Origin of the sequence: Serratia sp. PAMC26656, assembly GCF_016469055.2 — a bacterium.
Lineage (GTDB): Bacteria > Pseudomonadota > Gammaproteobacteria > Enterobacterales > Enterobacteriaceae > Serratia > Serratia plymuthica.
The window spans coordinates 3,414,504-3,472,174 of the sequence record NZ_CP150486.1; the positions used below are offsets into that span (position 1 = coordinate 3,414,504).

A 57,671-nucleotide genomic window follows, 5' to 3' on the forward strand; every position below is an offset into this window, starting at 1 on the left:
AATAGCCATCGGCTTCACAGTCGTTGATATAGTGCTCGTAGCACACGCCCTCCGTCGGTTGATAACCGCTGGCCGGCAGTTCCTTTTGATAGAAATCGCTCCATGCCCGCTCAAAATCGCCGTCGGTAATGCGGACGTGATAAATCCCGTAGAGGCCGGCAGGCAGCGTTTGCAGCGCAAATCCCTCACTGCCCGGTGTCGGCAGCGTAAAATCGCTCGCCACGGTAAACACCACGTCGGCCCGCAGCCGTTCGGGCGCCACTTCTGCCGGATCGTCCCAGTACAGCACCAGCCATTTGCCGGGCTCAACGTCCTGTTGTTACCGCCAGGCCATCAGCCGTTCGAGGCCCAAAGGAATGGTCTGCGGGTAAGGCCCTACCACACGCAAACCCACAACCTGTTCTGCTGCCCTATCCTCAATTCTTATCGCCATCCGATCTCCTCACCAAAAGATTACGCCCTGGTTGCTGCACACCCGCTAGGCGCCAATTTCGGTGCGCACGTCCAGCAGTTCCGGGAAGAAAATCAGATCCAGCGCCTTTTTCAGGAAGCTGACGCCGCTGGAGCCGCCGGTACCCGATTTGAAGCCGATAATGCGCTCCACCGTCTTCATATGACGGAAACGCCACAGGTGGAAGCTTTCTTCTATATCCACCAGCTTCTCGGCCATTTCATAGGCTTCCCAATACTTTTGCGGGTGGTCGTAGATCTCTTTGAATGCCGGCAACAGATTCGGGTTGCGCTGATACGGCTGCGTCCAGTCGCGATCGGTACATTCCTGCGGGATCGGCAGGCCGTGGCGGGACAGGTAAAGCAGGTATTCGTCATACAGGCTTGGCGCCTCGAGGATCGCCTTCAGCGCCGCGTGTTTTTCCGCATCATTACTGAACACCGCCAGCATGGCCGCATTTTTGTTGCCCAGTAAAAACTCGATGGAGCGGTATTGATGGGACTGGAAGCCCGAAGAGTTGCCCAGCACGTCACGGAATTCAACATACTCCGACGGCGTCAGGGTTTCCAGCACCGCCCATTGTTCAAACAGCAGCCGTTGGATCTGTTTGACCCTCGCCAGGATCTTGAAACAGTGACTGAGCTTGTCTTGTTGCACCAATGCCCGCGCCGCCTGCAGTTCATGCAGCATCAGCTTCATCCACAGTTCAGAGGTTTGGTGCTGCACCACGAACAGCATTTCATCATGATGCTGCGGGTTGGACAGCGGATGCTGGCAATCCAGTAACTGGTCCAGGCACAGGTAATCGCCGTAACTCATGCGTTTGGAAAAATCGGTGACAATCGCGCTTTCTATTTCTCGTTTGTTCATCTGTACTCTCCGCGGTACCACGGCCGGAAGCGGCGTGGAACGTGCTGCAAAGAGAAAACAATAGTACAGAACCCGCACGTCCGAAGGACTATAAACGAGAGTTGCCTCGCAGATCTCGGTCATGATGAAGCCAGGGTAATCTCGTATCGGTAAAGGTGCGGGAGGAGTCTCATTCCCGGCACGAAATGCCTGGCGCGAGAACCTGAAAACATCAACAACAAATAACAAACCAACCGGGAATGTTATAGGAAATTAATACCAATTAGCCTTATTCGAATTATTTAATTCACCAACTTACTTCAACCAATAACGCATTTTACTTTCCATTTTATTTTCTAAAAAAACACTTGATATGATAATTGCCATGCGCTAATAATTAATCACCTTACAGAGGTCAGCATTAAAATAAATCATATATTCAAAAGGAGTTGGTTATGGAAATCGTTGATGCAGTTTGGTTCGACTCTATCGCCGGCGGTCGCGGTAATAATGGTGGCGATCGTACCGACAATGGCGGAAGAAATAAGGGTGGAAGCCAATCCGGTAACAACAGTGGTTCAGGTAATTACTACGCCAACAATACCTCGGAAGACTGTATCAATGGGATGGGCGTTGGTGCGGCATTGGGCGCATTTGGTGGATTACCCGGTATAGCCGCTGGCTTGATTGGCGGCGCAATTACTGGGAAATGTTTCCAAGACACCAGTAAAGGCGGCGGTAACGTAGGAATGGGTAAAGGCGGCAACAAGTGCGGGTCAAGCGCGGGTGGCAGTTGTTCCTGGTAAGCGTTCACACTAAAAAATGATTTTTATATTTTGTTGTCAGGTTCACTTTCGGCAAGTCTCCTGGAGAGAATTAACCTGCCAATCTTGAATTATAACAACGCAACCACCTGGGAATTCATTAATTAAAGGCGGCAGTTAACACCTGCCGTCTTATAGATTAACAAAGAGTTATAAATGGATAAAATCATCAGACCAATAATTATATTTTTCGCTATACTTTCCATCTCCCCTTTCCTTAGTGGTGCCGGAGTTATGACTCCTGGTCTGGCGCTCTCCGCACCCGCGGGCATATCCAAATTTATGGTTACCCTCGCCACCGGTTACTTTTTTGTTTCTTTATCCTTAAAGATTTATGATTTCTTACGAAAAAAGTAAATGACTATCACAGCAAACCACTACCATCAGGCAGTCATACTCAATCCCCTTTGCGAGGCTGGATCGGGCTCAGCCAACCCTAACCTTGATAATATCGCTAAATTTAGTGGTATAGCCCGGTGACAGCATTTCGCGTTTCATCTGCCACGGCTTGGCGATGCCCTGTCCGGCAAACCAGATGCGGCCACGCCCTTCCCGGTTGAGCTTGTCCAGCGTCGCCATCAGTTGGCCGCTGTTGCGCCGCGGCGGACAGTCGTCGAACAGGTCAATTTGCGCCATGGTATCGGCACTGAAATCCCCCAGTATCACGCCGCCTTTCAGGTAACGGCAGCCCTCCCGCCAGATGCTTTCCAGCGCACGCACTGCCATGGCAATAATATCGCGGCTGTCGTTGCTCGGCGTTTGCAGCCGGGCGATGCCCAGGTTGCTGTAGTAACCCTCACCTGCGGAATGTGGGCTGGTCTTGATAAAGACCGACACGCTGCGGCAATAGCGTTCGTCCTGCCGCAGTTTTTCCGCCGCGCGCTCCGCATAGCTGCAAATCGCCTCCCGCATATGCGGGTAATGGGTCAACCGCTGGCCGAACGAGCGAGAACAGATAATCTGCTCTCTGGCCGCGGCCTCATCCTCCAGTTGCAGGCAGGATTCCCCGCGCAGCTCACGCACCGTGCGTTCCAGCACCACGCTGAAAGTTCTGCGCACCAGCCGGGTATCGCAATCCGCCAGTTGCAATGCGTTTTCAATCCCCATCGCCCGCAGTTGCCGGGTCAGTCGGCGGCCGACGCCCCACACTTCCTCTACCGGTATTAACGCCAGCAGCTTGCGCTGGCGGACAGGATCCGAAAGATCCACCACACCCCGGGTACCTGGCCAACGCTTGGCGGCGTAATTGGCCAACTTGGCCAGCGTCTTGCTGGGCGCAATACCCACCCCGACGGCCAAATGCGTCTCCTGCAAAATCCTTTGTTGCACCTGGCGGCCAAACTGCGCCAGATCGGCACAGCGGTTAACGCCATCCAGCCACAGAAAGGCTTCGTCCAGCGAATAGATTTCCACCGCCGGCGCCATCTCGTCCAGAATGCTCATCACCCGGTGGGACATATCGGCATACAGCGCGTAGTTGGAAGAGAACACCGCCACATTGCGGCGGCGCATCTCCTCCTTGATCTTGAAATACGGCGCCCCCATCGGCACGCCCAGCGCCTTGGCCTCGGCGCTACGGGCGATCACGCAACCGTCGTTATTGGACAGGACTATCACTGGCTTACCTTTAAGATCTGGCCGAAAAACCTGCTCACAGGCGCAGTACATCGAGTTGACGTCAACCAGCATAAACATGCTCACCTCCCAAACGAGTGCAGGGTGTGGATCACCACACCGAAAATTTCCAAAGTTTCGGGGTAAATGGGACTGTACGCCGGGTTCATAGGCGCAAGGCAGATCCGCGGGGTGAACAGCAACCGCTTTACGGTAAACTCGCCGTCGACTGCAGCGATGACGATGCTGCCATGCACGGATTTTTCTGCCCGATCGACGATCAGCAGGTCACCTGACAAGATCCCGCCATCAGACATCGATTCGCCTGTGGCACAGATAAAGTATGTTGCCGCTGGATGCTTTATAAAATCATTTAAATCAATTAATTGTTCAGTATAGTCATCGGCCGGGCTGGGGAAGCCCGCAGGGCACTGTATGTCAAATAGCGGGAGTTTTACGGACTGGCCTGGTGAAAATAAATACAATTTCGACGTATTCATAATAGGTATAATTTATCTGTATATATATACAGTAAATCATAAACGAAACGCACGCGGACGCAAGCCTGAAACCAAGCAACCATGCAAGATGCGGCGTAATTTAATAATTTTCTGAGTGTTTTTTTATATCTATTGACGATGATTTTTCGGGGGCTTGCGCACATGTTATCCACTAAAACTGTGGATAACACCCAGTCTCCCGTCAGCCTGTAATCAGTTTATGGAAAAGGTTATTTAATAGGTGAGAGAGCCCGCGCAGTTTATTCTGACCTGGTGCTTAGAATGTCAGTGAGCCCCGATTGACGAGAACCTTGTTGTAGATAGCCCAGTTGGTGATTTTGAACTGTTGTTTTGCCACGTAATACCACCAGAGGGTCAGGAATGTGGTGATCTAATCCTGATTGCGGTCAAAAGTTCGATTTATTCAACAAAGCCTGTTGGCGGGTGATCCTTTTGTGTCGATATAGCCAAAGTATAGCTTCAGCGGTGTGGCGAGTTAGAGTCAGCAGTTAATTTTATAACTAATTGAAAATGTTAATAAAGTACAAGAAATCGGATTGTGTTAAATAAATCAATTACTTATGATTGACACTAGGGTTGATTGACCGCAATCCAGTATTTTGTCCTATGCTATCATCCCCCCTTCAGTGAAGCGATATTCTTATCTTGTTGAATGTTGTCCTATCGTACCAGTCATGTTAGGGGGCGTTATCGTGAATAAAATGAAAGTATTGGGTGCCGGCTGTGTCCTGCTGGTTTCTGCGTCTGCTCTGGCTGCCGAGCAGGACATATCCATCCAGGGGAAGCCTCTGCAGGTGGTGACGGCTGATGGCAAAAACCATTCGCTGGCTACGTGTGGTGACTACCTTTCTTTGCAAAAAAATAAGCAGCAGATCGCTTCTATTACCGGATTGTCCAATCGCGATTATGTCGAAGCCCAGGACTCGTTGATCCAGTGCAACATTCAAAATTATGTAACTCAGCATCAGTATGCGCCAATCACTGGCTCTGCAGTGCCGAGTATTCAACAAGTGGTGGCACATTTGCCGGCCAGCACAGCGCTGGCCGTCTCGGATGATGAGGTTACGAAGCTCAAGGCCAAGGGACAGGGTAAAACGCTGCAGGAATGGACACCAAGTCTGAAGTTGAAGGAGGACCGGATGGTGTCGGACAAGGACCAGGTTGCCTATGCCGTAAGCCAATATCAGGTATTCAAAAACCCACAGGGGCAGTCACTGACGTTCATTACCCTAGGCTCAGGGGTGATCGGCGGTACTTTAGGGACATTGTCCACTTACCGTATCGACGACATGAAAGGCAAAGTTTGGACGGTTATACCCGTCACTGAGAACACGCCACTATAATGATGAAGCCTTCGCTTCCGGGGGGCGATAGGTATCACTTAGCGGGCGTTTAGCAGTTGATCCCGCGTGGCATTGATACCCTTTGTGAATAGTCTGTATGCACTCTGAATATATATAGAGTCATTGGTAGTATATTTGAAATTAGATTGCTTTGTAGATTTATAATAATTATATTGCTAATATTTAATATCCTGTATTACCACTTTTTTTTAAAAATTTAGCTATGCCGTTTTATTTTGCCAGGGATTTAAATTCGGCATTTTATTTATTCTATTAAATAATGTTATTCATCGTCCGGCCAGATAATTTCCGGTATTTACTGCCGGGCACTCCTTGATAAGGTGGTTACTTCGGCCAACCGGTGTCATAAATACAGAATAACCAGACTGTTTGCCTGGGTTATCATAACCTTGTCCCTTGGACAGGATCGGGGTTTCCGCTTTGTGTAAAAGTCGGAAGACCGTTGAGCTTGCGGACGCTAGCTTTCAAGTCGTGGGAGATCCACCTAAGGCGACTGTACAGGGTGAATAGACGCTTGAACGGCTTAGTGCTGTTCCTCCTGATCTTTTCACAAGATTTTATTTCGTCAAGAGTGATAAAATAGGAACCACTGTGCAGGACAGGTAGTTCTGGCTCTGGAGACGTGGTGATGACGAAGGCATTTTATCTAAAATACTTAGTGTATGGCTCACTGTGGGGTTGCCTAGCCGCGTATATTTATTATAGCAGGTTCAATCATGGCCATTCGATAGGCATGTATCTCATGTTTGGATTGTCTGCCGTGCTCTTTCCCTTGGCAAAATGCCTAATTGAAGCACTGGCCCTCAAATACACGACGCGCGAATTCTGGGCGCGGGGGCTGTTGGTTGAAACTCCTGCCAAAAATGGCCTTTACGCCTTGTACCATATGGTTTGTTTTATTTTTTCTATCCCTCTCGGCATTGTCTATCTCCTGATAAATAAAAACGCCCTACAGAGTAAAGTGTAGTGCGGTAGGCTTAGTTGAAGATTGTGTTGTTGACTTTTTGGATCAGCTTTTCACCGGTGAGCGCGAGTAACAAACCATACGCCAGAATACCGAACGGTGTAGTCGTTAACACCACAGAGATAAATAGCGATTAATATCGTGACAATGCTAACCGTTAGCAAAGTATCTCTCGGCCAGGCGCCGTTTAAGCGCCGTAACCAGTTCAGCAGGATCTGCCGCGGCCTTTAAATACTGAGGCAGCCCGCTGCGACACGCATATTCGTTAGCTATTTAATCTCAGGCTATTCAGAAAAAATTATACTTAACCTATTAATTACATTACTTAATGTCGCACTAACTTTGTCCATGTGCACTATACCCGTGCGAAATATCTTCGCCATCCCTTCCCAGTCAAATTTAAAATGAAATTATAAAAAATATCCATCACCTTGTTAAATAACATATTTATTATTTATTTTTTATTCTGGCACGCTTAATGCTCATTCATCTTCATCGGCAGATACAACACTTATACCTTGGGAGATTTAAATGACCCTAGTCAGCGAGTCAGTAATAGAAAAAAGTAATCAGCGGTGGACACAACTCCTTTTGGGATTGATCTGTATGGCGGCGATTTCCAGCCCGCAATATGTCTGGACATTATTGACCAAGTCGCTGTCGGCCAAGCTGGGCGTTGATATGCCCGCGTTGCAGGTCACCTTTTCGCTGCTCATCATATTGCAAACGTTCTTCTCGCCCTTCCAGGGCAAACTTATCGATCGCTTTGGGCCACGGATATTAATCTCCATCGGCACGCTGCTTTCGGGATTTAGCTGGATTATTTCATCCCAGATCAGCAACCTGACTGAGTTCTATCTGGTTTATGGCTGTCTCGGTGGGCTGGGTACCGGCATTGTGTACATCGGCGTCGTTGGGTTGATGGTTAAGTGGTTTCCGCAACAGCGCGGCTTTGCGGCCGGAGCCGTGGCTGCCGGATATGGTATGGGGGCGATTTTAACCACCTTCCCCATCAGCATTTCTCTGGGCAGCTACGGCCTGGAGCAGACCATGATGGTCTTCGGCGGTCTCTTTGCCCTGGTGGGCTTTCTGGCCAGCCAAGGGTTGAAAGTACCGGTCAATGTTGACTTACAGCCGACCAGCACCAAGCTGGAGCAGAGCAAACGTCAGTTCACGTCAAAAGAAATGCTGCGTCAGCCTCTGTTCTGGCTGATGTTTGTCATGATGGCGATGATGTCCACCTCTGGGTTGATGGTGACGTCACAGATGGCTATTTTCGCGGAAGATTTTGGCATCAGTCAGGCGGTGGTTTTTGGCTTGGCGGCGCTGCCCCTGGCGTTAACCCTGGACCGCTTCACTAATGGGCTGACTCGCCCGCTGTTCGGTTTTATTTCCGACCGCTATGGCCGGGAAAAAACCATGTTTATCGCCTTTGCGCTCGAAGGTGTCGCAATGACACTGTGGCTGATGTGCCGTGAGGACCCACTGTTATTCGTTTTACTTTCCGGGGTGGTGTTTTTTGGTTGGGGGGAGATATTTTCTTTGTTCCCTTCAACATTAACCGATACCTTCGGCAGCCAAAACGCCACCGCAAACTATGGCTGGCTGTACATGTCGCAAGGGATCGGCTCTATTTTTGGCGGCCCGTTGGCGGCACTGCTTTATCAACACACGCAAGGATGGCACGTTGTTTTTGGTATGGCGATTTCCTTTGATTTTATCACCGCCGCACTGGCCCTTTGGGTGTTGAAACCCTGGCGCTCACGCTTTATGCGCCAACACGGCTGATAATAAGCAGGGTGATCTGAGCCGCGGTCACCCTGCAAACGGCATGCGAACTATTTGCAAGCCACGAGATTGGCCATTTGATCTTTATCCGGCAGACCGGCGATCTGTTGAAGCACGTTGGCATGGTTCAGATAATAAATCGCCGGTGTGCCGTTGACGCCCAGATCGTCCATCAATTTCTGGTTGTACTGGATCTGGGAAAAAATCGGCTGCGGCGTTTTTTCCAGGAGTGTCGGCTTGCTTTTGCCGCCAGACAGTTCGAAATCCTGCCAGACCTTCGCGGGGTTGTCGGAAGCCAATATCGCCGCCGCATAACGGCCGCTGTCGGGCTGCATGACACCGACCAACTGTGTTTTCATGGCGATTTTATTGTCTTTGATATAGGGCTGCACTTCCTGTCTGAACTTTTTACAGTAAGGGCAGAAGGGATCGGCAAACACGACAATCTGGCAATTTGCCTTATCGCTGCCTTCCAGGATGCCTGGCGCTTTTAAGAGCCTTTGCCACATCTCCCGACCGGCAGGGATGTAAATCTCTTCTTGTATGACTTTTTCGCTCAGGTTACTGCCGTTCTCATCGTACATATAACCTGATATGGCATGCTTCTTGTCGGGGGTCAGATAAATTGTCACCCCCGTTCCTTGATATTTGCCCAGCCATCCCTGAACGCCACCTGGCGCAGTGAAGGGTTTGATGATTTCAATACCTTGTTTTTCCAGTTGTTTGACCGGTGCGGGAGGCTCAGCAGGCGTTGTAGCCTGAACCTGCGTGCCGATAAGCACGGCAGATAACGCGAGGATGTATTTCTTCACTCTTATCTCCATATAATAGGGACTCGTTACGGGCCTTTATATCACAAACCACCGCCCCTCCCGTCACTCGCGAAACGGCAACACTCGCCTCTGTCTCACAGTAACAAATTCTCCTGCCCCATTTGGCTGAGGTAGAATGGCAGCATCGAACGCTACGGGGAAGCAGGCACCAAAATGGCACGGTGCTCCCAGCAATAATTGCAAAACAGATCCCATTGGCCTTTATCATTGCCAGAGTGATGTGATGCCGAGTGCCGGTTAATATCTAAGGAGAATACATGCAAGATTTCAAAACACTGCTCGATGCCGCATCGGGTTACAGCGAATTTGTTGCCGGCGGAACAGAAGAAGACAGCAAGGCATTGCGACATTTTGAGGCGCTTGCCAAAGAGGCATTACCTGACGATGTCATCAGTAAGTTGTCACGGCTTCCGGGTTCGTACAGCATTCTGGTTGCCGCTGAAATGTGGTGCCCCGACTGCCATAAAAACTTGCCCGTTATCCATGCCGTTGCCGCGTCAGCACCGGCTATTCGTCTGGGCATCGTTACGCGCGATAAGGCGGAAGCCGTCTTTAAAGCACACTTTGGTGTCGATAAAGTCAAAATTCCGTTTGCGGTCGTACTGGATGAGAACGCAACTCCGCTGGGGCAGTTTATTGAACGACCTAAAACAGCCATCGGCAAGAATGGAGAAGTGTCCGAGAGTTACAAAAACGGCGAGCTTCTGGCCGAAACCGCCCGTGAAGTGATCTCAATTTTTCCAGAAAAATAAGTGAACGATAAAGTTAAGTTAAATTAATTAACGAGTCTCAACTTTCAGGTAAAAATCCTGAAAGTTGAGCAATGCCTTACACGTCCTCTAAATGTAAGCAGAACTCCAGGCAAGGATAATGCCGGCAACATATTCCGCATCCTGAGGATGATCCGCTTCGCCCAATGAGAAATCGACCGCGCACAGCAAATCGGGTGCCAAAGTCATCATTTGTCTGGCAACCTGTCACCCGCGGGTGACAACATCACATTCCCGGCGTGGGCGTGAAAAAGTGCAACGTGCATCTCCTGCTGCTTTAAGAAATAGAACCTCTGCAACAAACTTCTTTGCCATTCAGGAAAATAATCGCCGCCGCTAATAGGCTGCAGACTATTGCGCAATTTCTCCCGCGACCTGCTGCAATAAACCACGCGTATGTTGATATTGTCCATCAAATTGGCGTTATGACTGCATGCCATCATTCATGGAAAATAACACTGTTCCCTCTTTCATCACAAATACCGGCTCAGTATTACGTGCGCTATGGCCAACAGAACTTAAAGAACAAAACAGCACCATAGCTGCAGCAAATACCAACACGATGCCACCGAGCAATTGAATGTTTTTCATAGCTGATAAACCTCAGTAATTGAGTGATGCAAATTGACGATTCGGCGCAATGCCGTAACTTGGAGTGAAGTATAAAGACGCGTTGGAACAACGAATATCTGACTAGTCAGAAAAGCAATTCGTAGCTAAACCTAGAGTGGGGTTTAATACTTTACGCAAAAACGACAAGGGAGATGAACATGGATGCCGGGCGTATCTCACGTCGTTACGGCTTGTTACGTTGGCTGATATTTGTCGCGGTTTACTTCCTGCTCGCCACCATCAGTCTCGAAACACGCGATCCCTGGAGCCTGTCCAGTACCATTTGGTTGCCGGCCGGCCTGTTGTTGGGCGTGTTGTGCACCCGTTCCCCGGCACAGTGGCCGATGTGGGCGATCAGCGCAGGCGTACTGCACTTTTCGGTCAGCCTGCTGCACGATCGCCCCTGGGATATTGCACTGGCGTTCGCCCTGCTCGATTTAGCGATCATTTGCCCGCTGGCGTTAATCTGGAATGGGCTGCATCGCTATTCAAACGGCTTGTCGCACCCGGGAGAAACGTTGATTTTGCTGGCCGGCGTGTACCTTGCCAGCACCGTGGGCGGCCTGTTTAGTGATTTAATTCTTAAAGCTCTCGGCTATCCGACGCGGGTTTCACACTTCATTAGCTGGGGAATTTCCAATGCTACCGGCTGCCTGGCGATCGCGCCGCTATTTATTATCCATCGTTTGAATCCTGGCCAGTGGCAGTGGCCCACCCGTCAGCAAGCCTTTATGGCAGCGTGGACTTTTCCGTTAGCTATAGCCTTTTTTTTCCTGCCTTCCAGTCTGTTAAGCAATGACCTGCTGAATAACGCTTTATTGTATTCCGTACTGGCGCTATCGCTGTTGCTGTCCGCTTTGTTGCCCCTGCTGCCGCTGGCGCTGTACTTTATTCTGCTCACGCTGCTGGTTAGTCTGGCGACTCTCTACGGCTATGGCCCATTTCGCCCAGCGTTGGCCGGCATGCAGGCGGTCGAAGCTTCACAGCTGTACTTGCTGATGATCATCTCACTGGGTTTGTTAGTGGCAACGCGGGAACAACGACATCGCTCCCGGCGCCAACAGACGCAGCAACAGCAGCTATTGCTGAACGCGTTGCTGCAAACCCGCCACCCCGCCTTTTTTCGCCTGTCGGCGGGATCCGAACAATTGGATTGGCAGCCACACGACGCCGTTTTCGGCATGCCGCCACGTCAGTTAGCCAATCTGACGCTGCTGCTGGCCCATGTTCACCCCGACGATCGCGAGGTGCTGAAAACATTACTGCGCACCGCAAGCGAATCATGGAATACACCGCAATATTGCTCATTACGCCTGCTGCTGCCCGATGCACATTATCATCATGTCGAATGCCGTTTGTTGCACCATCCGCAACTAGGGGTGGCCGGCGTATTGGCACTGGCGAAAGCGGATTCACTATACTGATTGCATTGCCTGCTCCGAGGAGTCATTTGTGCAAAAAACCGTGGTAATAGCCGATGATCACCCCGTATTCCTGATTGGTCTGCGAACCGTGGTAACCACGGCCTTTGGCGATAATTTTACGATCGTCGGTGAAGCGCAAACGGTGGATCAACTGCTGGCCTTACTGGCGGAAAAATTGCCGGATGTGCTGCTCACTGATTTCAATATGCCGGGTGAACAGCAGTCCGACGGACTGCGGCTGATTAGTACTCTGCGCCGCAAATACCCGCAATTGCCGATTGTAGTCATTACCGTGATGACCAATCCCGGGCTGGTCAACTCCATTCTGGCTACCGGCGTGTTAGCGGTGATCAATAAGCAGAGCCTGACCACTGAGCTGACCGCATGTTTGAAAGCGTTACAGCAGGGACGCCGACCGCAGGGCAACACCGTATCATCGCCCTCCACAGTGGCGATGAGCCCACGCGAGTTGGAGGTCTTGCGCCTGTTGGCCCAGGGCCACAGCGTTAACCATATCGCCGCCATGCTCAGTCGAACCAAACAAACCATCAGCGCACAAAAGAAAAGCGCCATGTTAAAAATCGGCGTCAGCTCCGATGTCGATTTGTTCGCCTATTTGCGCGAAGCCGGGCTGTGAAGATGAGGCGGCCTTGGCTGGTGCTGCTCACCCTGCTGCCTGCGTGGGCCTGGGCGACCGGGGACATTCGCGTCGGTCTGCTCGACGATCGTCCGCCCTACAGCGATTTTGACGTGAACCATCAACTGCAGGGTGCGGCGACAGATTTGCTGAGCGCCCTTGCGGCTCAAAATGGGTTGCACTTCACCACACAGGCCGCATCCAGCCACAGTCAATTGGCGCAGATGTTGAATGAGCAAAGTATCCAGTTAGCCTTGCCGCCGCCGCAAAGTTCACCGCCACCGCCGGGGATACTGGTTTCGCATCCGCTGTTGCAACAGCGCTGGGCGCTGGTGGTTCGCCAGGATCGGTTGCCGTTGCAGCACGATTCGTCGCTGGATCTGCGACATCAGCGGGTACTGATATTACGTCATAGCCCGGCGCAGGCGGGATTACTGGCGGCTTACTCCGGCGTGGAACTCGTTGAGGCGGCGTCATTGCATGAAGCGATCCGGCTACTGAATGCCGGCGCCGCGCAGGGCATCGTCTGCGATGCCACACAGGCGGCATTGTTAGCCAGCAATCTTTACCCCGGCAGGCTGAGCGTACGCCCACTGCCGGCGATCGTCAGCAACCAGCCACTGTGGCTGGCACCGGGTCAGGACGCGCTGTTGCAGCGTATTAATCACGCCATCGACGCCCTGCCCGCAGGCGTTGCACAATCGATCAATGAACGCTGGCTGTTGAACTCAACGCTCAGTGGAATGCAACCGAGCGGCACCGCCGGCGATCGCTGGTTCAAGCCGCTGACGGCAGTCAGCGCCGCTCTGTCACTGTTCCTGATCGGTTTCCTGTCGACTGAAATTTTCCGCCGCCGCCGTGCCGAACGCGGTTTGCGCGATGCGTTGAAATACTGGCAAACGCTGCTCAACAGTATCCCAACGCCACTGCTGGTGTGTGATCCGCTCGGTAACATCACCCATTGCAATCAAGCATTGCTAGAGTCACTGACGCTAACGCAACAGCAAGTGATTGGACACTCCCTAGAGCAATTTACCGCGCGAAATCCGATTATTCCCGCCATCAGTCAACAAGAGCGCATAGCAGCCATCGGCAATATGCAACCGCAGTTTTCCGACCGTGCAATAGTGATACAGGGAGCGCAACGGGAAATCGCCCAATGGCTGGCGGCTTACAGTGACAGCCGTATGACGCCGCAAGGGCTGCTGCTCGGTTGGTATGACATCAGCGAGCGCAAACGCCTGGAGCGCGATCTCGCCGATGCCTTGCAACAGGCCACCAACGCCAGCCGCGAAAAAAGTCATTTTCTGGCGCGCATGAGTCATGAAATTCGCTCACCGATGAACGCTATCCTCGGTATTCTTGAGTTGGAAACCCAGCGCCCTGAAACCGCCGGGACGTCGCTACCGATAGCCTATGCAGCCTCACGCCAGTTGCTGCAAATTGTCGGGGACGTGTTGGATATTTCCAAGATTGAGGCCGGTGAAATGCACTTGCAGGCTCACCCCACAGAACTGCATCCCTTGCTGACGCAGGCGCTGGATACCTACGCCGCGCTGGCTGCGCAAAAAGCGCTGCGGCTGGACAGCGATATCGAAGCCGTCTGGCAGCGTCAGTATCTGCTGGATGGCGCCAAGCTGACGCAAATTCTCAATAATTTGCTCAGCAACGCCATCAAATATACTGAACAGGGCTTTGTGGCATTGCAGGTCAGTGTACAGGCACAGGATCCTCGTAACGACAATCTTACGTTCAGTATCAGCGACAGCGGCATCGGTATCGCACCGCCCCTGCAACAGAAGATTTTGCAGCCCTATGCGCAGGTTGATGCCAACGCGCCGGCCAGTACAGGGCTCGGGCTGGCGATTTGTACCCAGTTGGTACAACTGATGGGCAGCGAGTTACGGATTGACTCCACGCCGCAGCAGGGTTCACGGTTCTCTTTCACGCTAACGCTACCTCGCACCATCGCAGGTGATAAGGCGCAAGAGACGCTCACCGCCCCCCTCGTTGAACACTCGCTGCAGGTGCTGGTTGTGGATGATTTGCCCGCCAACCTGACGGTGATGAAACTTCAACTGGAAAAGCTCGGACATCAGGTCACCACCTGTGACAATGGTCGCCAGGCCCTGCAATGGCTGGAGCAATGCACCTACGATTTGGTGCTGACCGATTGTCAGATGCCGGTTTTCACCGGTTATCAACTGGCGCAATGGCAAAGAGAGCGAGAACAGGGCCACCGTCGATATCTGCCGATCATCGGCTGTACCGCCAATGCGTTTAACGATGAGCAATACCGCTGTCTGGCGGCGGGTATGGACGCAGTGCTGATCAAACCGCTAACCCAGCAGGATTTGCGCACCTTAGTGTCGGAGCAACAGGCCATTCGTGTGGACATGCGGGAAATCCAATTGATGGCCGCCGGGCAGCCGCAGGTCATAACCACCTTGATTGACGAATTGCAACGCAGTAGCGATGCTGACCGCCAACAACTGCTCGCCGCCACCGCACAGCCGGACGTATTCGCCGCGGTGCTGCATCGGCAGAAAGGCAGCTTTGCGCTGGCGGGTTACCAAAGCGGGGTCAATCTTTGCCAACAGTTGGAACAACATCCCCCTGCATCGGCAGAATCGACGGTGCCTCTGCTGCGTATGAATGCGCTAATTCTGCGTTTTATCGCTTTACTGGAACAACAGCGTGATGAGGTATGAAGATACGAATGAGCAAAAGATGTTGGCAGAGCGGCTAAAAAGCCTCCAGAACTGCCCTTATTCACGATAAAATCAGAGAGGGTGACCCATTCAACTTTCCCTCTCTGCGCCCTCTCGAATCAAACGCGAAAAATCCTCATTGATCACGGCATTGTCCGCCCTTTTGATGAGGCATCGTTTTTTCAATCGTTCAAAAGGCAGGCTATTATCCAATAAGCCAAGCTCATAGATATATTTATCGGCATAGCCGCTGACCAAAACTTTCCAGCTATAGCGAATGTCGGCAGAAACCGCAGTAGCATGATGCAAAATATTGCTCGTGCAGTTATTAAATAACGTGTGATAAAACTCGGGTTGGTGGCTCAGTTGATCGATACGTTGCAGATAGCCCAGAAAAAGAGCCTGGGCCGTGTCTGACGAAATCTGAAGGGGATAAAGATAAACCCGCTCTTTGCGGACATCTGTTCTGACGCCGATTAGGTCCCGTTCATCGGCAAGCACATAGGTCAACATGTAATGTTTAAAAAAGCCGCGCCAGGTCGAATATCGCTGGTCGCGGCTACGCCGCGTTTCTATCGAGACCGCCAAATGGCGGCCATCGTCGAAACCGAAGCTCAAAAACAGATGCGCAATAGCCTTGCCTGACCAATAGGAGGAGACCACATCTACCGTTTTTAACTGGCTAATATCGATATCTGCATCGTACCAATCGGGCACATAGTCGTCGCGGGTAGGTTGATATCTGAAGTTGCGAATATTGCGCAGTACAATTTTACCCTGCTCTCCCCATTCCACCTGCGGTAGCCTGGCGTATTCCAACACCCAGTCTTGTTCGTTGCTTGCCGTTGGTGAGGTCAACCACGAAAACATGGCCATATAGCTAGTTGCCTTTGTCATTTGAGGCTTCACTGCTAGCACCTGACGCTATCGTGCCCTGCGCTTTTTCATCGCGCCATTGTTTGCGCAAAGAAAACATTTTCTTTAGAGCTCGGCGTATGGTGGTTATCCAGCCGGCCGGCCGGGGATCCGCCAACATGCTTAATGCCCGTGCGTAATCGAGCGTCAGCCCTGGTGTCCAGGCCATCGTTTTTGCGCGTTTACGTATTTGTACCGCCACCCATAACTCCGGCGTCATGAGAATTTTACTCAACGCCCACCAGTGACCACGCCGGCCCCATATCTTGCCCACCACACCTTCCAGTGCCGCTTCAAGACCCCGCGCCACACTGCTTGAGCAGTTACGATGAGTGAGGTTATAGGTGTTATCTGCCTGATAGACCTCCCAGAATCGCTTCAACCGTTCAGCATCGTAGTTCCTGATCCGCACCCGTACAGTTGACGGACACCATTTACCGGATTCAGTCACATAATCCGGTTGAAATTGCCCTTCGACATTATTGTCTGCCGTTGCCCGCAGCAAGCGGGTAAATTGATCGGGCGACCGGTCAATATCGACTGCCGGATACAGGCTGATATAAACGCCCTCCGGAGATTCCAGCGCAGCATGGCCGGTGGAAATCACCCCATTTTTATCCACTGCAGCAATATAACGATCAATAACAGGATGAGGCACTACCGCACTCTTCGAGGATCCCACAGGTGTCCAGACATGTATGGTCAGTGCGGGTTCATCATCGGCCGGAGGGCCGTCCCATTCAGTGACCAACGGCGTTGTTTCTGCACTGCTGGCTTCCTCAGCGGCCGTATTGCCCAACACCGCGGGGTTGACCTCCAGCTTTTTGACGCGCATCGCCAGCATAACCATATTCCATCCGCCAAATATCAACCCCAGACCTAAACAATAAGGTACGGTACCGACATAATGGGTTGGATAGGGTTGAAAGAAAAAAATGGCTAACATGATTTCTATTACACCGCCGGCCACCACAAACTTCCAATTTTTATAGCGCACAACGCCGGCCGAGACGATTTGCAATAACCCGTCGGTCAAAAACAGAATGCCAAAAATCATCGATAAAATGAAATGACCATGATGATGTCCGCTCAAAATCAATAACGCTGCCAGTGAAAATGCCCCTCCTTTTACGTAACGCAAGGTACGTTGCCCGCCGATGCCGGTATGCGCGACCATCAACGTTGCCAGGCCTTCGACCAACAACAGGAAAGCAAAGGGATGCAAGGGGAAATAAATCGCGTTATCCAACGCATCGATGAAGACGATTAAGCCAGCCAACACACCTAACCAACCGGCAATCATCAACCCTCGCCAGCGGTTACGCAAATAATCAACCCCCAGTAAAATCATTACCAACTGCACCATGCCCATCACCCCTGCCCATAGTTTTTAATTATAAGGTAACTAGCACCCCACCAGACGAGCCTTAGAGTAAACAATCTAAACAGCCCCCTTGAGTTCCAGAGAACCATGGAGGTTTTTAATTCAATTAAACCTAGCAGATGATTGATGAGTGTGCTGTCGTAGGCGTTCACTTCAGATAAAACCGAGGATGGGATTGCATAACTCATTGAAAATTAATTACACATCTAATTAAAGATTGAGCATCCAAATGCGGAACGCCTTTTTAAATCGTCCGCAAGTAACGCCGGTCCACAGCCCTATAACCCCGTTCAGAATACGCTGCCGCCTTCCATTTCACCCCTTAAGCTCCGATAAATTTATCCAAACACTGCTCGCCGAGCCGCAAGAAAAACTGGGCGCAACCATCAAAAAACAACTTTACTCATCATTATCAATAAATTACAAAGCATAAAGCTCAATTAATCATCATAATCTATAATCATATTCACCCTGCATTAAGCCAGAGACATTCAGATGAATAAAAGTGCATTAACCTTAACCCTGTCATTATTTTTCATGGCGAAAATGGCAATATCCGCTCAAGATTGCGGGTCTTTAAAGAAAGACATCAATACTGAGAACATGGGTTTCTACCAAGAGTTGGTGCAAAAATCGCTTACCAAAAAAATAAAACCAAACACAATAGAAGTCTCTCAGGTTTTGGCCGAAAGCGAATGGCTTGCCATTTCTGCCGCAACAGACATCTCCGATCCAGGCGTACTATTCTTTAAAAACAATAAATTTATCGATGTTTGGGGCGGTGATGTATCGCCAGAAGAAAAAAACAATGTATTAAAATGGACGCGTGGCATTCATGTTCCCGATAAATTAGCGCAATGTTTTTTCGATTCCATCGTTATTCGATGAACACAAGCATACAACACCACCGCCAAAATAATAAAATCAAGCCAATTTTCATCTTCAGAATGACTGGTTGCATTTTTACAAGAAACCTTGAAATAACTTTCCCACTTACCTTTTACTTTCAATCAATTGCAAATATGGGGTATGGATATGATAAAAAAAATCAAACCATTGAGACTCGTGGTCAGTTCACTATTGTTTTTACATCCGGCACCTTATGTTTTGGCGGCACCGGCGCCCATCAACATTCCTCTGGGGCATTTAGATAATCGTCTAACCATTAATGTCGGCGTCAACGGTGGCCCCGCGCAAAAATATATTTTTGATACAGGCTCCGATCAGTTCAACGCCGTTCTCGGGCAACAAGATACCTCACGGTTTCCGAATGTGAATCAGGCATACGAATACCTCTATGGCAACGATGGCTGGGGCGGATATTGGTTACAGCGCAAACAAATAACGGACCTGACCTATTACACCGATGATGCCACCCCGATACCGGTAGCGACCCCCGGCAGCAACAATAAAGGCTACGTCATTGGCCAGGTTGAACATCTGTTGCTCGACCATCCCCAGCAAGCAAATCAAAAACCGTTTAAGGTCATAGGGGATAAAACTTACTATATTGATTTAGCTGCGGAAAAAAACATTACCACAGGAAAACCGACCGAAGAAAAGCACTTCTACGGCACCTTTGGCGTAGGGGATTTTCTTTTTACGGATGCAAAAGGCAATCCCAACGGCGGCAGCCCCTTTAGCACCATCACGAAAACCGGTTTCATCGTCGCCGGTAATGACAATGCCAATGAAAATGGAACAACGCTTTCACCGGGTTGCGCGCCTTGTGCCATCCTCAATTTGACGCCCAGTCTGCGGGCGCAGTTTGATACCCAGGTTCCCTGGGCACCTAAACGTGAAGAGGGAGATATCACCCATTTCCCCAACTCTGGCGCACCGGCGTCATCGCAACATGAAGGCCGCTTCAAATACGCCTTCACGCTCAATATCAATGGCCAGTCGAGCACCGTTGAGCTTCCTGCAGAGGCGCTGAGCGGCGCAATTTTATTCGATACCGGCAATGCTACTCACGCAACGATAGACAGCAAAAAATTCGGCGACATCCTCGAACAACATGGCGTGAAATTTGACAAGGATGGAGAAAACAACACGTCAGTGACCGCCCTGACGCTTCAGCCTGTCGACGCCAATGGACAGAAAGTCGGCAACGGGATCACTCTGCAGGGAGGCAGTGATGATCGCCTGATTATCGATCGCGACAGCAGTGACACAAAAACCTGGAACATCACGATGGGTATAGGTTTTTTCACTCAATATTCAGTGATGTATGATTTGCAAAATCAGCTCACGGCGTTTACCCCTTTCGTCGTCAATGCCGATAATTTTTCTACGGATGCCAACGGCAGCGGATTGCACCTTAACCGCGTGACCAGGCAAATGGGAAATCTGATGAGTGCCCCTGCCGGCGATCCCTCAGGTGATCCTAATGGAGGAAAAGGTTATCTGGGGTTGGCGGGCGCCATCTCCGGTGCCGGCGACTTAACGCTCACGCCGGATGTGGTGGTCAACATGACCGGCATGAACACCTATACCGGCGTGACCCGGGTGAATAAAGGTGCGGTGTTATACCTTGCCGGCCCCGGCAGTCTCGCCCACTCCGCATCGCTGGAAAATAACGGTTGGTTTGACATCACCGAACACGGTAATTTCAATCCGCTGTGGGGCGTCCCAGACAGCATGAACAACGCCACTCTCCGCAGCTTAAGCGGCAATGGCGTAGTCACGCTGGGAGACAGAACGCTGGTGTTGAGCCAGGCGAAGGATAATTTCTCGGGCCGTATCACGGACGTTGACCTCGGCAATCCTGACGGAACGCACTATAAAGGCGGCCTGACAATAGCGGGCGGTAGCCAAACGCTCAGCGGAAATAATGACTACGCCGGCCAGACGCGGATTGCCAAAGGCGCTGCGTTGCAACTGGCCAACACCGGCACATTAGCCAGCGATGTCGCGGCCGATGGGCTCTTTATCGCCAACGGTAAAGCCGCCGGCGCTACTGTGGTGCGCGACGGCGGGCTGGTAGGCGGCAGTGGGCATATCGGCACGCTGGCGGCCAATAAAGGGGGCTCGGTGGCACCCGGCAATTCTATCGGTACCTTGACGATTGATAACGATCTGACGCTGGGGAATGGCTCCCGTTATCTGGCTGAAATTGAGGCTGGCCGCAGCGATTTGCTGCAGGTCAATGGCCAGGCGACACTGAACGGCGGCGAGATTACTGTAGTACCGCAAGCGGGGCAAAACCTGCTGGCTTCGACATCCTCCGCCGGCAATATCCTGGCACAGCGTTATACCCTGCTTACTGCCGCGCAAGGTATTACGGGGCAATTTGGCTCTGCTGACGCAGGGTTGTTTTTAACGCCCGATCTGGCCTATCAGGCCACTAACCTCTCATTGGGTTTACAACGTAACGCCACCCGTTTTGCGGATGTCGCCGTCACGGCCAATCAACGTAACCTCGCGACGGCAATTGAACGCTTACCGGCTGATCACCCCGTGTATCAAAGCTTGTTGATAGCCCCTTCTGCGGAACTGGCGCGACAAGCCTATCGTCAATTATCCGGGCAGATACATGCGGATATCGCCTCCGCGCTGGTGAATAACAGCCGTTATGTTCGGGATACGCTTAACGGCCGTTTGCGCCAGACTCAGGGCGCAGCGGACAGCAGCGACATCAAACAAGACGAGGACGGCGCATGGGTCAGTTTGCTGGGCAACTGGGAGCACGCCAGCGGCAATGATAATGCCACGGGCTTCCACGACTCTACCTTTGGGGTATTGCTCGGTGCGGATAATGAACTGGCCGATCGTTGGCGTCTGGGCTTGACCACCGGTTACACCCGCACCTTATTGCACGGAGACGGCGCATCTGCCGACAGTGATAACTATCATTTGGCTGTCTATGCCGGCAAAACCTATGACAACCTGAATCTGCGCGCGGGTACCGCCTATACCTGGCACCGGATTGAAACCTCCCGGGGTATCGGGTATTACGGCCAGTCCGATAACGCCAAGGCACGCTATAACGCGGGAACAGGCCAGATCTTCGCAGAAGCGGGTTACCGTCTGGACAATACCTGGTTCAATCTGGAGCCGTTCGCCAACCTGGCGTGGGTGAATTACCGTAGCGATGATATGACGGAAAATGGCGGTGCCGCCGCATTGAAAGCGGGCAGCCAGAGCACCAGCGCAACATTATCCACCCTGGGTATGCGTGCGGACAAACGCTGGAGTACCGGTAAAGACAGCGCCGTTACCCTGCGTGGTGAACTGGGTTGGCAGCATCAGTACAACGCGACTGAGCGCGAAGTCGGCTTGCGCTTTGCCGGCACTGACGCCACCTTCAATACCGCCACGGTCGCAGCCTCACGCGACGGCATGGTGATGAAGGCGGGGGCAGAAATCAACGTCACAAAATCGGTTGCCGTTTCCCTCAACTACACCGGTTTGTTATCTCAGAATTATCAGGATAACGGTATGAATGCCGGCGTGGTATGGCATTTCTGACGGTTTTTTCCTGAACAGGCAGGGATGCCGCTAGTCACTTCCGGGAGGCGGTTCAGAAGCCACAAAACGCCTCCCGGGGTTAGGCGTTATACAGTTTTGATGCCTGGGTAGCCAAAGAGGTCTCTTCAACGCCAATTTACCCGCCCAACACCCTTGGCAGGTTTACCCCGCCCTCACACCGCTGCATAGACAATAAAGGTAACCACGCCGAAAATCTCCAGCGCGTCTTCGTCACCGAAGACGATCGGCGAATAGGTCGGGTTCATCGGCAGCAGCCGCAGATCGGGGTGGCGCTGCAACTTCTTCACCGTGAACTCGCCGTCGATGGCGGCAATGACAATGTTACCGTGCTCCGCCCGCAGTGAACTGTCGACGATCAGCAGATCGCCATCCTTGATGTTGCCTTCGACCATCGAATCGCCGCTGGCGCGCACAAAGTAAGTGGCGTTGGGGTGCCGCACCAGCAGTTTGCCGATATCCAGCCGGGCCTCCACGTAATCCTGCGCCGGAGAAGGGAAACCGCAAGCTACGGGATCGGCAAACAGCGGCAATGCCGGCGTGGTTTTATTGTCTTCGGAAGGGGAAATAAACAACATCATGAACAACCCTATTTAACTGTATTTTTATACAGTATCGCAAAGGATTTATAGTGTTCAAGTTGTTTACCTGAGGATCCCGGGAACCGATTGATGCCGTGGGAAATTTAGCTGCCCTGGCTGGCCGGTAACTTATCTGCATTTTCACCCTCGGGCATCAGTAAACACCTTTACTGCAAGAGTATGCCATAGCTATAATGGTATGATTTTTCACGAAAAAGTGATCAATTTATTCTCGATTTGCCTATCATTTCAGCCGGTCTGCTTACCGATGAGCAGACCTTCGCACTGATATGATCGCTCTGTGTTCATCGTCTAAACTACAAGTCTTTATCTTTTTCATTGAGGTGTAACCCCAGCCTGAACGGCCTGTGGGCGCAGAGCAGCCTGATTATCCCCCGCCATATCTTCATTTTGACATCCGGATCGGGTTAATTAGGGGGTAGCATGATCGCATTTGCCGGCCGAAGAACGGGCGGGCTGCGTGGGGTTCCCTTGGGTACATGCCCGGTTTCAGGGCGTAATTGCAGAGGCAAACTATGGAACATGTCGTTTATGTCGTCGATGATGACCATTCGGTCAGGCAATCTATTGTCAGGCTGTTAAACTCTGCCGGCTACAGTGCCGTTGATTTTGACTGCGCAGAGGCCTTTCTTTCACACTCCTTTCCCGCCATACCCGGCTGTATCATTCTGGATATGCGCATGCCGAGCGGGGATGGTTTCGAGGTAACCGATGCGCTGAAAGCGAGCGGCCGGGAAATGCCGGTGATCTTCCTTACCGGCTACGGCACCATCCCGCTGTCGGTGCAGGCGATGAAAGCCGGTGCGCATGAGTTTTTGACCAAGCCCGTCGCTTCCGACGATCTGCTGAAGGCGGTTCAGGAAGCCCTCAATCTGGCAGCGGAGAATTCAGATCAGTTGCGCGAGCATTACGAACTGAAACAGCGGCACCTCACGCTGACGCCGCGCGAACAAGAAGTGCTGGAGCTGACGATTAAAGGCTTGATGAATAAACAGATTGCCGCAGAACTGGGCGTCAGCGAAATTACGGTCAAGGTACATCGTCGCCGGGTGATGGATAAAATGCAGGTGCGTTCTCTCGCGGATCTGGTGCGTGATGCCGAGCGGTTGAATCTCAGTAAGTCCAAAGCATCCTGACAAATCGGCTCATGTGCAGGCATACAGCGCTCCCTGCACATGAACCATTTTGCTTAGCGAGCCTGTAAAAACGCCAGGAGATCGTCGTTTAACCGGTCTTGATGCGTTACGGCAAAGCCGTGAGGCGCATTGTCATACACCTTCAGTTCAGCGCCAGGGATCGTTTCAGCGGCCACTTTACCGGTGACGTCAATCGGAACGATTTGATCGTTGCTGCCGTGGATCACCAGCGTAGGCACATCAATCTTCAGCATATCGTCACGGAAGTCGGTTTCCGAGAACGCGGTCACGCACTCGATGGTCCCCTTCAGTGATGCCAGCAAAGCAATGTTCAGGGTCTGGGTCAATACGCCTTCAGAGATCGTCTGGCCGGCATTGATGCCGTAAAAGGGTACGTTGAAATCGCTGATGAACTGGGCGCGGTCTTTACGTAACCCATTGCGGATCCCTTCGAAAACGGACAAGTCCACGCCTTGCGGATGCGTTTCGCTTTTTCCAAACATCGGCGTAACCGCGCCTAACAGCACCAGACCGGCCACGCGCGCGCTGCCGTAGCGGCCGATGTAGCGGGCCACGTCGCCACCGCCCATAGAAAAGCCCACCAGCGTGACGTCCTGCAGATCAAGCTGCGTGATCAGTTCATTGATGTCCGAGGCGAAAGTGTCGTAGTCATAGCCGGTCCAGGGCTGATCTGAACGGCCAAAACCGCGACGGTCGAACGCAATGACACGGTAGCCGCGTTCAGCCAGAAAGTTTAGCTGGCTGTCCCACATATCCGCGTCCAGCGGCCAGCCGTGGCTGAACAGCACCGGCTTCCCCTTCCCCCAGTCTTTGTAGTAAATCTGCGTACCGTCGTTCGTTTTAATCGTGCTCATAACAGACCCCTTGGCAGTGTTTATAAACTCAGAGACTGACGGACCCGGTTAAACCGGCGCCACCAGGTAACGGATCAGCGGCAGTGTTTCGCCCTGATGAAATGCGCAAATACGGTTTTGTATTTTCTGGTCATTAACGGTGTAACGCTCCTGCTGACGCAGGTACTCCATCCAGGAACCGACCACAAACGTCTCGACAAAAACGCCGGGCTGAAGAATGTCCTCATACACGGACCAGTTGATGGCGCCGCCGCGCCGCCTGACGCGTCGCATGTCCTGCATGCACACCGTGAAGGCGCGCGCATCCTCTGCCGTAACCAAATATTCGTAGCTCACCATCACCGGCCCACGGTCATGGCGCACATCCAGCTCAGGCGTGGCTCCTTGTTCCGTACTGATGTCCAGATTCAGGTCGGGATCCTGGTCCAAACGCCAGCGGTAAACCGTGGTGCTGGCCAACACCATGCCCAACGCGGCCACGCACAGCGAAGCTGGAATGCCAAAATGCGAGGCCAATTGCCCCCAAATGGCGCTGCCGGCGGCCATGGAGCCGAAGAAGACGGTCAGATACACCGCCAACGCGCGCGCTTTCACCCATTTCGCCGCGCTGCGCTGTGCGCCGAGGTTCAACGTAGACAGCACCGCTATCCAGGAAAAACCGGTGAAAAATTCAAACGCGTTGAGCAGCCAGACGTTACGGACAAACGCCAGCGCCAGCATCGTGACGGCAAACAGCAGGCTTGCCAGCACCATCAGCCGATCCGGGTTGAAGGACTTACGCAAGCGAGGCAGTAACACGGCACCGAAGATGGCCCCTACGCCGATAAAGGCCAGCATGATCCCGTAACCGCCCGGACCAAGCCCAAGTTCACGCCGTGCGACCAGCGGCAGCAAAGCCCAGCCCGCACTGCCGAACGTGAAAAAAGCCACCGTACGGACCAGCACATTGCGCAAAACCGGGGCGGCATGTACATAGCGAAACCCGGCGCGAACGGCGGAGAAAAAGTGCTCGGGCGGCAGGCGCTGAACGCTCGGTTCCGCCTTCCAGCGGTAGAGCACCCAGGCTACGCCCAGCACCGAGATGGCGTTGAGCAAAAACACCATCCAGGGGCCGGCGAAGGAAAGAATCAGCCCCCCCAACGCCGGGCCGATGGCGCGGCTGATGTTGATGCCCAATGAATTGAGCGTAATGGCCGGCCCCATCTCATTTTTGCTGACCAAATCAGGCACGATGGCCTGGAACGGCGGCGAGCTCATGGCCGCACCGGTGCTCAACAGGAAGGCCGCAACCAACAACACGCCAGGGGTGACGTGGCCCGTCACCGACAAGAGGGTCAGCCCGGCCGCGGCAATAAACACCCAGACCTGCGAAAACAGCAGGTATTTACGGCGATCGACAATATCCGCCATCACCCCGGAAGGCAGCGCAAACAGAAACATCGGCAAGCTGCTGGCCACCTGGACCATAGCGACAGACAGCGGATCGGCACTGAGCGTCAGCATGGTCCAGTTCACCCCAATATCGTTCATCCATGAACCGATATTGGAAACGACGGTGGCTATCCACAGCATGCGGAACACGCGTTGACGCAGCGGTTGCCACGGCGATGCGTTCACCGCCGGCACCTCTTTTAGCGCTTCAGCCGTGATGCTGTGAATATCATTAATCTGCGTCATAACGCCTCTCCAGCGGCCTGTCTGCACCGATACGCCACTTACCCGGCCCGGTTATCGCCAGCGTGGTAAAGATGATCAGCAGCAGCCAGCCGAATTGCCCTTCGGCGATAGACCAGCCTGGGTGCACGAACAGCATCGCCACCAGCAGCACGCCGATAATGGGCAGACAGGCGATACGCGTACCGAACCCCAGAATAATGAACACCGGGCAGACCACTTCCGCCAGAATGGCGGGCAACAGGCTCATGTAAGGTCCGAAGCCAAAAGGATCTTCGATGCGTGTCAGTTCTTCGCTGAAATTAAACACCTTCGGCAAACCGTGCACATGCAGCAAGAGCAGGCTGCCGGTCAGGCGCAGGAAGAACAGCCCCAGATCGATCCGGGGCGCGATGAAAAATGCAGATGACGTTTTCATAGGATTAAAACGCAAAGCAGCTGCAGCCGAGCGTGCCCCAGAATGCATTGTCATCTGCAACGGGTACGCTGGCACCGCGGGCAATATCATGATTGTGGGTGTGCACCCCACAAGGGCCGCTGCAATGATGCGCCTGTGACATCATGCCGACGCGTGCATTCGCTACCGGCGGTGCGCTGCGGTAGTGACCCGGCACCTTCACCACCGGCGACCAATCCGGCAACACCGGAATGGACGGCGGCGCCAACGGCCCGAACGTGCCGGCGGCATAAACGATGTCGCCACCGACCACCGTCAGCACGGATTCGATGCCCTTGATCTCTTCTTCAGGCACGCAGAAGTAATCCTTGCTGAGCACCGCCATGTCCGCCAGTTGGCCCGCTTTGATCTGCCCTTTTTTGCCCTGCTCGCTGGAGAACCAGGCACTGCCCTGCGTCCACAGCATCAGCGCGGTATCGCGATCCAGACGCGCATTGGCGTCATACATCTGCATGCCGCCCACGGTGCGGCCGGAAACCAGCCAGTAAAGCGCCGTCCACGGGTTGTAGCTGGCCACGCGGGTTGCATCCGTACCCAACCCCACCGGCACGCCGGTTTCCAACATGCGGGCCACCGGTGGCGTGTGGCGGGTCGCTTCAATGCCGTAGCGCTCGGCGAAGTATTCGCCCTGGAAGGCCATGCGGTGCTGCACGGCAATGCCGCCACCAAGCTCCTTGATGCGATCGATGTTTTTCTGGGTCACGGTTTCTGCATGGTCAAAGAACCAGTGCAGACCATTGAACGGGATCTCGCGGTTGACTTTTTCAAACACGTCCAGCATGCGGCTGATGGATTCGTTATAGGTCGCATGCAGGCGGAACGGCCAGCGATGCTCGACCAGGTGGCGTACGACACGCTCCAGCTCGTCTTCCATGCCTGGCGCCAAATCCGGGCGAGGCTCCAGGAAGTCTTCGAAGTCCGCGGCGGAAAACACCAGCATTTCACCTGCGCCATTATGGCGGAAGAAGTCACTGCCCTGGCCCGGCGTCAGCATGTCGGTCCATTTTTCGAAGTCTTCCAGTTCATGCCCCGGCCGCTGGGTAAACAGGTTGTAAGCGATGCGCAGCGTCATCTGCTTCTTCTCGTGCAGTTCGGCGATCACTTGATAGTCTTCCGGGTAGTTCTGGAAACCGCCGCCGGCATCGATGGCGCTGGTCAGACCCAGACGGTTCAGTTCACGCATGAACTGACGGGTCGAGTTCACCTGCTGTTCCAGCGGCAACTTCGGCCCTTTGGCCAGCGTGGCGTAGAGGATCATCGCGTTAGGGCGAGCAATCAGCATGCCGGTCGGGTTGCCGTTGCTGTCGCGCTGAATTTCGCCGCCTGGGGGGTTGGGTGTGTCTTTGGTATAGCCCACCACTCTCAGTGCTGCGCGATTGAGCAGTGCGCGATCGTAAAGATGAAGAATAAACACCGGCGTGTCCGGCGCAGCTTCGTTGATCTCATCCAGCGTTGGCATGCGGCGCTCGGCAAACTGGAACTCCGTCCAGCCGCCCACCACGCGCACCCACTGTGGCGATGGCGTGCGCAGCGCCTGATCTTTCAACATCCGCAAGGCATCCGCCAGCGACGGCACGCCTTCCCAGCGCAATTCAAGGTTGTAGTTCAGGCCACCGCGGATCAAGTGAAGGTGTGAGTCATTAAGCCCCGGAACCGCAGTGTGCCCCTTAAGATCCACCACTTTCGTGCCTTCGCAGTGATGCTGCATCACTTCAGCGACGGTACCGACCTCAAGGAACTTGCCCTCGCGGATCGCCACGGCTTCCGCCAGCGGATTTTCGCGATCGACAGTATGAAACTGCCCGTTAACCAGTATCAAATCAGCTTTGCCCAGCGAAACCATAGATCCTCCTGTCTGAGACGTCCGGTTCAGGCAGAAAGCCGCCGGACACAACGTGCGCGGCCTTTCAGAGCGGCGCGAATTGAAAGGATTATGGAATAGGAATGGGAAAAGACCAGTTATACAAAGGGATAGATATACCAAAGTATAGGTATACGAAAGGTTAGTTATACCAACAGATAATAGTTTCGCCCCCGCCTCCAGCCTAACATTCAACCCGTTGATAGCGTTTACCACCCGGTAGCTCTCGGCTCTGTCGCTGCGCCAACGGCGCGATGACCTTGTTACTTTTAACCTCATCCCAAAGGTATTTTTATGACAACCTCTAAGCTTGAAGTCCTGACGCCAGCCAACTGCCAGATGATTTTTATCGACCACCAACCTCAGATGGCTTTTGGCGTGCAATCGATCGACCGCCAGGTGCTGAAAAACAACACCGTTGCCCTGGCGAAAGCCGCGAAGGTATTCAACATTCCAACCCTCATTACAACCGTTGAAACCGAGAGCTTCTCAGGGAATACCTATCCGGAACTGCTGGACGTGTTCCCAGGCAAAGACATTCTCGAGCGGACCTCGATGAACTCGTGGGACGATCAGAAAGTGCGCGACGCGCTGGCCGCCAACGGCAAGAAAAAAGTGGTGGTTGCCGGCCTGTGGACCGAAGTCTGCAACAACAGCTTTGCCCTGTGCGCCATGCTGGAAGGCGATTATGAAATCTATATGGTGGCTGATGCGTCAGGCGGCACCTCTAAAGAAGCGCACGATTATGCCATGCAGCGCATGATTCAGGCTGGCGTGATCCCGGTAACCTGGCAGCAGGTGATGCTGGAATGGCAACGTGACTGGGCGCACAAAGAGACCTACAACGCGGTGATGGATATCGTGAGAGAGCATTCGGGCGCTTACGGCATGGGCGTGGATTATGCCTATACCATGGTGCACAAAGCGCCTTCACGTCAGAAGAGCGAGCACCGCACTCTGGCGCCGGTCGCCGCCCGCTAACCGCGGGAAGCCGGCCGGCGTAAAGCTCGGTCGGCTTCATCACTGGAGATAATGATGAGCGCAGGATTAATTTCCCTTTCCGTCGGCGTCCTTATTGGCTTGCTCTATGGGCTGCTTAAGGTCCGCTCGCCGGCTCCCCCGGCGCTGGCGCTGGTGGGGCTACTGGGAATGCTGGCCGGCGAAAGCTTGATGGGACAGGTGCTGCAACCTGAGCAGACCGCCAACACTCGGCTTTGTCAGACGCAGCCCGGTACGGCGGCCTCTTCCACTGTAACCTGCCCTGCGAAAGGAGACTGAAATGAAAGCATGGCTCGTTTCGCTGGCCATTGGCCTTCTGGCCGGTATTATCTATGCTGCGTTGAATATTCATTCACCGGCCCCGCCGGTTATTGCCCTGCTGGGCCTGTTGGGGATGCTGATCGGCGAACAGATTATCCCGGTCACCCGGCGGCTGATAAACCGACAGCCGCTGACGCTGGCGTGGTTTCGCCATGAATGCGTCCCCAAAATATGCGGAACTCCACCGGCCAAGTCTCAGACGACAACAGAGGACCCTCCGCTTAAGTAATGACTTGTCAGAGGAATATCAGCATGATGCTGCCGCAGCGCATTGCCATTGTCGATGATGAACGTTCTGTCCGCAGCGGGTTAATCAACCTGCTGCAGTCTGACGGTTACACGACATGCGCCTTTGAATCCGCAGAGGCGTTTTTAAACGAAAAAACCGCGCTGTCAGACGCTTCGTTGGTCATTATCGACATCAAGCTAAAAGGAATGGGTGGCTTCGAGTTTTATGAAAAAATAAAGACTTACGCAACGCCGCCACCGGTGATATTTATATCCGGCCACGGTGATGAGAATATGCAACGGCTAGCCCTTAAACTCGGTGCCGTTGCTTTTTTGCGTAAGCCTATCGATATCGACGCGCTCCTGGGCCTGATCCAACACGCATTGAGAGGCGATAAAAACGCCTGATGACAAGACCGCTTCCTGCGAGAGAGCCGAATGAATGATCCGCTGATACCGCCAGACCGGGCTGCCCTTCCTGATTTTCAGGATGGGCAGTTTTTTGCATTTAAGGATGATGTCATTTTTACCCCCCTGGTTCAGGAGGGCTGCATCGTCTGGATGAACGGGCGGCACCCTTTTTCGAACGGGGCTTTCATCCTCGCCACGGCGGTCAGCGATGAGGCGGAAGCGGACGCGACGCAACTGCTGAAAAATGAATTTCTGCTGCGTCCCTACCTGTCCGACGCCTGGGCGGTGAAACCCGCTGCCTGCACGCAGTATCGCGGCCGATACGCGCTGGTCTATCCGTCTTTTGCCTTTGACTCCCTGGCCCGCATAACGGGGCAGCCAATGGCCTGCATTGCCAGCTTCCTGGAGCTTGCCATCCGGATATGTGCCCCACTGCGTCAGATGCACAGGCACAACCTGATCCACGGCGATATCAAGCCGGGTAACATCTTCATCCAGGGCGATACCTCATGCCGCCTTGCCGGGTTTGGTCTGACGACGGGCACTGCGGAAGAGTTAAAACAAACCCGCCTGCCGTTTTTTGGCGGCACGCTCGCCTATATGTCGCCCGAACACACTTCGCGCACGCAAAGATCGGTGGACAGCCGCAGCGATCTCTATAGCCTTGGCATCGTCTTTTATGAACTGCTGACCGGATCTTTGCCCTTCGACCTCCGCGAAGGCGGCCTGGAGGAGTGGACGCATCACCATATCGCTTCGGAGCCACGCCCGCCTCATTTGTTGCGCGAACAGGTACCGGCCATGCTTTCGACGCTGGTCCTGCGGTTGTTGGCCAAGTCGCCCGATAACCGTTACCAAACGGTCGATGGGCTGGTCGCTGACCTGCGCCGCTGTCAGGCCACCTTGACCGCTGACAACGACATCATGCCCTTTCCTCCCGGGTTGCAGGATCGCACACCTGAGTTTCATCTCGCCGAGACGTTGTACACTCCCCATCCACAGGGCCGCGAGCTTATCGCCGCATTCGACAAGGTTAATCAGAGCGGAACCCACACGCTTGCGGTCATCAGCGGGCCTTCAGGCATCGGTAAATCCTCGCTGATTGCTTCAGCGTTAAAAGAGCTGAAAAACCGACGCACGCTGCTTGCCGTGGGTAAAGTCGACCAGTTCTCGTCGTCGCTGCCTTATGGGGTGCTGACCTCCGCCTTCCGGGCGCTAACCCTGAAACTGTTGGGGTTGCCGGCAGACGATGTCGCTCTCTGGAAAACCCGCCTGGCGCGCACGCTGGACGGTTACGAGGGGCTGGCCATTAACCTGGTGCCGGAACTGGGTCTGCTGCTGGAGCGGAAATCCCGGCAGGCCCCCGACGCACTGTCGACCGATGCCCGGGCCCGCTTTAATCTTATGATAGTCAGCCTGGTCAATACCTTTGCCACCCCCGGCTGTCCGCTGGTGTTGTTGATTGACGATCTTCACTGGATCGATGTCGCCAGCTTGCAGGTGCTGGAATATCTGCTTAAAAACAGCGATGCGCTGCCGTTACTGTTGGTGGTTGCCCTGCGCGATCCCTCTTCAACGGACAACCTTTCGGTGTCTGAGGCGCTGGGCCGGCTTCGTGATGCGGCTCAACGTAAAATCGACATCATACCGGCGCCGCTCTCGGTTAAAGCCGTCGCTCGCTGGCTGGCCGACGTCTTCCAGCGGCGCTCAACCGACACCCTCGACCTGGCTCGGCTGATACATGAAAAAACCCGCGGCAACCCGCTGTTCGTGCATGAGTTTTTCAAACGTATCGTCGATGACGGCCTGGTGACGCACAACAAATATCAAGGCAAGTGGTATTACGACGTGCCGACCATTCAGGCACGTCATTACACCGAAAACGTCGTCGGTCTGGTCTTGCTGCAACTGGAGAAAATGCCCGAAGAAACCCGCAAGCTGTTAGGCAGCCTGGCCTGCCTGGGTAGCAGCGGTGAGCTTGGCACCATTAGCCGCGTCCTGAACCTCTCCGATACGGATATCCGCTATCAACTGCACCCTGCGGTTACCGCCCAGTTGATTACCCTGTCTGCCGACACCTATACGTTCCCCCACGATCGCGTGCAGGAAGCGGCCTTCGCCCTGCTGGATGCCGGCGAACGGGGGCATCTGCACCTCACGACGGCCAGCCTGCTGGCCGAAGCTTCACGCCAGGCGGCGGGCAATGAGATGCTGTTCCGCGCCATTCATCATGTGTCCGCAGCCATTGACTGCGTACAACCGCCACCACAGCGCAAAATGTTCCGCGAATTGAGCATGCTGGCGGCCCGCCGCGCGAAGCGTTCCGGAGATTACCTCTCCGCACAGCGATATCTACAGACCGCCCGTGCACTCGGCGGCCCTGCGTCTGATAATGCGTCCGATTTCGCGCTGGAGCTGGAGGAAGCCGAATGCGCGTTTTTACTGGGTGACCTGGTCACGGCACGGCATTTGAGTGACCGGTTGCTGGGTTCGCCTGGCGGGTTGGCGGAAAAAATCTCCGCCGCCAATTTGCTGGCGGAAGTGCATATGCGCCAGTCGGATAACCCGCTGGCGCTGGAGACCGCATTATGCTGGCTGACGGTATCCGGCATTACACTTAACCGACACCCCGATGATGCGGAATGCGAGGCGGCCTGGAAAATGCTCCACGCCCGTATCGGTGAGAGCCCGGCCGCTATTTTCAATCAATTGCCGCTCATGGCTAATCCTGAAACGGAAGCCGCGATGAGTTTGCTGGCCCGTGCCGGCCTGTCCGCCAGCTTCATCAGCCCACGCCTGCACTTCATGTTGCTTTGCCAGATGCTGCATCTGACGCTGGAACACGGCATTACCGGCGCCTCAACGTCGGCAATGGGCTGGTTTGGCGTGCTGATTGGTCACCGCTATGACGAATATCGATTGGGTTTCAAATATGCGGTGCTGGCTCGTGAACTCGTGACGCGCCACGGTTACAGCGTTTACGAAGCGAGAACGCTGCTGCCACTCGATCAGTTGAGCGTCTGGACCCAGCCGCTCTCCTACACCACCGAATGCGCCAAAGCCTGCTTCACGGCGGCGGTGACGCACGGCGATCTGACCGTCGCCTCTTTTGCCGCCTGTCATCAAATCATTAACTTTTTAAGCCGCGGCGATCATCTCGATAACGTGCTGACCAGCATCGAACGGGGGCTGGCCTTTGTGCGGAAATCCCATTTTCCGGACGTTGAGCGCATTATGTTGATCCAGCGGCATTATGTTGAGCACTTGCGCACCGTCTCTCCCGGATATTGGGGCGGCATAGATGCGCTGCCCGACTCGCTGCTGCCGACCGCGCCGGAACAGGCGCCGCAGCAAATGTCCACCATGATGTTCTGGTTCTGGCTGTATCGGGGCATGGCGCATTTTGTCGCCGGCGAATACCTTCAGGCGGAAACGTCGCTGAAACAGGCTGAATCCTTTGCCTGGTCTGCGCCGGGGCATATCCACCTGCTGGATTTGCATCTGTACAGCGCGCTGACGTTAACCACTCAACTGACACCGGATACCTTTTCCGTCGAGCACCGGCGCAAGCTGCAAAAACACCATGACAAAATCGCGCTTTGGGCGCGCATTAATCCAGGCACATTCGCCGACAAAGAGGCGTTGGTGTATGCGGAGATTGTCCGCCTTGACGGCATGAACAGCATTGCGCTCGAGCAATATGAAAAAGCGGTAAGGCTCTCGCGGGACTCGGGTTTCAACCCCTGCAATGCGCTGGCTCATGAACTCGCGGGCCGCTTCGCGCTCAGTTGCGGCTACCATACTGCCGCTGATGCTCACTTTCGGGGCGCAATGGCGGCATGGGGGCGTGCAGGTGCTCAGGCCAAGGTGAATCAACTGAAACGGATTTATCCCCATCTGGTGTCCCCCGGCCAGGCCACGCCTTATGACACCATCGCCTTTGCCCAGAATGAAGAAATCCGCGATCTGCAAAGTGTCATCAAAGCATCGCGTGCACTGTCTGAAGAGATCAATCTGGAGCGGCTGATTCAGATACTGATGACCATGCTGCTGGAGCGTGCCGGTGCCCAGCGCGGCCTGTTGATCCGCGTATTGGATAACAACATTCCTGAAATCGAGGCGAGCGCCTATACCGGCAGCGACGGCGTCAGGGTGCGGATCATAAAAGATGTGCCGATGGCCACCGACATGCCGCTGTCGATACTGTCGGCCGTGATCCGCACAGGGCAAGAAATACGCACCGGAAAACCGGAAGAGTTCAGTCCCTTCTCGCAGGATCCTTACCTCGTGACTTCCGGCGCTGCCGTCTTGTGCGTGCCGATGTTCAAGCAGGCGCGGCTGGTCGGCGTGTTGTACCTCGAAAACCGTTTAATGCCTGAAATCTTCACCGCCGAGCATTCGAAAGTGGTTAACCTGCTCGGCGCGCATGCCGCCGTCTCGCTCGAAACCGCAAGGCTGTATGCCGAATTGCTTGAGGAGAACATTCAGCGCAGACGGGTGGAGAAAGAGCTCAGAGCAAGCCAGACCTCGCTGATGCTGGGCGAGCAGATCAGCCATACCGGCAGTTGGCGTTGGGAGCTGGAGCAGGACCTGATGTTCATGTCCGAAGAATATGCCCGTATTCTCGGCCTGCCCGAAAAGCAGAAAATGATTTCTATGGCGGAATTTCTTACCTTCGTTCATCCGGACGACTATGCGCGCGTCAGCACCGTCGTCACCGACGGGGTGAGAGACGGGCTGCCTCTGCGGGCCGAGTTTCGCATCATGAGCGCGGATGGCGTTTGCCGCTACATATTGGGCATAGGTAACCCGGTCGGCGTAGGCACCGAGGTCTATGAATACTACGGCACCATCACCGACATCACCGCCCAGCGACAGACGGAGGACGCCGTCAGGGTCGCCCAGGCCGAACTGGCCCGCGTTTCCCGCGCGACCACCGTCGGCCAGTTGACCTCGTCCATTGCGCACGAAATCAATCAACCCTTGATGTCGATTGTCTCGAACGCCGGGGCAAGCCTGCGCTGGCTGAACCACGACCCTGTCCGGCATGACAATATTCGTACGGGGCTGGAGGAGATCATTGCAGAAGGCCAGCGCGCAGGTGAAATCATTCGCAGCCTGCAAACCCTGACGCGCAAGCAGGAGCCGGTCTTTTCCCGTATTGATCTGCACTATCTTGTCCGCCATATCATGACCCTGTCACGCAGCGAAATTGAGCAGCGCCGCGTGGCAGTGGAGTATGAACTGAAGGCCGCCGACAGCTTCATCTTTGGCGATAGCGTTCAAATTCAACAGGTATTGATTAACCTGGTGATGAACGCGATCGAGGCTCTGTCTGAGGTGAGCGATCGTACGCGAACGCTAAGGATAACCACGCTAAATCCCGATGACAAAACGGTCGAGTTACGTATCGCGGACAACGGAATCGGGCTGGATCCTGAGGTAATGGAACGGGTTTTTGATTCTTTCTACACCACAAAAGCACAAGGAATGGGGATGGGGTTGACCATCAGCCTCGCCATTATTGAACGCCATCGGGGCGCACTGAAAGCGCAGGCAGTGGAACCCTACGGCAGTTGCTTCAGTTTTGTGGTGCCAACTGTCAGCAATGAGGATGCGATGAAGCCACAATGAACACAGGAAGTTGCGTGATCATCGGGTGAAATTCCGGTGGCCCGTCTCAGCCAAACTGCCTCGACTGAGGCGGACCACCGGGTTAGCGGCTACAGCAGCAGCGCCAGCTCCATCGCCGCACGTTGCAACTGTGGCAGCACCCGCTCACGCAGCTCCGCCGAGGAAATTTGCGAAGCATTGACCCCAACGTTCATTGCCGCCACCACGCCGCCGCCCTTGCGCGAATGCATCGGCACCGCGATCGAACGCAGGCCAATCTCCAGTTGCTGATCGTTGATGGCATATCCCTGCCTGCGCACTTTAGCCAACTGTTCACGCAACTGTTCCGCGCTGGTCACGGTGTGCTCGGTCAGTGGTTCGAAGGTCACCCGCGACAGATAGTCCTCCAGTTGTTCCTCATTCAGCGCACTGAGCAAAACCAGCCCCATTGACGTGGCGTAGGCCGGCAAGCGGCTGCCGCGCCCCAGATCAATCGTCATGATGCGCTTCACCGAGGCGCGAGCGATATACAAAATGTTGTCGCCGTCGAGCGTTGCCACCGAGCAGGACTCGTTAAGCAGCTTGCTGAGGTAATCCAGCGAATTCTGCGCCGCCTTCGCCAGTTCGGAAGAGGAAAGATAAGCGTGACCGATGGTCAGCACCCGCGGCAGCAGCCGATAATGTCGGCCGTCGGGGCAATGCACAAAACCCAGCGCCCGCAAAGTGTAGAGGCAACGGCGCACCGCGGCGCGCGGAATACCGGTAATCTGGCTGATTTCGGAAACCGACATCTGCGAATATTGCGGCTGGAAGGCCTGCAACACCTCTAACCCCCGGGCCAGCGAAGCCATAAAGTTGGGATCGCCCTTGTACTTATCATTGCTTAAATCGCCGATCTCCTGCAGCCGGCGCAGCTCCCCGCCGCCAAATTCCGAAACATCACCCATCCAGATCCCCTTTCTTTCGATGACGCTCGGGCTGATACGCCCGAAGTGCCGAAAACAGCGCCGAAACAACGCCAAATATCGATTTAGTTACCTGCATCACAAAATGAGCAACTCACTCACCAATATTTCGATAATCGCACAATGCGCTGATATTCGCACTTGTCGCTGTATTTTTCATCATTTAATTTAGAGCCAGAACCACCCGTGTGACGCTGAATTAACCGTAGCCTACTCAGGAGAGCAGATGATCGATAAAAACGTGGCATCCGCAGACGCCGCCGTCGCCGATATACCGGATGGCGCCACCCTTATGGTCGGCGGTTTTGGCCCGGCCGGCCAGCCCTGTGCCCTGCTGGATGCGCTGATCCGTCACCGCCCGCGCGAGCTGACGCTGATCAGCAATAACGCCGGTAACGGGGATTTCGGTCTGGCCGCGCTGCTAAAGGCTGGCTGTGTGCGCAAAGTGGTGTGCTCTTTTCCGCGCCAGTCCGACTCCTGGGTATTTGACGATCTGTACCGCCGCGGCGAACTGGAACTGGAGCTGATCCCTCAGGGCAATCTGGCCGCCCGCATTCAGGCCGGCGGTTCCGGCCTCGGCGGCTTCTACACACCGACCGGTTACGGCACCAAACTGGCGGAAGGCAAGGAAACCCGTGAGATAGACGGCCGCCAGTATGTGTTTGAGCTGCCGCTGAAGGCCGATTTTGCTCTGATCAAGGCTGAAAAAGGCGACCGCTGGGGCAATCTGCTGTATTCCAAAACCGGGCGCAACTTCGGGCCGATCATGGCGATGGCTGCCCATTGCACCATTGCTGAAATCAATCAGTTAGTACCGCTGGGTGAGCTGGATCCCGAAACCATCATCACGCCGGGGATCTTCGTGCAACGCCTGGTAACCTCCCCGGCAAGCGCAGCGCAGCTGTCGGCTTAAGGAACGGACTTATGTCAAAACTCACTCATCAGCAGTTGGCCGAGCGCATTGCGCGCGACATCCCGGAAGGCGCCTATGTGAATCTGGGCATCGGCATCCCGACGCAGATCGCCAACTACCTGCCGGCGGACAAAGAAATTTTCCTGCACAGCGAAAACGGCATCCTTGGCATGGGCCCTGCACCGGCAGAGGGACAGGAGGATCCTGATCTGATCAACGCCGGCAAACAGCCGGTCACCCTGCTGAAAGGCGGTTGCTTTTTCCATCACGGCGACTCTTTCGCCATGATGCGCGGCGGCCACCTGGATATCTGCGTACTGGGGGCTTATCAGGTCTCCGAACAGGGTGATTTGGCCAACTGGAGCACCGGCGCACCGGGGGCCATTCCGGCGGTCGGCGGCGCGATGGATTTGGCGATTGGCGCGCGTCAGGTCTTTGTGATGACCGAACACCTGACCAAAAAAGGCGACTGCAAGATTGTCAGCCACTGCACCTATCCTTTGACTGGCGTCGGCTGCATTGATCGCATCTACAGTGACCTGGCGGTGATGGACGTGACGCCTCAGGGCCTGGTGGTACGCGAAATATTCGGCGGGCTGACCCCGCAACAATTACAGGAAGTCACCCCGGTCGAGTTGACCTTTGCCCTTCAGCACGGAGAACCAACGCATGAATCCAGCCTATCTGTGTGACGCCGTTCGTACGCCTTTTGGCCGCCTGAACGGCAGTCTCGCCACTGTCCGCGCCGACGATCTGGCCGCCCTGCCACTGAGAGCGCTACAGGCGCGCCACCCGCAGCTTGACTGGAGCGCGGTAGACGACGTGTTGCTCGGCTGCGCCAACCAGGCGGGGGAAGATAACCGCAACGTGGCGCGCATGGCGCTGCTGCTGGCCGGCCTACCGGTGCAGATCCCCGGTTGCACCCTCAACCGTCTGTGCGGCTCCAGTCTGGATGCCGTGGCGATGGCGGCCCGCGCCATCAAAACCGGTGAAAGCGAGTTGATGATTGCCGGTGGCGTGGAAAGCATGTCGCGGGCGCCGTTTGTGATGGGCAAAGCGGAGAGCGCCTTTAGCCGGGCGATGAAAATAGAAGACACCACCATGGGCTGGCGGTTTATCAATCCGCAAATGCAGGCGCAATACGGTGTGGACTCTATGCCGCAGACCGCTGAAAACGTGGCCCTGAAGTTTGGCATTAGCCGCCAGGATCAGGATGCTTTCGCCCTGCGCAGCCAGCAACGCACCGCAGCGGCCCAGGAAAGCGGTTTCTTTGCCGAGCAACTGATTGAAGTCAGTCTGGCGCAGAAAAAAGGCGACCCGCTGGTGTTCCGCCAGGATGAACATCCGCGCACCACTACGCTCGAGGCGCTGGCGAAGTTGAAACCGGTAGTTAATCCGCAGGGTACCGTCACCGCCGGTAATGCCTCCGGACTGAACGACGGCGCCTGCGCACTGTTGCTGGCTGGTGAACGCGGGGTGGCACGCCACGGCTTGCAACCAATGGCGCGCATTGTCGCCAGCGCCGTGACCGGCATTGAACCTTCGATTATGGGCTTTGCGCCAACAGAGGCAGTGCGCAAAGTGCTGCAAATCGCCGGTCTGACACTCGATCAAATGGACGTTATCGAGCTTAACGAAGCCTTTGCAGCGCAGGCGCTGGCGGTGACTCGTGAGCTGGGACTGAGTGACGACGCCGCACAGGTGAACCCGAACGGCGGCGCGATTGCGCTGGGCCATCCGCTGGGCGCTTCCGGTGGCAGGCTGGTAATGAACGCCGCCTGGCAATTGCAGAAAACGCGGGGACGCTACGGGTTGTGCACCATGTGCATCGGCGTTGGCCAAGGTATTGCGCTGATCATCGAACGGGTATGAATATGGCCATCGACTATCGCCTCGATGGCCGCGCCGGTGCGCCGCTGTTGGTATTATCCAACTCACTCGGCACCACCTTCGACATGTGGCAGGCGCAGTTGCCGGCATGGTGCGAACACTTTCGCGTGTTGCGCTACAACCAACGCGGCCACGGTGCAACCCCCTTGCCGGAAACCCCGCTGCGGCTGGAAACGCTGGGCAATGACGTTATCGCCTTGCTCGACCGGCTGGGTGCGCCAAGCACCCACTTTTGCGGCATTTCGATGGGCGGGTTGACCGGGCTGTGGCTCAATCGCTACCACCCGCAACGCATTGATCGTTTGGTAGTGGCGAATACCGCCGCGCGCATCGGCAGCGCCGAAGGCTGGCAGTTGCGTGCGCAGCAAGTACGTTGCGAAGGGTTGGCGGCGGTGGCCGCCGCATCCCCTTCCCGCTGGTTCACCGAAGCCTTTTTGCAGCGCTCGCCGCAGCAGGTTGCTGCGCTGGTTGACGGCCTGGCAGCAGGCGACACCGCCGGTTACGCCGCCTGCTGCGACGCGCTGGCGCAGGCCGATCTTCGTGACCAGACCTGCCAGATGGCGCGGCCGATGTTGGTCATTGCGGGGGAGCATGATCCGGTCACCACCGTGGCGGACGCCGAGTTTTTGGTCGCCAACGCGCCACATGCCCGGTTAAACGTGTTGCCGGCCTCGCATATTTCCAACGTGGCCTGCGCAGAAGCGTTCGGCCAAAGCGTTATCGAGTTCCTGACCGAGAAAGGATGACGGGCTGGCGGGCCTGTCATTTTTCCGTGATTCGTTGCCCCAGCGCATCAATCACCGGCTCGCCGTCTTCTTTGCTGAACGGACCCTGCTGGACATCCGGCAGGATATCCAGCACCGCCTCCGACGGACGGCACAGCCGCGTGCCCAACGGCGTCACCACGATCGGCCGGTTAATCAAAATCGGTTGCTGCAACATAAAGTCGATCAGTTGAGCATCGCTCCACTGCGCGCCTGCCAGCCCCAGTTGTTGGTAAAGTTCGACGTTTTTTCGCAGCAACTCACGCACGGAAATGCCCATGTCGGCAATCAGTTTGACCAGTTGGGCACGGCTGGGTGGCATCTCCAGATACAAGATCACCACAGGCTCCACGCCGCTGTTACGGATTAATGCCAGCGTATTGCGCGAGGTGCCGCAGGCCGGGTTATGGTAAATGGTTATCTGGCTCATGGGGTTCTCTCTTGTTAACACTAAAGCGACAGGCGCAGGGCCAGAGCGGCCAACGCGACAAACAACACCGGAAGAGTCATCACTATCCCCACCCGGAAGTAATATCTCCAGGTGATGACGATATTTTTCTGCGACAGCACATGCAGCCACAGCAGCGTAGCCAGGCTGCCGATCGGGGTAATTTTCGGCCCCAGATCGCTGCCTATTACGTTGGCGTAAATCATCGCCTGCTTGATCACGCCGTCCGCGTTGCTGCCGTCGATCGACAGCGCGCCCACCAGCACCGTCGGCATGTTATTCATGATCGAAGACAGGAACGCCGCCAGGAAGCCGGTACCTAACGTAGCCACCCACAGCCCCCGTTCGGCCAAGCCATCCAGCATACCGGACAGCAGGTCGGTTAATCCCGCGTTGCGCAGACCGTAGACCACCAGGTACATGCCCAACGAGAACACCACGATCTGCCAGGGCGCACCACGCAACACTTTACCGGTATCAATCGCATGCCCCCTTTTCGCCACTGCCAGCAGGATCAACGCCCCCACCGCGGCGACCAGACTGACCGGTATGCCAAGCGGCTCCAGGCCAAAGAAACCCACCAGCAGCAGGGCCAACACGCCCCAACCGGCTTTAAAGGTCGGCAAATCGCGGATCGCCTGGCGCGGCGGTCGCAGCAGCGCCAGGTCATAGTTCACCGGAATATCCTTGCGAAAATACAGGTGCAGCATCACCAACGTTGCGACAATGGCGGCAATGTCCACCGGCACCATCACGGCGGCATACTGAGTAAAGCTCAGCTTGAAAAAATCCGCCGAGACGATGTTCACCAGATTAGAGACCACCAGCGGCAGGCTGGCTGTGTCGGCAATAAATCCCGCCGCCATCACGAACGCCAGCGTGGCGCCCGAGCTGAACCCCAGCGCCAGCAGCATCGCAATCACAATCGGCGTAAGGATCAGCGCCGCGCCGTCGTTGGCGAACAGCGCCGCCACGCTGGCCCCCAGCAACACAATATAGGTGAACAACCACCGCCCTTTGCCCTTGCCCCAGCGCGCAACGTGCAGCGCCGCCCACTCAAAGAAGCCGGATTCATCCAGCAGCAGGCTGATGACGATCACCGCGATAAAGGTCGCCGTGGCGTTCCAGACAATGTGCCAAACCAGCGGAATATCAGCGGGATGTACCACGCCGGTCAGCAGCGCCAGCACCGCCCCGAGCGAGGCGCTCCAGCCAATGCCCAACCCTTTTGGCTGCCAGATCACCAAAATGAGCGTCAGAATAAAAATTGCCCCAGCCAGTACCATCATCGCTCCCTGGCGCACCACGCCATAAATACATATGTTTTTTCGAATATATAAGAACAAATTTTTTAACGTTACCGGCAGAGTGCCTGGCCACCCGTTGCAGCTTGCTGCGCCAGTTCGGTAAACCGTTGCTGCTGGCTGAGCCAGGCTTGCTCGATAATCGCTGCAGCCCAGGCCGGCATATGCGGTGACAACCGGTAAAAGATCCACTTACCTTCACGGCGATCGAGCAACAGGCCGCTTTCACGCAGCATAGCAAGATGACGGGAAATTTTGGGCTGCGACTCGTCTAACGCGCCGGACAGCTCGCATACGCACAGTTCCCCCGCCTGGCGCAACAATAACACCAGGTTCAGCCGGGTGTCGTCCGACAGATTTTTAAACAGTTTTAGCGGTGTCAGTGATGGCATAGATTTCTCTCCGAATGATAACCGCCATCATAATCCGCAACCGGGCGATGTCAATAACACATATGGATAATCAAATGTAATGATCGTTTTACAGGGCATCCGCGAACGTCAAGGCCCTACTGACGCACTATACTGAGTACACCGCCGTAGATCTGGAGATGTATGATGCCGCTACCCTTCAAACGTTCGGAAAGGCTTACCCTTGGTACGGAGATAGAACTGCAGCTGGTGGATAATGAAAGCTGCGATCTGTCGCACAAGGCCGACCGGGTGGTGAAGGACGTCGGCGACAAAAAACGCGTCAAGCACGAGCTGACTAAATCGATGGTGGAATTAAACAGCTCGGTGCATACCAATATCGGTGAACTGTTGGCCGAACTGAACGAGTTGACCGGGAAGATACGCGCCAGCGCGCAGCGCATTGATTGCGACGTCTGCGGTGGAGGCCGCCATCTGAGCAACGACTGGCGTCAACAGGTCATTACCGACTCCGAACGCTACAAATTGCTGGCCAGCCGCTTTGGCTACCTCTCCAAGCTGGCCTGCGTGTTCGGCCAACATATCCATATCGGCGTCAACGACGGTGATGAGGCTATGTATCTGTGCCATGCCATGACGCCCTATTTGCCGCATCTGATTGCCTTGAGTGCCTCTTCGCCGCTCTACCAGGGCGTCGATACCCTGTTTGCCAGTTCCCGTTTCAGCGCGCAAAACTCTTTCCCCAACTACGGCTGCCTTGAGCAAATCTATAATTGGGACGAATTCACTGTCTATTATGAAAGACTGACCAGTGCCGGGGTGATTGAAGGTATCAAAGACATTTATTGGGACGTGCGTCCAAAGCCGGAGTTAGGTACGGTGGAAGTCAGGGTCTGCGATACGCCGTTGCATATACACCATGCGGCCACATTAGCCGGTTACTGCCGGCTACTGGCCAGATACCTGTTGGATAACAGACAAAGGGTTGTTGCGGAATATGTCGCCTTTACCAACTACAACAAGATCAATGCCTGCCGCCACGGCTTTGGCGCCGACTATGTGGATCCCGCCACGCTGCGCCGCTGCAGCCTGACATCGCATATGCTGGACACACTCGCCGCCCTGCGGCCTGGCCTGCAAAACAGTGAAGAAAACGCGCTGCTCGATAATGTTGAGCATTACGTCAAGATCGCGCTGAACGATGCGGACCGCATACGCCGCCTGCGGCATAACGGCCTGCAGCAAAAGGACGTGATCAAACAACTCTGCCACGAACTGTTGCAACCGCCGCATTAAAACGGCTCACCACCACACAGGTTTCAGCTATCGATTCCATACGCCAAAGCGACTGTTCATTACGTGCTATTCCCCTACAATCAGCCTTAACAAAACACCATTTATTCTCACCGGGGGCACGATGTACAATTTCTCACGCTATCAGGCAAAAGAACTGGCGCTGGCTTATATGAGCGGCAAGAAACACGATCTTTCGCCGCAAGAATTTCTGCAGCAGTTGAAAAACAGCGAAAGATCTTTTGAATACTTGCTGAAGCACGGCGCCGAGCAGCCGCGCGAAGTGTTGGTAAAAAGCTTTTAAACCCCACCGTGGCCTTCGCCGGTGGCATGCCGAACAGGCGTGCGTATTCCCGGCTGAATGACAATGCGTTTTCATGTCTGACGTTGAACGTCCCAATAAGGCCGTTCCCCACCCAAGTGCGCCAGCAGGAAATCGACAAAGGCCATGACTTTCGCCGGCACGTGTTTGCGTTCCGGGTACACGGCATAAATCGCGTGTTCAGGCAGCTTGTAATCCGGCAACAGTTCGACCAACCGCCCCTGCGCGAGATCGTCACCGACGATAAAGGTCGGCATCTGACAAATACCCAGGCCGGCGAGCAACGCTTCACGTAGCGCCTCACTGTTATTCACCTGGTAATTCCCTCTCGGCTGAAAACGCACCGCCCCTTCAGGCCCCTGAAACTGCCATTCGCTGCCGGCGCGGTAGTAGCTGTAAAACAGGCAGTTATGCTGTGCCAACTGCGCCAGATCCTTTGGCGTGCCGCAGCGCGTCAGGTAAGCCGGTGCAGCGCACAATACGCTGTAGCAAGGCGCGATACGCCGGGCAATCAGGCTCGAATCGGCAAGCCGCCCTATGCGGATCGCCAGGTCATAGCCCCCTTCCACCAGATCGACCAGCTTATCGTCCATCATCATATTGATTTCCACCTCCGGGCAGGTAGCCAAAAAAACCGGAATCAACGGCGCAATATGCAAACGGCCGAACACCATCGGCACGCTGAGCCGCAAAATGCCCTGCGGCTGCCCCTGCAAGCGCGTGATGGCGTCTTCCCCTTCTTGCGCCACCGCGCAGGCGTTCCGGGCATAACCAAAATACTGCTCGCCCGCTTCGGTCAGGCTCAGACTGCGGGTGGTGCGATGCAGCAACTGCACGCCCAGCGAGCCTTCCAGCTGGGTAATGCGTTTACTTACCGCAGACTTGGTAATGCCCAGCCGCTGGCCGGCCGCTGAAAAACTGCCGCATTCCACTACCGCCACAAACAGCGGGATCGCCGCAAAATTATCGGTCATTTATCGTCAACTTTTACTCAACAATGAGTTTCCATTGTAGTGGATTATGACGATAACAAAAACAATGTACGCTGTTCGCCACTGTAAAAATGGAACCTGACATGATGATACGCGGACGTTTTTCCGATCCTTTGCTGGCGTTAACCGCCGGTGCTTTGCTGGCCCTGATGATCAGTGTCAACAGCGGACTGGCGAGCTATAACAGCCCGCTATTCGCTTCGTGGGTGGCTCATGGCGTTGGCGCGATCGCCGCCTGGTTGTTGCTGCAGTTGCTGCTGAGCCGCCGCGCGCTCCTCTCTTCTGCGACGGTGCCGGCGCCCCCCCCGCTGGGCCTATTTGGGCGGTATTCCCGGTGCCCTGACCGTGGTAGTGGCCGCCATCACCGTCAATAGCCCGCTGGCGCTTGCCGGTAGCCTGGCGCTCATGCTTACCGGTCAGGTGTTGTTCGGCATGCTTTCCGACAGCCGCGGTTGGTTTGGCGTCATTCAACGCCGCCTGCGCACCAACGACATTATCGCCACGCTGCTGATCCTCTCCGGCTGCGCCCTGCTTATTTTTCTGAGATAACCGCCATGCTAACCTTGGTATTCCTCGCGCTGTTCAATGGCGTCTGCATCAGCATCAGCCGCGCGGTCAATGGCCGCCTGGCGTTGAGTCGCGGCGCTTTCCAAGCCTCGCTCTGCAATCACATCGTCGGTTTTTTGTTCCTCAGCCTGCTGCTGGCGACGGGGAGCGGGTTCAATGGCCTCCCGCTGGGTCATGCCCCGTGGGGAGCCTACTTCGGCGGGGTCATCGGTGCGCTGTTCGTGGCGCTGAACAGCTATGTGTTGCCGCGCCTTGGCACGCTGCGCGCCGCACTGCTGATTATCAGCGGCCAAATGCTGGCGGGCGTCATCATCGATCGCCTGCGCGACAGCGGCGCTCCAGTCGGTACGCAGATCTTGGGGGTCGGGCTGATCCTGCTCGGCGTCGCTCTGGCGCGGATGGAAAAACCCCTTATTACGCTGATCCATGACGTTTTTAAATTGCGCGAATAATTCGCCTTTAGAAGCGAATAAATTCAAAATTCGCATTCAGATACGAATAATTGACATATTCGTATTTAGGTGCGAATTTTAACGGTAAGCTATCGCTTCAGAGCAGAGAAAGACATGCAAACGCAACTCAGCGTAATCACCGGTGATCTGGTCAACTCCCGGCAGTTCGACACCGCAAATTACATTACCGGGCTGAAAGCCCTGCTCAACCGGCTGCAACAGGCCAATCTTATACAGCGGTTCGAGATTTTCCGCGGCGACGGCTTCCAGGCGGTGGCCGAATCGCAATCCGGCCTGCTGCTGGCGGCGTATATCCGTATCGCACTCAAAGCAATGGACGCCGGCCAGTGGGACGCCCGCATCGCGGTAGGCCTGGGAGACGGCCAGGAACGAGCGGCCGGTTATGCCAGCGCCTTTGTGAATTCCGGTCACGCGCTGGACAGCCTGGATAAAAATTGCAGGCTGGCTCTGAAAAATGACAATGCCGAGACGAATGCCATTGTCAGCGATCTGTTGCCAATGTTAGATCATGTGATTGGCCGTCTGTCGCAGACCGAGGCGCAGATAGTACAGGCGCGGATGTTTGCCGCCACCAACCTGGAAGTGGCAGAGAAACTGCATAAAGCCGCATCCACGGTCTCCGCAACGCTAAAACGCGCAGCCTATGAGGAGATCATGCGATTTATTCACGCGATTAACAGGATCACCTGAAGATGGATTTAACCTACGCGCCATTGCTGACCTGGTTGCTGATTGTACATTTGCTGGCTGATTTCCCGCTGCAACCGCTCAGTTGGGTAGAGGATAAAATTCGCCGTCGCGCGCGTTCGCGTTTCCTGCTGTTGCATGCCTTGCTGCACGGCATATTGGCCGCCTGTGCGGTGGCGAGTTTCGGTCTGCTGCATGGCGGGCTCTCCGCCGCAGCGGCGCTGGCTACTTTGCCGGTTATCGCTATCAGCCACTATTTTATCGACCTGCTGAAAGTCACCCTCCTGGCCCGCCTCAGCCGAGCCGGCGGCTTTCTTCTCGATCAATGCCTGCATCTGACGGTGATTGTTCTGTTATGGCTGTGCCTGACGCCAGAACCCCGCAGCCTGATCGCCACGCTTGGCGCCGCCGCTACCGGCAGGCAGTTTGGGCTGATGTTACTGGCGTATTTAGTGATTTATATGCCGATGGGCGTACTGATTGGGCAATTGCTGGCGCACTGGACACCGCAAATGCCGCCCTCGGCCAAAGCCGACAGCGATTCGCTGTTACGCGCAGGCAAGCAGATTGGCTACCTGGAAAGGACGCTGATCCTGACGTTTGTGTTGATCGGCCAAATTCCGGCGATCGGCTTTTTGCTGGCCGCAAAGTCTATTTTTCGCTTTGGCGACCTGCGGCAGAGCGATGATAAAATGCGTACCGAGTATGTGCTGCTCGGCACGCTGTTTTCCTTTACTCTGACCATCTTGCTCGGTCTGCTGGTAAAAAAATTGTTATAACCGCCGGGCATTGCGCCCGGCGGTCAGGGTCATTACAGCCACTCACCGAAGCGGCGAATATAGAAACGCTTCATCATCTGCGCGACGACGCAGTAGCTGACCAGCGTGCCGGCCAGCCACGGGAAGTATTCCCACGGCAAGGGCTGCAAGCCGACCCAGGCACCAAGCGGCGAGAACGGCAGATAAATGCCCAGCGCCATTACCAGCGCCGTGGTCAGCAGAACCGGCAATGCGGCGGTACTTTGGATGAACGGGATCTTCTGGGTACGCAGCATATGCACCACCAGCGTTTGCGACAGCAACCCTTCAATAAACCAGCCGGACTGGAACAATGCCTGATGCTCGACGCTGTTGGCGGCGAAGACGAACCACATCAGCGCATAGGTGGTGATATCAAAAATGGATGAGGTTGGCCCAATCCACAGCATAAAGCGGCCGATGTTCTTCGCATCCCACTTGCGCGGCTTACGCAGAAACTCTTTGTCCATCTTGTCCCACGGCAGCGACAGCTGGGAAATATCGTACATCAGGTTCTGAATCAACAGGTGGATCGCCAACATCGGCAAGAACGGGATAAACGCACTGGCCACCAGCACCGAAAACACGTTGCCGAAGTTGGAGCTGGCGGTCATGTTCAGGTATTTGATGATATTGCCGAAGGTTTCACGGCCTTTGATTACCCCTTCTTCCAGCACCATCAGGTTTTTTTCCAGCAGAATGATGTCCGCCGACTCCTTGGCGATGTCGGTGCCGGTATCCACCGATATACCGACGTCCGCATCGCGCAGCGCCGGGGCATCGTTAATACCGTCGCCGAGGAACCCGACGGTGTGGCCATTCGCCTGCAACATCTTCAACACCCGCGATTTCTGTAGCGGTGTCAGTTTGGTAAAGACCATGCGTTGCTCCACTTCACGCGCCAGCGTTTCATCGTCCATCTGTTCGATTTGCGGGCCGGAGAGCGGCTCGCCCGGCTCCAGCCCGACGTCGCGACAAATCTTGCAGGTGATCACCGGATTATCGCCGGTCAATACCTTCACCGCCACGCCGTTTTCCTGTAGTGCAGAGATTGCTTCCTGCGCGCTCTCCTTCGGCGGATCGAGGAAGGTCAGGACGCCCTGGATCACCATATCGCGCTCATCGGCCACGCTCAGCGGCAAGGGAGCTTTCTGCTCACCCAGCTCCCGCGTCGCCAGCACCAGCACGCGGAATCCATCCTCATTATACTGGGCGGCAAGCGCCTGCAGCGCCGCACGCCGCGCCTCATCCAGCACCAGCGTCTGCTGCCCCTCGCGCACGTGGGTGGCGATGTCCAGCATCTCCTCCACCGCCCCTTTGCAGATCAGCCGCTGTTGGCCATTGTCATCCGCCACCACGATCGACAGACGGCGTCGTACAAAATCGAACGGCAGCTCATCCACCTTGCTAAAACGCCCCAGCGCCTCGATGCCCGACTTACCGCGCCCGAATCGGATCACCGCCTGATCCATCAGATTTTTCATGCCGCTTTGGTGGGCGCTGTTCAACCATGCCAGGTGCAGCACCTCATTATCTTTGGCACCGCCGGCGTCCAGATGATGCTCGAGGATGATGCGATCCTGGGTCAGGGTGCCGGTTTTATCCGTACAGAGCACGTCCATAGCACCGAAGTTCTGGATAGCATTCAGGCGCTTGACCACCACTTTGCGCCGCGACATGGCAATCGCGCCCTTCGCCAGGTTGGAACTGACGATCATCGGCAGCATCTCCGGTGTCAATCCCACCGCCACCGCCAAAGCAAACAGCACCGCTTCGCTCCAGTCGCCCTTGGTAAAGCCGTTGATCAGCAACACAATCGGCACCATAACCAGCATAAAGCGGATCAACAGCCAACTGACGCTGTTCACCCCACGATCGAAGGCCGTTTGCGAACGGGAACCGACGATCGACTTGGCCAACGAGCCAAAATAGGTGCGCCCGGCGGTCGCCACCACGACCGCCGTGGCGGTGCCGCTGGCGACGTTGGTGCCCATCAGGCAGATATTCGGCAGTTCCAACAGCGCATGCTCGCTGGAGACTTCCTCCTCGCTCGATTTTTGGCTGACGTTGCCCATCGCATCGTATTTCTCGATCGGGATTGCCTCCCCGGTCAGGATCGCCTGGCTGATGAACAGATCGCGTGAGGCAAGCAGGCGCACGTCCGCCGGCACCATGTCCCCGGCGGAAAGCTGGATGATATCTCCCGGCACCAGTTCGCGAATTGCCACTTCCAGCGTCAAGGGCTGCGCGCTGTAGCTGCTGCGGCGCAATACCGTTGCGGTAGTGCGCACCATCGATTTCAGCGTTTCCGCTGCCTTGTTGGTCCGGTATTCCTGCCAGAAACGCAGCAACCCGCTGAGTGAGACCATCACCAGTATGATTATCACGCCAATGAGATCGGTTTCTTCACCGCGCCGGAGAGGCAACCAGTAATCGGTAAAGAAACTGATCGCAGCCAACACCATAAGAACAAAGATAAAAGGGTTATTAAATGCGCCAATCAGTTGCACCAGCGCATGCGGCGCTTTCTCATGGGCAACCTGGTTAACGCCAAATTGCTCCAGGCGTTCATCAGCATCATCCTGGGTCAGGCCATTACGATTGCATTTTAAATTTGCCAGCGTCTGGTCGACGCTGTTTTTCGCCTCTTGCGCGATGGCGTAAGGTGCCTCTTTTTTATCGCGACGGCGTAGGTTGTCATTAATATAGGTCATAACGCTATTCTCTTATCTTATTCTGCGCACAGGGTTACCTCACCTGATTAACAGGCGAATAGGCGCAGAGTGGAATTTATTTAATCAGTGTAATTGCCGGATTTTATAACCACAGGCAATCACGTCGAACAATCAATATTATGGGGTCATCGTCCATGACGCCTCCTTACCACCAAATGAAGTGAATATTAATGAAGAATTAAACGGGCAATTCAGAAGCCACTCGCCAGCGTACGGCGCTCACGCTTTTTTCCAGGCTGACGCGGCAGACAATACCCTCTATTTCTTTTTGCGCGGCGGGATTGGCCGTTATCTCGGCACAAACCTCAAGCTGACCGGGAATGGATATATCGGCGCTGCGCAAAGATTGCAATCTTAGTGCCACGCCGTTCAGCGCCTGCAATATCAGAGTGCGTACCAGTATTTCATCTTGTTCGCCGCAGGTAACCTGAATGCGATAACACAGTTCCAGATCGGTCGCCTGCTGCTGAGGTTGCAGATTGATGCGCTGCGCCGCTTCTCGCAGCAGAATATTCGCGCACAGGATCACCAGCGTCGCCAGTACTGCATTCCAGTACTGCCCCAGGCCGCACAGCACGCCAATCGCCGCCGAACACCACAGCGTGGCGGCGGTATTCAAGCCACGGATGTTCAGCCCTTCACGCATGATCACCCCGGCGCCCAGAAAGCCGATGCCGGAAACAATCTGCGCGGCAACCCGCCCGGCGCTGGAAGGATCGGTGGACATGGAGCTGAGGATAAACACCGCCGCACCGGTGGCCACCAGCGCATTGGTGCGCAGGCCGGCCATACGCTGACGCCACTGCCGCTCAGCGCCAATAACCGCACCCAGGCTCATCGCCAGTAATAGATTTAAAACAAAAGGAGTCATAGCCATGACTGTCCCCTTAATAAACTGCAGGAGATAAAATCATGTGCTTTTTAGCACACGCGAAATTGCGCCAATAATATATTAGCGAACGAACGCGTCAGTGCCTGGAGGGAAAAGGCTGTGACTGCAAATTGCCATAATAACGTCCAAATCAATTCACCTGATGCCATTGGGCCTCAGGTACAACAATGAGATTCGGGTTTGCACAGCTCGGAATAAAAAGAGAGGGGTGCTGCCCGCCGTTTTCGGCAAGCAACAAATCAGAAGAGGATTGGTCAGCTTGCCTTATTTATATCGCTACAACTAAAACTGTCCAATTGTGTTTCCTCACTGAAATTTTGGCTGAGTATAGTGACGCAGAGTAATGATGTAAAGGCGAATTTATTAAACAGAAATTAAACTGCATAACGCCATTTATTTGACGCGCTACGCAATCTGCCGCGTTGGCTTTGGGTGATACGCTTATTATCTATAGACTAGCATCTCAACAGGACATTAATCCCCGAAGGACAGCCAATCCGATGAACATGCTTCGCCTTTCCATCAGTTTCGCCCTGTTTGCCGCCTTCCCCACCGACGCCCTGTTACTGCAACAGGGAACGGCACGTTTTGACATCGACCCGGCCACGCTGCAAATCGCAACAGGCAAAACCATCGTCAATCAGGCTCAGGCCGCACAAACCGTGGCCGAACTGCAAAGCACGCCAACGCAGGCCCGTTGGCAATGGCCGGACAGCGCCATGCAGGTGTCCGCCAGGCTTGAGGACGGCGATCTGCATCTTAGTTTCAACACCCGCCGGGCGCAGACGTTGAATTGGTTCACCCTGCCGCAGCAGGCCGACACCCTGTTGCTGCCAATAGGTGAAGGCAGTCGTATCCCGCTGGAAAATGCCGTCTGGCAGCGGTATCTGGTTAAGGAAATGACGCCGCTGGATACCAATTGGGATCTGAAGTTGCCGCTGTGGAGCCTGGAGCGACAGGGCAAGGTGTATAGCTGGCTTCTGCTTACGCCGTTCAGCAATCAGGTCAACTTTGCCAACGCAAAAGGCGTATTCAGCATGCGCAGTAGCCACCAGTTCAACCGTTTTAATCAGCAACAGGCTTTCGACGTATTGCTGCATGTGGGTAAAACGCCATTATCCGGCGCGCGTCGTTATCGCCAGTATTTGCAGCAAAGCGGCCAGTTCAGCAGTCTGCGCGATAAAATCCGCACGGCCCCGGAGGGTGAAAAGCTGATTGGTGCCACGCATATCTATCTGTGGGGCGACAAACTGCTGGCACCCGCTGACGTGAAAAACTGGCCGGGCTTGCTGTCCTGGCTCATCTCCCCGCCTGGCGAAACGCTGCGGCAGAAAATGGATGCCGAAAACCAGAAAGCGCTGCGCCAACTGGCGGGAAAAACGCCGGAGGGCTGGCAACAACTGACGCTGATCGACGCGCTGAACCAGGCGCTGGTCACGCTGACGCCGCTCAACGCTACGCCGGACGATCCAGACTTCCTGGAAGCGCAACATCGGCAGGCCGTCAGCGTGCGCGAGCTGGCGCAGCGGCAGCTTGGCGCCTATCTGGCACCGGCAGACAGCTGGGGCCAGGGGCTGGCGAAACCACTGATCGAGGCGCTGCATCAGGCCGGGTTGCCGCGCCTGTGGTTGGGCACCGATAATTGGACCGCCGAGTTTCTGCATCCGCAGGTGGTGGAGAGCGCCAAGACATTGGGCTATCTCATCGCCAGTTACGACTCTTACGACACGGCGATTCCCCGCGGAGTCAACGACGGTTGGCTGACGGCCCAGTTGCCGACAGCACTGCGTGAAGACTGTGCCATCGTACGCGCCGACGGCACTAAAAAACCCGGTTTCGGCAAGCAAGGCTACTACCTGAATCCCGGTTGCGTATTGCCCTATTCCCAACAACGCATGCGCAGCCTGGTACAACTGGCCGGGCTGAACAGCCTGTTCCTTGACGTTGACGGCACCGGAATGGTGTCTGATGACTATCAGCCCAATCACCCTACCGGCGCTGCGCAAATGGCGCAGGCGCGCAACGCGCGACTGGCCTGGTTCAGCGACACGCTAAAACTGCCGCTTGGTTCTGAGGATGGCAATGCGGTGACCGCCCGCCACATCATGTTTGCCCACGGCATGGAAACCTGGGGCTTCGGCTGGGGTGACAAGCAGATGAATCAGGATAAATCCTCGCCCTACTATCTGGGTGCCTGGTGGCCAAATGCCCAGCCGGCCTTTTTCTTCAGCCCGGCCAAGGTCAAAGAACCCTACCGAACGGTGGAGTTTGATCCGCGCTACCGCCTGCCGCTGTACCAGGCGGTGTTTCACGATGCCGTTATCACCAGCCACCACTGGAATTACGACAACCTGAAATTCAGCGATGTCAAAACCGCGCGCAGCCTGCTCAGCCAGTTGTACAACACCGCGCCGATGTTCCACCTCAACCGCGCTACCCTGCAAGCACGTCTGCCGGAGATCAAGCGGGCCGATACGGCGTTCCGCCCGCTGCATCAGGCGTTGTGGGATAAGGCGCTGACGGACTTCCGCTGGCTGGATACGGCGGGTTGGGTACAGCAAACCACCTTCAGCGACGGTTCAACGTTGACCGCCAACTTTGGCAACCAGCCGTTCGAGGGCATCGCCGCCCAGAGCCTGCATGCCAAACTGGCGGACGGTCGCACCCTGAACATCACGCAATAGCAACTCCGGCCGGGGTGAACTACGCTAGGCTCAGTCCCCCGATCGGCAACGATGGAGTTTACTGATGCCTACCCTTACCCAAAAGCTGCTCGAAGAAATCTGGCAAAGCCTGAGCCACAGCCCTTCTCCTGTGGGCCAATTGGCGGTCAGCGGCGAAGGCGAGCTGGCCAGCGCATTCCCGGTGACCGAACTGGCTACGGCCTGTTGGGGCGCAGCTGGCCTGGCCTGCGCCGGGCTGTTGCAACAAAGCAAAGGCGGTATTCCGCAGGCATTGGTCGATCGTCGACTGGCTTCGCTGTGGTTCGGTTGGACTCTGCGGCCACTGGGGTGGCAACCGCCTGCCGCCTGGGACGCGCTGGCAGGTGATTATGCCACGCGCGACGGCTGGATCCGCCTGCATACCAATGCGCCGCATCACCGTAAAGCGGTGGAGCAGGTACTGGGGCCGCATCAGGATAAAGACACGCTGGCGCAAAAGGTGCTGGAGTGGCAAAAAAGCGAATTGGAACAGGCGGTGATAGAGGCCGGTGGCTGCGCGGCGGAAATGCGCCCGGTCGAGGCGTGGCGGCAGCATATTCAGGGCAAAAGCGTCGCACAGGAGCCGTTAATCCACCAAACGCGGCAACCTGAAGCCCCGCCCCCTGCCTGGACGTTGCCGGCCGCCAGACCGCTGCACGGCGTGCGGGTGTTGGACCTGACGCGGATTATCGCCGGGCCGATCGCCACCCGCTTTCTGGCCGGGTTGGGTGCGGACGTATTGCGTATCGATCCCTACGGTTGGGATGAACCGGGCGTCGAGCATGAAGTGCTCCTCGGCAAACGCTGCGCGCGCCTGAATCTGAATAACGCCCACGATCGCCACACCTTTGAGCATCTGCTGCAAAACGCCGATGTCATCGTTCATGGCTACCGCGCCGGTGCGCTGGAGAAATTGGGCTATGGCGCGGAACAACGGCGCGCGCTGTCGCCGGGGTTGATCGACGTCTGTCTGAACGCTTACGGCTGGAGCGGCCCGTGGCGTGGGCGGCGTGGCTTCGATAGCCTGGTGCAAATGAGCTGCGGGTTGGCTGCATCAGGTATGACGTGGAAAAACGCCGCCATGCCGGTGCCATTGCCGGTACAGGCGCTGGATCACGCTACCGGTTACCTGATGGCGACAGCGGTGCTGCATGGCATGCGCGAGCGACTGGAGCACCGCACCGGCTACAGCGCACGACTTTCCCTTGCCCGCACCGCTCAACTGTTATTTGATAATCCCTATCCGCAAGGGCAGTTGTCAAAACCGCTGGCACCGGTCACTGCGGCCGATGAAAACCCGAAAACCGAGTTGACCCATTGGGGTGCAGCGCTGCGCCTTTGCGCCCCGCTGCATCTGAACGGAACTGCGCTGCAATGGGCACTGCCCGCTACCGCTCTGGGCACATCCCAGCCGGAGTGGCTGCGCCGCTGATTCAGGCCAGTTGGCGTTGTAACCAGTGCAATAACTCTTCGACCGCCGGCGTCAAACCGGCGGTCTGCGGCCAAACCAGATAAAAATCGCTCTTATCCAGATGTCTGGCCTCGGCCAGCGCCACCAGCCGCCCCTCCGCCAGGGCATCGCTGACCAGCAGCCTTTTCACCAGCGCAACGCCAAACCCCTGCTCTGCGGCGCGGATCAGCAAACCGGCGTCATTAAACAGCGCCAATTGCTGGCCGCACTCCTCCCGCTGATGCGCTGTAAACCAACTGCGCCACGGCGTAACATCATGCTCCAGCAGCGGCGTGCGCGGAGAACCCTTGTCGAATGCCGCCTGCCACTGTCGTGCCAACTCAGGGGTGGCCACCGGCACCACCTCCCCAGAAGCGATACGCTGCGCCTGCAAATTCGGCCATTGACCCTCGCCAATACGAATAGCCACATCAAACCCCTTGCGCGACAGATCCTGCACCGCCAGAGAAGCGTCGATATCCAGCGCAATGCCGGCGCAGGCCTCGCGGAAAGCCGACAACCGCGGCATTAACCAATAGTGAGCGAAGGATGGCAGCACGCTGATGCGCAGCGTGTGGCTTTGCGCAATACGTCTGACGCGGCCAATCCCCTGTTGCAGAGCCTGTAGCGCCGGTTCCGCCACCGCCAACAGTTCGCGGCCGGCGGCATTCAAACGCAACCCGCGCCCGTGCCGTTCAAACAACGGGCAGCCGATCGCCTGTTCGAGCTGCTGGATCTGTTGGCTAACCGCGCCGTGGGTCAGATGTACCTGCTGCGCGGTGGCACGCAAATTCTCCAGTTGGGCGGCAATCACAAAGGTCGGCAGGGTATGCAGGGGAATACGATCATTGAGCATTGGTTAGTCCTGCTATCCAAAAGGGTCATTTTTCATCGATTTTCGCCCCAAAGCAAATGGTCTAAGGTGTCATCCTTATCTTTTCTCTCCGGAGCCACAGATGCACCCTCGCTTACAGCAGGATCTTGACCAATTTCCACAGATACTCGACCGGACCCGCCAGTTGGCAGATGGGTTTCTTGCCGGGTTGAAGCAGCGCCCGGTTTACCCTCCTCTTGAGGCCCAACAGCTGCAGTTGGGCGACGACCAACTGGCGGACAGCGGCAACGGCGCTTTGGCGACGCTGGAGGATTTCTGGTTACGCTATGCAGAGGGTCTTTCAGGCAGCGCCGGGCCGCGTTATTTTGGCTTTGTCACCGGCGGCGCTACTCCGGCCGCGCTGGCGGCGGATTGGCTGGTTAGTGCCATAGACCAAAACAGCCTGCTGAGCCAAGATACCGTTGCCGCAGCGATTGAGCTGGCCACTATTGAGCAATTGAAGTCGTTGCTGGGTTTACCGAAAGCATTTAGCGGCAGCTTTGTCAGCGGGGCGACCATGGCCAACTTTGTCGGCCTCGCTATTGGCCGCCAGTGGCTGGGGCAACAGCGTGGGATCGATGTCGCCCAGCAGGGATTAGCGGCGTTAGGGCCAATACAGGTGCTGTCGGCGAATGCCCATTCCAGCAGCGTGAAGGCACTCAGCATGCTCGGGATCGGCCGCGATGCGCTGAAAATCATCGACAGTCTGCCGGATTCCGAAGCCATAGACACTGAAGCGCTGGAGCGGTATCTGGCCGCCAGCAATGGCGTGCCTGTTATCGTGTTGGCCAGCGCCGGCACGGTCAACACCGTGACCTTTGACGATCTGCCGCGCCTGCTGGCACTGCGCGAACGCTACCCGTTCTGGTTGCACGTTGATGCCGCTTTTGGCGGTGTCGCCGCCTG

Annotated in this window: 50 protein-coding genes and 3 pseudogenes (2 of these 53 cut by a window edge); 30 read left to right on the forward strand and 23 right to left on the reverse strand. The window is 55.4% G+C overall.

Annotation, left to right across the window (positions count from 1 at the left end; genetic code table 11):
• Together sbmC and kynA are read right to left on the reverse strand one after the other, a co-directional pair.
• A pseudogene (gene sbmC, locus JEM67_RS17225) lies at positions 1 to 433 on the reverse strand (DNA gyrase inhibitor SbmC) (it extends 38 nt beyond the left edge of the window).
• Positions 434 to 478: 45 nt separating this feature from the next.
• The gene (gene kynA, locus JEM67_RS17230; RefSeq protein WP_199634813.1) at positions 479 to 1,321 is read right to left on the reverse strand and encodes a tryptophan 2,3-dioxygenase; all 843 of its coding nucleotides are present in this window, start codon (positions 1,319 to 1,321) and stop codon (positions 479 to 481) included.
• A gap of 434 nt (positions 1,322 to 1,755) precedes the next feature.
• Here kynA and JEM67_RS17235 point away from each other — a divergent pair, with 434 nt between their 5' ends.
• Together JEM67_RS17235 and JEM67_RS17240 are read left to right on the forward strand one after the other, a co-directional pair.
• On the forward strand, positions 1,756 to 2,106 hold the full coding sequence (locus JEM67_RS17235) for a hypothetical protein (RefSeq protein WP_013813517.1): 351 nt from the start codon (positions 1,756 to 1,758) through the stop codon (positions 2,104 to 2,106).
• Between the two features lie 174 nt (positions 2,107 to 2,280).
• A complete protein-coding gene (locus JEM67_RS17240; RefSeq protein WP_199634812.1) occupies positions 2,281 to 2,481 on the forward strand; it encodes a hypothetical protein in 201 nt (66 codons plus the stop codon).
• 69 nt (positions 2,482 to 2,550) lie between these two features.
• Here JEM67_RS17240 and umuC read toward each other — a convergent pair whose 3' ends face one another.
• The 3 genes and pseudogenes from umuC to JEM67_RS17255 all read right to left on the reverse strand — a co-directional run.
• The gene (umuC, locus tag JEM67_RS17245) at positions 2,551 to 3,819 is read right to left on the reverse strand and encodes a translesion error-prone DNA polymerase V subunit UmuC (protein WP_199634811.1); all 1,269 of its coding nucleotides are present in this window, start codon (positions 3,817 to 3,819) and stop codon (positions 2,551 to 2,553) included.
• A gap of 2 nt (positions 3,820 to 3,821) precedes the next feature.
• The gene (gene umuD, locus JEM67_RS17250) at positions 3,822 to 4,238 is read right to left on the reverse strand and encodes a translesion error-prone DNA polymerase V autoproteolytic subunit (protein ID WP_199634810.1); all 417 of its coding nucleotides are present in this window, start codon (positions 4,236 to 4,238) and stop codon (positions 3,822 to 3,824) included.
• Between the two features lie 280 nt (positions 4,239 to 4,518).
• Positions 4,519 to 4,629 (reverse strand): annotated as a pseudogene (locus JEM67_RS17255) (hypothetical protein); the annotation flags it as partial.
• A 331-nt stretch (positions 4,630 to 4,960) separates the two neighbouring features.
• Here JEM67_RS17255 and JEM67_RS17260 point away from each other — a divergent pair.
• From JEM67_RS17260 to oxlT, 3 genes are all read left to right on the forward strand, one after another.
• Positions 4,961 to 5,602, forward strand: a complete 642-nt coding sequence (locus JEM67_RS17260; RefSeq protein ID WP_233527553.1) for a hypothetical protein — start codon at positions 4,961 to 4,963, stop codon at positions 5,600 to 5,602.
• A gap of 649 nt (positions 5,603 to 6,251) precedes the next feature.
• Positions 6,252 to 6,590: a colicin E1 family microcin immunity protein gene (locus tag JEM67_RS17265; protein ID WP_199634808.1), complete on the forward strand. Its 339-nt coding sequence runs from the start codon at positions 6,252 to 6,254 to the stop codon at positions 6,588 to 6,590.
• A 528-nt stretch (positions 6,591 to 7,118) separates the two neighbouring features.
• Positions 7,119 to 8,375 carry an oxalate/formate MFS antiporter gene (gene oxlT / locus JEM67_RS17270; protein ID WP_199634807.1) on the forward strand — a complete coding sequence of 419 codons (1,257 nt, stop codon included), beginning with the start codon at positions 7,119 to 7,121 and terminating at the stop codon, positions 8,373 to 8,375.
• A 50-nt stretch (positions 8,376 to 8,425) separates the two neighbouring features.
• Here oxlT and dsbG read toward each other — a convergent pair whose 3' ends face one another.
• Positions 8,426 to 9,187 (reverse strand): thiol:disulfide interchange protein DsbG, encoded by a 762-nt coding sequence (gene dsbG, locus JEM67_RS17275; protein WP_199634806.1) that lies wholly within the window; start codon positions 9,185 to 9,187, stop codon positions 8,426 to 8,428.
• A 278-nt stretch (positions 9,188 to 9,465) separates the two neighbouring features.
• Between dsbG and JEM67_RS17280 the strand changes: the two genes are divergently transcribed.
• Complete coding sequence (locus JEM67_RS17280) at positions 9,466 to 9,960, forward strand: thioredoxin family protein (protein WP_199634805.1); 495 nt, start codon at positions 9,466 to 9,468, stop codon at positions 9,958 to 9,960.
• 87 nt (positions 9,961 to 10,047) lie between these two features.
• Here the strand turns inward: JEM67_RS17280 and JEM67_RS17285 are convergent, their stop codons facing one another.
• Positions 10,048 to 10,170 (reverse strand): hypothetical protein, encoded by a 123-nt coding sequence (locus tag JEM67_RS17285; RefSeq protein ID WP_255519902.1) that lies wholly within the window; start codon positions 10,168 to 10,170, stop codon positions 10,048 to 10,050.
• Between the two features lie 231 nt (positions 10,171 to 10,401).
• The gene (locus JEM67_RS17290) at positions 10,402 to 10,569 is read right to left on the reverse strand and encodes a hypothetical protein (RefSeq protein ID WP_199634804.1); all 168 of its coding nucleotides are present in this window, start codon (positions 10,567 to 10,569) and stop codon (positions 10,402 to 10,404) included.
• 179 nt (positions 10,570 to 10,748) lie between these two features.
• Here JEM67_RS17290 and JEM67_RS17295 point away from each other — a divergent pair, with 179 nt between their 5' ends.
• The 3 genes from JEM67_RS17295 to JEM67_RS17305 are packed head-to-tail and all read left to right on the forward strand — an operon-like array spanning position 10,749 to position 15,362.
• Entirely contained in the window at positions 10,749 to 12,014 is a 1,266-nt protein-coding gene (locus JEM67_RS17295) for an MASE1 domain-containing protein (protein WP_199634803.1), read from the forward strand.
• A 28-nt stretch (positions 12,015 to 12,042) separates the two neighbouring features.
• Positions 12,043 to 12,651 (forward strand): response regulator, encoded by a 609-nt coding sequence (locus JEM67_RS17300; RefSeq protein ID WP_199634802.1) that lies wholly within the window; start codon positions 12,043 to 12,045, stop codon positions 12,649 to 12,651.
• Positions 12,652 to 12,653: 2 nt separating this feature from the next.
• The gene (locus tag JEM67_RS17305) at positions 12,654 to 15,362 is read left to right on the forward strand and encodes an ATP-binding protein (protein ID WP_233527538.1); all 2,709 of its coding nucleotides are present in this window, start codon (positions 12,654 to 12,656) and stop codon (positions 15,360 to 15,362) included.
• A gap of 90 nt (positions 15,363 to 15,452) precedes the next feature.
• Here JEM67_RS17305 and JEM67_RS17310 read toward each other — a convergent pair whose 3' ends face one another.
• Complete coding sequence (locus JEM67_RS17310) at positions 15,453 to 16,259, reverse strand: DUF4105 domain-containing protein (protein ID WP_233527537.1); 807 nt, start codon at positions 16,257 to 16,259, stop codon at positions 15,453 to 15,455.
• The gene (locus JEM67_RS17315; RefSeq protein WP_199634800.1) at positions 16,243 to 17,643 is read right to left on the reverse strand and encodes an HdeD family acid-resistance protein; all 1,401 of its coding nucleotides are present in this window, start codon (positions 17,641 to 17,643) and stop codon (positions 16,243 to 16,245) included. The genes JEM67_RS17310 and JEM67_RS17315 overlap by 17 nt, the downstream gene beginning before the upstream one ends.
• Positions 17,644 to 18,156: 513 nt before the next feature.
• Between JEM67_RS17315 and JEM67_RS17320 the strand changes: the two genes are divergently transcribed.
• Together JEM67_RS17320 and JEM67_RS17325 are read left to right on the forward strand one after the other, a co-directional pair.
• The gene (locus JEM67_RS17320) at positions 18,157 to 18,549 is read left to right on the forward strand and encodes a hypothetical protein (RefSeq protein WP_199634799.1); all 393 of its coding nucleotides are present in this window, start codon (positions 18,157 to 18,159) and stop codon (positions 18,547 to 18,549) included.
• A gap of 384 nt (positions 18,550 to 18,933) precedes the next feature.
• Positions 18,934 to 22,131, forward strand: a complete 3,198-nt coding sequence (locus JEM67_RS17325) for an autotransporter outer membrane beta-barrel domain-containing protein (RefSeq protein WP_199634798.1) — start codon at positions 18,934 to 18,936, stop codon at positions 22,129 to 22,131.
• Between the two features lie 173 nt (positions 22,132 to 22,304).
• Here JEM67_RS17325 and umuD (JEM67_RS17330) read toward each other — a convergent pair whose 3' ends face one another.
• Positions 22,305 to 22,727 (reverse strand): translesion error-prone DNA polymerase V autoproteolytic subunit, encoded by a 423-nt coding sequence (gene umuD, locus JEM67_RS17330; protein ID WP_041416606.1) that lies wholly within the window; start codon positions 22,725 to 22,727, stop codon positions 22,305 to 22,307.
• A 539-nt stretch (positions 22,728 to 23,266) separates the two neighbouring features.
• On the opposite strand from umuD (JEM67_RS17330), the gene JEM67_RS17335 reads away from it, so the two are divergent.
• A complete protein-coding gene (locus tag JEM67_RS17335; protein WP_013813525.1) occupies positions 23,267 to 23,887 on the forward strand; it encodes a response regulator transcription factor in 621 nt (206 codons plus the stop codon).
• A 53-nt stretch (positions 23,888 to 23,940) separates the two neighbouring features.
• On the opposite strand, the gene JEM67_RS17340 is transcribed toward JEM67_RS17335, so the two are convergent.
• Genes JEM67_RS17340 through JEM67_RS17355 form a run of 4 tightly spaced genes read right to left on the reverse strand, consistent with a single transcriptional unit; the run spans position 23,941 to position 28,736 of the window.
• Positions 23,941 to 24,762 (reverse strand): alpha/beta fold hydrolase, encoded by an 822-nt coding sequence (locus tag JEM67_RS17340; RefSeq protein WP_199634797.1) that lies wholly within the window; start codon positions 24,760 to 24,762, stop codon positions 23,941 to 23,943.
• A 48-nt stretch (positions 24,763 to 24,810) separates the two neighbouring features.
• Complete coding sequence (locus JEM67_RS17345) at positions 24,811 to 26,439, reverse strand: MFS transporter (RefSeq protein ID WP_199634796.1); 1,629 nt, start codon at positions 26,437 to 26,439, stop codon at positions 24,811 to 24,813.
• Positions 26,426 to 26,854, reverse strand: a complete 429-nt coding sequence (locus JEM67_RS17350; RefSeq protein ID WP_006326169.1) for a DoxX family protein — start codon at positions 26,852 to 26,854, stop codon at positions 26,426 to 26,428. Before JEM67_RS17350 ends, JEM67_RS17345 begins: the two co-directional genes overlap by 14 nt.
• Before the next feature lie 4 nt (positions 26,855 to 26,858).
• Complete coding sequence (locus JEM67_RS17355; protein WP_199634795.1) at positions 26,859 to 28,736, reverse strand: amidohydrolase; 1,878 nt, start codon at positions 28,734 to 28,736, stop codon at positions 26,859 to 26,861.
• A gap of 312 nt (positions 28,737 to 29,048) precedes the next feature.
• Between JEM67_RS17355 and JEM67_RS17360 the strand changes: the two genes are divergently transcribed.
• Genes JEM67_RS17360 through JEM67_RS17380 form a run of 5 tightly spaced genes read left to right on the forward strand, consistent with a single transcriptional unit; the run spans position 29,049 to position 36,347 of the window.
• Entirely contained in the window at positions 29,049 to 29,735 is a 687-nt protein-coding gene (locus JEM67_RS17360) for a hydrolase (RefSeq protein ID WP_013813530.1), read from the forward strand.
• A 54-nt stretch (positions 29,736 to 29,789) separates the two neighbouring features.
• Positions 29,790 to 30,032 carry a DUF1427 family protein gene (locus JEM67_RS17365; protein WP_199634958.1) on the forward strand — a complete coding sequence of 81 codons (243 nt, stop codon included), beginning with the start codon at positions 29,790 to 29,792 and terminating at the stop codon, positions 30,030 to 30,032.
• A gap of 1 nt (position 30,033) precedes the next feature.
• Positions 30,034 to 30,303 carry a DUF1427 family protein gene (locus tag JEM67_RS17370; protein ID WP_013813532.1) on the forward strand — a complete coding sequence of 90 codons (270 nt, stop codon included), beginning with the start codon at positions 30,034 to 30,036 and terminating at the stop codon, positions 30,301 to 30,303.
• Between the two features lie 23 nt (positions 30,304 to 30,326).
• Positions 30,327 to 30,710 (forward strand): response regulator transcription factor, encoded by a 384-nt coding sequence (locus JEM67_RS17375; protein ID WP_013813533.1) that lies wholly within the window; start codon positions 30,327 to 30,329, stop codon positions 30,708 to 30,710.
• 30 nt (positions 30,711 to 30,740) lie between these two features.
• Entirely contained in the window at positions 30,741 to 36,347 is a 5,607-nt protein-coding gene (locus JEM67_RS17380; RefSeq protein ID WP_199634794.1) for an ATP-binding sensor histidine kinase, read from the forward strand.
• Between the two features lie 89 nt (positions 36,348 to 36,436).
• Here JEM67_RS17380 and JEM67_RS17385 read toward each other — a convergent pair whose 3' ends face one another.
• Positions 36,437 to 37,273: an IclR family transcriptional regulator domain-containing protein gene (locus JEM67_RS17385; RefSeq protein WP_199634793.1), complete on the reverse strand. Its 837-nt coding sequence runs from the start codon at positions 37,271 to 37,273 to the stop codon at positions 36,437 to 36,439.
• A gap of 244 nt (positions 37,274 to 37,517) precedes the next feature.
• On the opposite strand from JEM67_RS17385, the gene JEM67_RS17390 reads away from it, so the two are divergent.
• Genes JEM67_RS17390 through pcaD form a run of 4 tightly spaced genes read left to right on the forward strand, consistent with a single transcriptional unit; the run spans position 37,518 to position 40,840 of the window.
• Positions 37,518 to 38,204: a 3-oxoacid CoA-transferase subunit A gene (locus tag JEM67_RS17390; protein ID WP_199634792.1), complete on the forward strand. Its 687-nt coding sequence runs from the start codon at positions 37,518 to 37,520 to the stop codon at positions 38,202 to 38,204.
• Positions 38,205 to 38,215: 11 nt separating this feature from the next.
• Complete coding sequence (locus JEM67_RS17395) at positions 38,216 to 38,896, forward strand: 3-oxoacid CoA-transferase subunit B (RefSeq protein ID WP_199634791.1); 681 nt, start codon at positions 38,216 to 38,218, stop codon at positions 38,894 to 38,896.
• Complete coding sequence (gene pcaF / locus JEM67_RS17400) at positions 38,874 to 40,076, forward strand: 3-oxoadipyl-CoA thiolase (protein WP_199634790.1); 1,203 nt, start codon at positions 38,874 to 38,876, stop codon at positions 40,074 to 40,076. Before JEM67_RS17395 ends, pcaF begins: the two co-directional genes overlap by 23 nt.
• Positions 40,073 to 40,840: a 3-oxoadipate enol-lactonase gene (gene pcaD / locus JEM67_RS17405; protein WP_199634789.1), complete on the forward strand. Its 768-nt coding sequence runs from the start codon at positions 40,073 to 40,075 to the stop codon at positions 40,838 to 40,840. The genes pcaF and pcaD overlap by 4 nt, the downstream gene beginning before the upstream one ends.
• Before the next feature lie 16 nt (positions 40,841 to 40,856).
• Here pcaD and arsC read toward each other — a convergent pair whose 3' ends face one another.
• From arsC to JEM67_RS17420, 3 genes are all read right to left on the reverse strand, one after another.
• The gene (gene arsC / locus JEM67_RS17410; protein ID WP_199634788.1) at positions 40,857 to 41,288 is read right to left on the reverse strand and encodes a glutaredoxin-dependent arsenate reductase; all 432 of its coding nucleotides are present in this window, start codon (positions 41,286 to 41,288) and stop codon (positions 40,857 to 40,859) included.
• Positions 41,289 to 41,308: 20 nt separating this feature from the next.
• The gene (locus JEM67_RS17415; protein ID WP_199634957.1) at positions 41,309 to 42,592 is read right to left on the reverse strand and encodes an arsenic transporter; all 1,284 of its coding nucleotides are present in this window, start codon (positions 42,590 to 42,592) and stop codon (positions 41,309 to 41,311) included.
• Positions 42,593 to 42,663: 71 nt separating this feature from the next.
• Positions 42,664 to 43,002: a metalloregulator ArsR/SmtB family transcription factor gene (locus JEM67_RS17420; RefSeq protein WP_199634787.1), complete on the reverse strand. Its 339-nt coding sequence runs from the start codon at positions 43,000 to 43,002 to the stop codon at positions 42,664 to 42,666.
• A gap of 165 nt (positions 43,003 to 43,167) precedes the next feature.
• On the opposite strand from JEM67_RS17420, the gene JEM67_RS17425 reads away from it, so the two are divergent.
• The gene (locus tag JEM67_RS17425; RefSeq protein ID WP_199634956.1) at positions 43,168 to 44,277 is read left to right on the forward strand and encodes a YbdK family carboxylate-amine ligase; all 1,110 of its coding nucleotides are present in this window, start codon (positions 43,168 to 43,170) and stop codon (positions 44,275 to 44,277) included.
• A 121-nt stretch (positions 44,278 to 44,398) separates the two neighbouring features.
• The gene (locus JEM67_RS17430; RefSeq protein WP_199634786.1) at positions 44,399 to 44,578 is read left to right on the forward strand and encodes a hypothetical protein; all 180 of its coding nucleotides are present in this window, start codon (positions 44,399 to 44,401) and stop codon (positions 44,576 to 44,578) included.
• A gap of 71 nt (positions 44,579 to 44,649) precedes the next feature.
• Here the strand turns inward: JEM67_RS17430 and JEM67_RS17435 are convergent, their stop codons facing one another.
• The gene (locus tag JEM67_RS17435) at positions 44,650 to 45,570 is read right to left on the reverse strand and encodes a LysR family transcriptional regulator (protein ID WP_199634785.1); all 921 of its coding nucleotides are present in this window, start codon (positions 45,568 to 45,570) and stop codon (positions 44,650 to 44,652) included.
• Positions 45,571 to 45,671: 101 nt separating this feature from the next.
• On the opposite strand from JEM67_RS17435, the pseudogene JEM67_RS17440 reads away from it, so the two are divergent.
• From JEM67_RS17440 to JEM67_RS17455, 4 genes and pseudogenes are all read left to right on the forward strand, one after another.
• Positions 45,672 to 46,137, forward strand: a pseudogene (locus JEM67_RS17440) (DMT family transporter).
• 5 nt (positions 46,138 to 46,142) lie between these two features.
• The gene (locus JEM67_RS17445) at positions 46,143 to 46,607 is read left to right on the forward strand and encodes a DMT family transporter (RefSeq protein ID WP_199634784.1); all 465 of its coding nucleotides are present in this window, start codon (positions 46,143 to 46,145) and stop codon (positions 46,605 to 46,607) included.
• A gap of 114 nt (positions 46,608 to 46,721) precedes the next feature.
• A complete protein-coding gene (locus tag JEM67_RS17450; RefSeq protein ID WP_013813548.1) occupies positions 46,722 to 47,318 on the forward strand; it encodes a hypothetical protein in 597 nt (198 codons plus the stop codon).
• Positions 47,319 to 47,320: 2 nt separating this feature from the next.
• Positions 47,321 to 48,094: a DUF3307 domain-containing protein gene (locus tag JEM67_RS17455; RefSeq protein ID WP_199634783.1), complete on the forward strand. Its 774-nt coding sequence runs from the start codon at positions 47,321 to 47,323 to the stop codon at positions 48,092 to 48,094.
• A gap of 32 nt (positions 48,095 to 48,126) precedes the next feature.
• Here the strand turns inward: JEM67_RS17455 and mgtA are convergent, their stop codons facing one another.
• A complete protein-coding gene (gene mgtA / locus JEM67_RS17460; RefSeq protein ID WP_199634782.1) occupies positions 48,127 to 50,826 on the reverse strand; it encodes a magnesium-translocating P-type ATPase in 2,700 nt (899 codons plus the stop codon).
• 199 nt (positions 50,827 to 51,025) lie between these two features.
• Positions 51,026 to 51,724 (reverse strand): MgtC family protein, encoded by a 699-nt coding sequence (locus JEM67_RS17465; RefSeq protein ID WP_004946253.1) that lies wholly within the window; start codon positions 51,722 to 51,724, stop codon positions 51,026 to 51,028.
• A 515-nt stretch (positions 51,725 to 52,239) separates the two neighbouring features.
• Here JEM67_RS17465 and JEM67_RS17470 point away from each other — a divergent pair.
• Positions 52,240 to 54,423, forward strand: a complete 2,184-nt coding sequence (locus tag JEM67_RS17470) for a glycoside hydrolase (protein ID WP_199634781.1) — start codon at positions 52,240 to 52,242, stop codon at positions 54,421 to 54,423.
• Between the two features lie 64 nt (positions 54,424 to 54,487).
• Positions 54,488 to 55,873 carry a CoA transferase gene (locus JEM67_RS17475; protein WP_199634780.1) on the forward strand — a complete coding sequence of 462 codons (1,386 nt, stop codon included), beginning with the start codon at positions 54,488 to 54,490 and terminating at the stop codon, positions 55,871 to 55,873.
• Between the two features lies 1 nt (position 55,874).
• On the opposite strand, the gene JEM67_RS17480 is transcribed toward JEM67_RS17475, so the two are convergent.
• On the reverse strand, positions 55,875 to 56,747 hold the full coding sequence (locus JEM67_RS17480; protein ID WP_199634779.1) for a LysR substrate-binding domain-containing protein: 873 nt from the start codon (positions 56,745 to 56,747) through the stop codon (positions 55,875 to 55,877).
• Between the two features lie 100 nt (positions 56,748 to 56,847).
• Here JEM67_RS17480 and JEM67_RS17485 point away from each other — a divergent pair, with 100 nt between their 5' ends.
• A protein-coding gene (locus JEM67_RS17485) for a pyridoxal phosphate-dependent decarboxylase family protein (protein WP_199634778.1) crosses the window boundary here: on the forward strand, positions 56,848 to 57,671 show its 5' portion. The gene runs 592 nt beyond the window's last position; 824 of the gene's 1,416 nt are visible here — the first part of the coding sequence; it begins with the start codon at positions 56,848 to 56,850; its stop codon lies off the right edge, out of view.

Coding starts and splice junctions, on each gene's coding strand:
- JEM67_RS17235 (WP_013813517.1), top strand. CDS start 1,756: ATGGAAATCGTTGATGCAGTTTGGTTCGACTCTATCGCCGGCGGTCGC.
- JEM67_RS17360 (WP_013813530.1), top strand. CDS start 29,049: ATGACAACCTCTAAGCTTGAAGTCCTGACGCCAGCCAACTGCCAGATG.
- arsC (WP_199634788.1), bottom strand. CDS start 41,288: ATGAGCCAGATAACCATTTACCATAACCCGGCCTGCGGCACCTCGCGC.
- oxlT (WP_199634807.1), top strand. CDS start 7,119: ATGACCCTAGTCAGCGAGTCAGTAATAGAAAAAAGTAATCAGCGGTGG.
- JEM67_RS17475 (WP_199634780.1), top strand. CDS start 54,488: ATGCCTACCCTTACCCAAAAGCTGCTCGAAGAAATCTGGCAAAGCCTG.
- JEM67_RS17435 (WP_199634785.1), bottom strand. CDS start 45,570: ATGACCGATAATTTTGCGGCGATCCCGCTGTTTGTGGCGGTAGTGGAA.
- pcaF (WP_199634790.1), top strand. CDS start 38,874: ATGAATCCAGCCTATCTGTGTGACGCCGTTCGTACGCCTTTTGGCCGC.
- umuD (WP_041416606.1), bottom strand. CDS start 22,727: ATGTTGTTTATTTCCCCTTCCGAAGACAATAAAACCACGCCGGCATTG.
- JEM67_RS17335 (WP_013813525.1), top strand. CDS start 23,267: ATGGAACATGTCGTTTATGTCGTCGATGATGACCATTCGGTCAGGCAA.
- JEM67_RS17395 (WP_199634791.1), top strand. CDS start 38,216: ATGTCAAAACTCACTCATCAGCAGTTGGCCGAGCGCATTGCGCGCGAC.
- JEM67_RS17305 (WP_233527538.1), top strand. CDS start 12,654: ATGAGGCGGCCTTGGCTGGTGCTGCTCACCCTGCTGCCTGCGTGGGCC.
- kynA (WP_199634813.1), bottom strand. CDS start 1,321: ATGAACAAACGAGAAATAGAAAGCGCGATTGTCACCGATTTTTCCAAA.
- JEM67_RS17415 (WP_199634957.1), bottom strand. CDS start 42,592: ATGGTACTGGCTGGGGCAATTTTTATTCTGACGCTCATTTTGGTGATC.
- JEM67_RS17430 (WP_199634786.1), top strand. CDS start 44,399: ATGTACAATTTCTCACGCTATCAGGCAAAAGAACTGGCGCTGGCTTAT.
- JEM67_RS17455 (WP_199634783.1), top strand. CDS start 47,321: ATGGATTTAACCTACGCGCCATTGCTGACCTGGTTGCTGATTGTACAT.
- JEM67_RS17450 (WP_013813548.1), top strand. CDS start 46,722: ATGCAAACGCAACTCAGCGTAATCACCGGTGATCTGGTCAACTCCCGG.
- JEM67_RS17265 (WP_199634808.1), top strand. CDS start 6,252: ATGACGAAGGCATTTTATCTAAAATACTTAGTGTATGGCTCACTGTGG.
- JEM67_RS17310 (WP_233527537.1), bottom strand. CDS start 16,259: ATGACAAAGGCAACTAGCTATATGGCCATGTTTTCGTGGTTGACCTCA.
- JEM67_RS17290 (WP_199634804.1), bottom strand. CDS start 10,569: ATGAAAAACATTCAATTGCTCGGTGGCATCGTGTTGGTATTTGCTGCA.
- JEM67_RS17445 (WP_199634784.1), top strand. CDS start 46,143: ATGCTAACCTTGGTATTCCTCGCGCTGTTCAATGGCGTCTGCATCAGC.
- JEM67_RS17480 (WP_199634779.1), bottom strand. CDS start 56,747: ATGCTCAATGATCGTATTCCCCTGCATACCCTGCCGACCTTTGTGATT.
- JEM67_RS17280 (WP_199634805.1), top strand. CDS start 9,466: ATGCAAGATTTCAAAACACTGCTCGATGCCGCATCGGGTTACAGCGAA.
- JEM67_RS17380 (WP_199634794.1), top strand. CDS start 30,741: ATGAATGATCCGCTGATACCGCCAGACCGGGCTGCCCTTCCTGATTTT.
- JEM67_RS17420 (WP_199634787.1), bottom strand. CDS start 43,002: ATGCCATCACTGACACCGCTAAAACTGTTTAAAAATCTGTCGGACGAC.
- JEM67_RS17285 (WP_255519902.1), bottom strand. CDS start 10,170: ATGATGACTTTGGCACCCGATTTGCTGTGCGCGGTCGATTTCTCATTG.
- JEM67_RS17350 (WP_006326169.1), bottom strand. CDS start 26,854: ATGAAAACGTCATCTGCATTTTTCATCGCGCCCCGGATCGATCTGGGG.
- JEM67_RS17425 (WP_199634956.1), top strand. CDS start 43,168: ATGCCGCTACCCTTCAAACGTTCGGAAAGGCTTACCCTTGGTACGGAG.
- JEM67_RS17320 (WP_199634799.1), top strand. CDS start 18,157: ATGAATAAAAGTGCATTAACCTTAACCCTGTCATTATTTTTCATGGCG.
- umuC (WP_199634811.1), bottom strand. CDS start 3,819: ATGTTTATGCTGGTTGACGTCAACTCGATGTACTGCGCCTGTGAGCAG.
- JEM67_RS17240 (WP_199634812.1), top strand. CDS start 2,281: ATGGATAAAATCATCAGACCAATAATTATATTTTTCGCTATACTTTCC.
- JEM67_RS17295 (WP_199634803.1), top strand. CDS start 10,749: ATGGATGCCGGGCGTATCTCACGTCGTTACGGCTTGTTACGTTGGCTG.
- mgtA (WP_199634782.1), bottom strand. CDS start 50,826: ATGACCTATATTAATGACAACCTACGCCGTCGCGATAAAAAAGAGGCA.
- JEM67_RS17315 (WP_199634800.1), bottom strand. CDS start 17,643: ATGGTGCAGTTGGTAATGATTTTACTGGGGGTTGATTATTTGCGTAAC.
- umuD (WP_199634810.1), bottom strand. CDS start 4,238: ATGAATACGTCGAAATTGTATTTATTTTCACCAGGCCAGTCCGTAAAA.
- JEM67_RS17260 (WP_233527553.1), top strand. CDS start 4,961: ATGAAAGTATTGGGTGCCGGCTGTGTCCTGCTGGTTTCTGCGTCTGCT.
- JEM67_RS17355 (WP_199634795.1), bottom strand. CDS start 28,736: ATGGTTTCGCTGGGCAAAGCTGATTTGATACTGGTTAACGGGCAGTTT.
- pcaD (WP_199634789.1), top strand. CDS start 40,073: ATGAATATGGCCATCGACTATCGCCTCGATGGCCGCGCCGGTGCGCCG.
- JEM67_RS17375 (WP_013813533.1), top strand. CDS start 30,327: ATGATGCTGCCGCAGCGCATTGCCATTGTCGATGATGAACGTTCTGTC.
- JEM67_RS17340 (WP_199634797.1), bottom strand. CDS start 24,762: ATGAGCACGATTAAAACGAACGACGGTACGCAGATTTACTACAAAGAC.
- JEM67_RS17390 (WP_199634792.1), top strand. CDS start 37,518: ATGATCGATAAAAACGTGGCATCCGCAGACGCCGCCGTCGCCGATATA.
- JEM67_RS17385 (WP_199634793.1), bottom strand. CDS start 37,273: ATGGGTGATGTTTCGGAATTTGGCGGCGGGGAGCTGCGCCGGCTGCAG.
- JEM67_RS17365 (WP_199634958.1), top strand. CDS start 29,790: ATGAGCGCAGGATTAATTTCCCTTTCCGTCGGCGTCCTTATTGGCTTG.
- JEM67_RS17345 (WP_199634796.1), bottom strand. CDS start 26,439: ATGACGCAGATTAATGATATTCACAGCATCACGGCTGAAGCGCTAAAA.
- JEM67_RS17465 (WP_004946253.1), bottom strand. CDS start 51,724: ATGGCTATGACTCCTTTTGTTTTAAATCTATTACTGGCGATGAGCCTG.
- JEM67_RS17370 (WP_013813532.1), top strand. CDS start 30,034: ATGAAAGCATGGCTCGTTTCGCTGGCCATTGGCCTTCTGGCCGGTATT.
- JEM67_RS17470 (WP_199634781.1), top strand. CDS start 52,240: ATGAACATGCTTCGCCTTTCCATCAGTTTCGCCCTGTTTGCCGCCTTC.